We start from the raw sequence: 55303 nt of genomic DNA on the forward strand, positions 1-55303 counted from the left end.
TTGACTGCCTCTCTGCGGTTTGGCTTGAATCCTTCTGTCAGCGGGTTCAACGAAACCGTCGAGGACACGGTGCAGATCATCGCGAGTCGCGCGCAGCGCAGGGCTCATATGCCCTGACCTGGTCCGGGCCCTTGACGAAGACGTGTGTCGATGCGCCCCCTTGCGGCAGTCGCAGGGGCCGTTTCACGGCCTGCTCCTCGCGCAGGCATGAGCCGCTACGCGTCACAGCACGACCCGCCTCCCGCGTGTCACACCCTTCGGGCACGGCAGTGAGGCATGAGCAAGAGGAAGACCTATGTGGTGGCGAAACAGCGGCCTACTCTCGGAGTCGGGGTCGCCCTTGTTGAAGGTGCCCCGCCAGCGGGTTGCCGCGGCCGACCGTGCCCGGGGGCTACGCCCGCGCCGTGCTCTGCGTCCCGGCACGGGCGAGCGGGATCTGCAGCGGCGCCTTCGACACCAGCTGCGCGCCCTGGACGTCCAGCCGCCGCTGGACGTTACGGCGCTGTGCCGTGCGCTGGCCGACAAGCGGGGCCGGCACATCGAGCTGCGCCCCTACCCGATGCCGATGCCCGGCCCTCTGGGCCTGTGGGTCGACACCCCCGCCGCTGACCTCATCGTCTACCAGCAGCACACCACGCGGCTGCACCAGGACCACATCATCCTGCACGAGGTCGGGCACATCCTGGCCAACGACGACGAGGTCATTACCGAGGACCCCGAGGATCCAGCCGAAGGCTGGTGGGCCGGCATGCTTCCCGCCCTGAACGCCGACAGCATCCGCCGGGTGCGCAAGCGCTGCGCGTACGACTCCGAGGAGGAGTGTGAGGTGGAGCTGGGCGCCACCATCGTCCTGGAGTGGTCCTCCGTGGTGGACCACACCACGCCGGCCGTCGCCATGGACCCCGCGGCCCGTCGGATCAACGCGGCCCTCAGCGGCAACCGGGGGTGGCTGTGATGGTGACCATCTTCTTCTTCGCGGCCCTCGCGGCGGCCATCGTCTGGAAGATCCGCCAGGTGATCCGGGATCCCTGCAACGCTCCACTGCGCTCGGTGACCCTCTGTCTGGTCTGCGCCGCCGCGTCGTACCCGCTGGCCATGCCGGGCGGAGCCTCCGGGGTGGACGCGGTTGCCGGCCATGGCGCCGCCAAGCTGATGCAGAACGTGCTCCTGCTGGCCACCCTGTTCTTCCTGATGTGCTTCTACCTGCACTCAGCCGCCGACGAACAGACCGGGCGACGCCGCGCCCGCCGCGAGCGTGTCGTCCTCTTCCTCGCGATCGCCGCGCTGGTGGCCATCGTCGCGAGCGGCCACGAGGTCCTGGCCGGGAGCTTCTCCACGGCCGACATGACCGTCCCGCAGGCGGCCGGCTTCTACCTGCTGGCGGGCCTGTACATGATGTACGCGCTCGGGGCTGCGTTCTGGTGGACCCGCCGCTACGCGCGACTGTCTCCCCGGCCGCACTCCACGGGGCTGTGGATCACCGCCGTCGGACTGGCCGGCATGGCCTGCGCCTGCGCGATCCGCGCCGCCTTCGTGATCATCCGAAGCTTCGGCGGCACCGTCCACTCGGGCCTCAACGCCGCTGCGGCCCTGCTGCTCGTGATCTCAGTCACCTTGTTCGTCGTCGGCGTCAGCTACCCGATCGCGCGGGCCCGGATCGCAACAGTACGGATCTGGCACCGCCACCGCCGCGTCCACCACCGACTGGAACCCCTGTGGGAACTGCTGGCCGAGGCGTACCCGGACAGTGTGCTGCAGCCCACGGCGAAGTCCTGGCGGGAGCGGTGGGGCGCCCGGAACGTGCACCGCCGCTACCACCGCCGCGTGGTGGAGTGCCGCGACGGCCTGGTGCAGGTCAGCCCCTACCTGACGGCGGAGAGCGCCCGGGGCGCGGTCTTCGACGGCGCCCCGCCCGAGCTGCTGGCGCGGAACCTGCGGGACGTGCTCGCCGCCGGTGCACCCGGCGCATCAGGCACAGTGGAACCGGTGGCTGCGGTTCCTCTGGCCCTGCCCTCGCGGCAGGGTCCGGATGCCGATGTCGAGCAGCTGGTGGCGCTGGCGGATGCCCTTCGTGCCACCACCCCTCGGAACGTGTCGGTCATGACGGCCGCGAACCACGGTTAAGCACAAAGGAGTTACGCATGTTGATCTGTGCCGGACGAGTCCTGACCGGGGACCGTGGCCAGTACCTGACCGACGGAGCCGTCCTGATCAAGGACGGTCTGATCGCCGCCGTCGGCAGCCGGGAAGAGGTCGAGGCCCTCGTGCCGGCGGACGAGCCACGCCTTCACTACCCCGTCGGCACGCTGATGCCCGGACTGATCGACGCCCATGTGCACCTGGCTTTCGACGGGGGCGCCGACCCCGTCGCCACGCTGGAGCAGCAGGACGACGAGGCGCTGCTGGAAGGGATGCGATCCCGCGCCGAGCAGCTGGTGCGGATCGGCGTGACCACCGCCCGTGATCTGGGCGACCGCGGTCACCTCGCGCTGCGCCTGGCCAAGGAGATCGAGCGGGGCGCCACAGCGGGGCCGCGCGTCGTCTCCGCGGGCATCCCCGTGACCCCGCCCGGGGGGCACTGCTGGTTCCTGGGCGGCGAGGTCTCCGGCGAGGAGGAGATCCGCGAGCTGGTCCGGCGCAACGCCGAGGCCGGCGCTCAGGTGATCAAGGTGATGGAGACCGGCGGTGGGCTCACCAAGGGCGGCGCCAAGAGCCACGAGACCCAGTTCGCTCCGGCCGACCTGGCCGCGCTCGTCGATGAGGCCCGCGCCGCCGGGCTGCCCGTCGCCGCTCACGCGCACGGCGTCGACGGGATCACAGCGGCCGTCGAGGCTGGGGTCGACACCATCGAGCACTGCACCTGGATGACCGAGGACGGCATCGAGGTCCACGACGACATCCTGGAAAAGATCGTCGCGAAGGGCATCCACGTGTGCCCGGCGGTGAGCCCGCACTGGAAGATGCTGCCGCGCTTCTTCGGCGAGGAGAAGGCCCAGGCGATGTTCGACGCGGTACGACAGATGGCCGACGCCGGCGTGTGCCTGATCGCAGGCACCGACGCGGGTGTGCAGCGCGCGGGCCACGACGGGCTGATCGCCGCGCTGGAGTTCTACGAGCACCTGGGCGTGTCCAACGACCGCATCCTGGAGATGGCCACCAGCGAGGCGGCGCATGCCCTGGGCGTGGCCGACCAGACGGGGCAGATCAAGGTCGGTTACAGCGCCGACATTCTCGTCGTGGACGGCGACCCGTTGACCGACCTCACTGCCCTGGAGGACGTCCGGGCTGTCTTCACCGGTGGCGTCCGCCGCTACCGCCCCGGCCATGCGTAAACGGCCACACGCCGGATGAGAGGACTACTGCTTGGGGCCCTCGGCCCCGGGCAGGTCCCGCTGCTGCAGCTCGGCGGCGGCCTTGTTGATGAAGGCGAGGAGGTCGGCGCTGAGCCCTTCCTTGCCCAGGCCGCGCGCCGCCATCTTGCCGACATTGCCCGAGGCCAGGAGCTGCAGCCCCTCGACGACCTGGCGCGCCGTGGCCTCGTGGGGCTGGAAGTACATCGGCGATACGCCGAACACGGCCGCGAGCCCTTCCCGGAGCGCAGGAGACGCCTCGGATTCAGCGCCGGTCCGCAGTGCGCAGATGCTGTCCTCGGTGGCGATGGGGGCCCCGGCGTATTCGTTGACCTGGCGCGCGAGGTCCTCGTCTGACGGCTGCGCCTTCGGGCCTTGGTACGAGTGCGCGAGCAGATAGCTGATCTTCTCGGCCAACGACTTGGGGACCTCCGTGGCGGGTGGCGGGGCCTCCTGCCCGAATGATCGCTCCTGTGCCGCCAGCAGCGCCTCCACGCTCACCCCGTACCCCTTGGCGAGCGGCTCCACGTACTGCTCACTGAGCCGGCGGACGGCCTTCTCTGCGTTCGACACAGGGCCGGCGCTCTTCGTCCCGATCAACGCCGGCACCTGCTTGAGGTAGATACCCGCGTCGCAGCGCAGGTCGGCCAGGTCCGGAAGCCCAGGACGCGGAAACAGCTCGTCCACATCCCGCCCGACCGCCGCGGCGACTGCCGCCAGCTTCTCGGAGTCCGGGGGCCACTGCCCGGTCTCCCAGCTGCCGACCGACGATGGCGATACGCCCAGCTCCTCGGCCACGTCGCCCTGCGTGCGGTGCGCAGCGCGCCGCGCGTCATAGAGGCGGCGACCGTCAAAGCGACGAGTCGGCATTCCACTCCCTGGTTGATCCTTCTGAAGAAATCCCAGGCCGTTGACCTACTTCCCGGCGCTGGGATAGTTTCAGCGTAGCGAACGAGGGGTGATCCGTACACCTCGTCGCCGACCTGAGCCCGTTCGGCCCCGGGAGCCCGCTCGTGTTGCCCTGCCTCTCACCGCACGTCGATGGATGCGGTCGGCATGGCCACAAGACCGGCGCCACGGCGTCCGCGCACCGGGCCCGCACGACTTGTGGAGCGTTCTTTAGCAAGGTCTGGATCTTGCCGCAGGGCACCCATATGTTCGTCGTCCCCGGCCGGGCAGCACGCCCGGCAGCCGACGACACGAGGAGCGAAGTGCACAACACGCGATCCGGCTAGGGCGTACAGGCCCTGAAACAGCGGCGGCGCCCAAGGAGCGGTAACTCCCGGACGCCGGTCGCTAGACGGCACTCCTGCCCCGGCAAGGGCGGAGATTTACCCACCTTCACCGCACCGGACCTTTCCACGGGCACCCCGGCGCGGGCTTCACTACGCGGGAGAGTCTTACATGCCCCCTGCCCTGCGCAAAAGGCCGAAGCCCTCGGCCAGCTCGGCAGCCACCCCCACTCACCCGACGACCCACCGCGCGTCGACCCGCCTGTCGCCGGACACCGTCGCGTCGCAGCCGTCGGCTGACGCACGCCTCACTACGGCGGTGCCCCGATGAGCGGGCAGGCACGGAAGTGGGTGTGGGAGAGCAGCGCCAGCCGTGGCACGGCCCGCCTGGTCCTGCTGTCGATCGCCGACCGGATCCCCGACGCGCAGTGCGTCGCCTACGCGTCCATCACCGAGCTGATGGACCGGACGAACGCGTCCCGCAACGCCGTGCGCAACTCGCTGGCCTTGCTCGCGGACGCCGGCGAACTGGAGATCCTCGGCGACTACGAGGGCCCGCAGCACAGCACGGTGTACCGCATGCCACGCCCTGCCGCCTGGCTCGCCAAGGTCGCGGCTGCTCAGAAGGTCGACCCCGAGCTGCGGGTCGAGGACATCGAACCCCTGGCGCACACCGACCCCGCCCCCTCCCTGGAGGACCTGGACGAGGATCGGCTGCGCAAGCACCGCATCTGGCGCACGGCAGGGTCAGAATCCACCCCCCGTCGTCAGGATCTGACCGGGTCAAAATCTGCACCCCCTCGTCAGAATCCGACCCGCGGCCGGGTCAGAAACCGACCCCCCTCCGGGTCAGAAGCTGACCCCCAGAACTGTAGTGAACCGAAGGTGAACCGTAGGAAGTACAGCAGCAGCGCTGGCGACCTCACCTCCGCTACGGACTGGCAGGTCGACGACGCGAGCCTGACCTGGGCCCAGCAGCAGGGACACCTCGACCGCCTCGGCGAGCAGGGCCTGCAGGCCGCCGACGCGAAGTGGCGCCACTACCGCGGCGCCTGGAGCCCTCGCCCCGCTGCCGCCTGGGCTGCCGACTGGCAGTCCTGGATCGCCCGCGAGCACACCCCCACCCCCCAGCGCCCGAACCTCTACGCCCTGCCCGGCGGCAGCCCCGCGCCACAGGCCGGCATGACCAAGGCCGACCTGCACATGGCCGCCCTGCTGGCCGCCGTCGACGAACCGACTGGAACGGAGTGACTACCACCTTGGACCGCCGCGAAGTTGCCGCCGTTCTCACCTACGTCGGCCGCCTGGACCCCCGCACCATCCGTACCGACGCGGGCGAGGCCCGCGACCAGCTCGCCATGTGGCACGAGCTGCTCGCCGACGTCCCGATGACCACGGGTCAGGGCTGGGACGTCCGCGAGACCGTCCGCAAGCGCATCGTCGCCTCGCCGTACCCGATCCTGCCCGCAGATGTGGCCCGCGAGTGGAACGCGCATTACCGGGACCGCCTGGGCCGGCACACCGACCCGACACCGAGGGCGGACCCGGACGACCCGCACGCCTGGCGGGCGGAGCTTGTCGCGACCCGCGACGCCGTCGTGACCGGCCAGATCGCGCCGTCGCCGCACCGCGGGGTCACGGCCGGCGAGCCCCGCCCCGGCCTGAAAAGCATGCTCGACGCCGTTGGCACATACGTCCCGGATGCCGTCCGAGCCGAACTGGCGCCCTTCCGACCGGCCCGAGCCGCGCGCGAAGCTGCCATCGCTGCTGGGGGTCCCGACATCTTCAGCGTCCCGTGCGAGAGGTGCCGCGCTCCGAAGGGCGAGCCCTGCCAGGAACGGAGCGGCGGAGGAGTCCGCAACCGGCACACCAAACCGCGCATCCAGCCGCATCCGGTCCGCGTCGAGGACGCCCTGAGCGCTCAGGCGCAGGCCGTACCCGCCTGAGCGCCGCCCTCACCTCAGCCGAGACGTTCCACCTCGCATACGGCCCGCCAGCCGTACCTCAACCTGCCTCACCGCGCCCCGCCGCACTCCCGCCACCACCAGTGCCGAGCGATCCGCGCCGACCGAGGCGACTTCCGGAGACTGCGTTGCGCCACATCACCACCAACGACACCCCGGCCCCGAAGATCCGGGGCATCGCCGACCACAGCTGGCAGGCCCGTGGCCTGTGCCGGGGCATGCCGGCCAAGGACGTCGACGAGCTGTTCTTCCACGCGTCCCGCAACCGCGCGGCCATCGACGAGGCCAAGTCGATCTGCGGCAGGTGCCCGGTGAAGAAGGCGTGCTTCGACTACGCCCTCGACAACGAGATCCGCCAGGGCATGTGGGGCGGACTCACCGAGGCCGAGCGCCGCCCCTGGCACCAGAAGGTCGCCAAGCGCCTGGACTACAGCCGAGTGAAGGCGGCCTTCGAAGGACGCGACATCCACCTCAGCGACGCCGAGCGCGAGGCCGTCACCCGCCACGCCTACGTCCGCGGCTGGAGCCCCGAGCGCCTCGCGCACACCCTGCGCCTCGACCTCGACTGGGCCCGCGACCTGATGCGCAACGCCGCCCACGCCGTCGCCGACCGCGACCGCTACTGGGACCAGGCCGACGAGGCCGAGCCGGTCGACGAGGAGACCGCCGAGGACGACGAGGCCGCCACGCCGGTACAGGTGCCCCGCCAGATGCAGACCGACGCCCTGATCGCCGCCCTCCGAAAGGCCGCATGACCCACCCCAACGCCCTGGCACTGCCCTACGGCATCGAGCCCGTCTACGTAGTCGCCGCCCTCGGGGCGCTCGCCCTGGCACTTGCCGGCTGGTCGATCCGACACAACCGGAACCGGTCGTCTGGCAGGCATGTCGGCACCCCCGCGGTCTGGGTCGCGGCACTCGCCGCCCTCAACTGCACCGTCTACAGCGCGGACACCAGCTGGCGGTTCGCCGCCGACTACCTCGACATGGCCGGCACCGTCGAGCGGGCCATGATGTTCAGCGCCGCCGAACTGGCGCTGTTCGCGACCGCCCTGATGGCCCGGCAGAACCTGAAGACCCAGGGAGCGCCCGGCCTGCCCGGCGCCCTGGTCTGGGTGATCACCGGGGTGCAGGTCATCCCGGCGTACGCCGAGTCGGGCACGGTGGGCGGCACCGTGCGGGCCTTCATCGGCCCCGTCATGGCGGCCGTGCTCTGGCACCTCGCCATGGGCATCGAGCTGCGGCTGCACAAGCCGGACGCCGCCTCGCAAGGACTGCTGGCCACCCTCGGACGCGAAACACGCGAGCGGCTCCTCTCGCGCCTTGGCGTCGCCACCCGCAGCCGCGACGCCGCACAGATCACCAAGGACCGCGCGACCCGACGGGCAGTGGCCCTCGCCTCCCGGCTGGCCAGGATGTCGGCAGCGGAGCGCGAGAAGGACACCAAGGTCACGCGTCGGCTCCAGTCCGCCCTCACTCGAGCTGAGGTCGGAACCGATCCTCAGCAGCGGCAGGCGTTCCTGGAGCAGCTGGCCGCCCGCCGGCACGCAGCAGCACTCGCCACCGTCGACCTGCCGTCACCCTGGGTTCCGACCGCGCACGCCCCGGGCGCCGATCGGGAGATCCGGTCCCCTCTCTCCCCGTCCTCGGTGGACGAGAAGCACGCGAGTCTGCCGCCGAGCGCGGTCCCCAACGACGGTCCCCAGAGCCGCGGGGACGGGGGCCGTGCCGCATCGGGGACGGGGACGCAGTCCGATGGGGACCGTCCCCACAGCGTCCCCAACGACAACAGGGACGGCGAAAACCTGGACACCGAAACGGGGACCGACACCGAAGGGGACCGTCCCCTGACCGTCCCCGACGACAACGGGGACGGCACCCATAAGCCCGATTCAACGCTGCTGAGCCAGGGCACAGCGCCGACGATCGGGGGCCGCGGCGACACGTCCGCCAGGACCGACGAAGAGGCCGACGGGACGAGCGCCAGTGCCACGGACGTCCACGAATCCGCTGCTCAGGGCGGTAACGGGCCGTCCCCGGCGGCCGTCCCCAACGGTGACGAGGGCCGGGAACACCCGGACACGGAATCGGGGACGGAGGCCGATGGGGACCGTCCCCACACCGTCCCCAATGACGACGGGGACCGCGAGAACCCCGACACCGAAACGGGGACCGAGGCCGAAGGGGACCGTCCCCACACCGTCCCCGTACGCCGGAAGCCGAAGCCCAAGTCGAAGGCACAGCGGAGCCGGCCAGGTGGCGGGAAGCCCAAGCGCCCTCGACGGCAGCCTCACCTGAGCATCGAAGAAATCGCCGATCTGGTCCGTCCGCACGTGCCCGCGAAGCTGAAGCGGGACGGCAACGCGTCCATCACCCGCACCCAGCTGCGAGAGATCCTCCGCGAACTGGGCCTCCCGGGCGGTCGGAACGAAGTCATCACGAAGATCCTGCAACTGCTGCGGGCCGAGCCAGTTACCACCACGACAGGGAGTACGAGCTGATGAAGACCTGCCACAGGTTCGCCACGATCAAGGCCGACTTCGAGCGGGACGTCAGCTTCCTGCGCGGCCACGCCGAGCGCCACCGGGGAACCGCGCCGGCGAAGACCAGCGCCAAGAACGCCGTCTCGGTGAAGCGGAACATGGCGCGAGCCCTGAACACACACCTCTCCCGCTGTCCCGAGTGCGGCTGAATCCTGCAAAGCAGCAGGTCACACGCCTGGCTCCGCACTTCATAGAGGTGGCCCGGCCTCGGCCGGGCCACCTCTCCAGCCACGGAGGGATCGCCATTCCCGCCCACCACCCACGTACGCGCGTCCCGTCGATCGCCGAGGCCGGCGCCTGGGCGGAGGTGCTCGTGCGCCACCAGCTGCTGCACGCCGCCGTACTGGCCCCCACCGGCCAGTGGCTCGTCCAGCACCACCGCGACGCGCCCGTCCGCGTTCTGGCCGGCGCGACCCCCATGGTCGAACTGGCCGCCGAGATCCAGCACCACATCCGCACCACGAGGAACCACACCCGATGACGAACCCGACAACAAACCCACCTCCCACGCCGGAGAAGCCGGAAGCTAACTCGACCTCAGCGCAAGCAAGTTGTAGGTTCGGACACTCCCCCACGGGGGGAGTGTCCGAACCAGTCCCCGCCCCAGGGGTGGCGGGGCCCGTCCAGCGCCAGGGGGCGCCGGACGGGAGGGCTGCGACCGAGGGCGGATCGCAGCCAGAGCCCGCCCGTTCGGGGCGGGCTAAGGGGAAGTCGCGCCCGCGCGACAAGAAGCAACGCCGCGCCCACAGCGTTCGCCTCAACGAAACCGAGCACGCCCTCATCCAAGGGGGCGCAAACGCCGTCGGCATGAGCACGGCGGGCTTCCTCGCCTACTCCGGCCTGGCCATGTCCCGCGATCAGTCGCGCACCGCCGTGGCCATCGCCACCGAACGCAATGTGCTCACCGAGCTGTTCGCCGCGCGCCGGCAGCTCGGCTGGGCCGGCAGCAATCTCAACCAGGTCGCCAAGGCCCTCAACACCGGTGGCGAGGTTCCTCACCTGGCGACGGCCATCGCGGACATTCAGCGGGCGGCCAAGTCGGTGCAGGTTGCCGCCGACCGAGTCGCCAACCGGGAAGTGGGCGAGGCGGCTTGATCCCGAAGGTGCACAAGCAAGGCAGCAACACGTACGGCCTGCTCAATTACCTCTACGGCAAGGGCACTCGCGAGGAGCACATCGACCCGCACCTGGTCGCTTCGTTCGACGGCATGGCCCCCGATCCCGGCCGTGACCCGGGCGCGACGAAGCGGGACCTCCAGCAGCTCCTGGACCAGCCCTTGCAGCTCCTCGGCCACGACCAGCGCCCCGAGAAGCACGTGTGGCATCTGTCCGTACGAAACGCCGCCGAGGACAGCATCCTGTCCGACGACGAGTGGGGGCAGATCGCACGCCGCATGGTGGCCGCTACCGGCATCGACCCGGGCGACGGTGCGGGCTGCCGCTGGGCAGCCGTCCGGCACGCCGATGACCACATCCACATCATCGCGACCCTCGTCCGCGAGGACGGCCGCCGCCCCAACCATCACTTCTCCGGCAAACGCGCCCATGCCGAGGCCCGTCTCCTTGAAGTCGAACACGGCCTGGAGCGAGTCAGCCCAGGGGACGGCACCGCTGCGAAGAGGCCCACCAGCGCCGAACGCCACAAGGCCGAACGCCAAGGCCGGAAGCGGACCGCACGTGAGGAGCTGCGCGAGACGGTGCGCCGCGCCGTCGCCGGCGTGCGGAGCGAAGAGGAGTTCTTCGACCGCCTGACCGCTGCCGGCGTCCTGGTCGAGACGCGCGTCGCGCCCTCCGGTGACCTCCTCGGCTACAAGGTCGCTCTCACCGACGACCTCAACAAAGACGGCGTGCCCGTGTTCTATCCCGGCTCGAAACTCGCCCCTGACCTCTCCCTGCCCCGTATCCGTGAGCGGTGGTCCGGCGATGCCGCCGGCCGCGATCCCGAGACGGATCGTTCGGCTGACTCGGCGCGCGTCACTCCCTCGACCGCTCGCCGCCAGGCGACGTCGGCGTCCTGGCAGGCCATATGCCTCATCGACCAGGGGGACGACGGACAGATTTCCGCGGTGATCGCCGCGTACGGCGAGGTGCTCGACGCGCTCGCCAAGACCTCGGCCGCACACACGCGCCGTGAACTGCGAGAAGCGGCCTGGGCGTTCGAGCGGGCCTCCCGCTCCCACATCCGGGCTGAGCGGGGACACGACCGGGCCCTGCGGCAGGCCGCCCGGGACCTCGTCCACGGCGGGCCCGCGCTCGGCCGCGGGGAGGCTGGCGCCACCACCGCCATGTTGATCGACATGGCCATCTTCGTCGTCCTCGCCGCCGCCCACTGGCACGGGAAGAAGGAGCACGCCCAGCAGGCCGCTGCTGCCCGCCAGGCCGCCGAGCATCTGCGCGCCGCCTACCAGGCCGCCGCACCGATGTACCTGGGGCCCATGCGGCAGCGTGGCCGGAACCTGTCCCAGCCCCTTCAGCGCAAGCAGACCGCCTACCTTCGACGGGCGGTGCCGGAGCTGGCCGAGCAGGTCCTTGCCGAGCCGGGCTGGTACGCCCTGGCTGCCACGCTCGCCAACGTCGAGCGCGCCGGGTACGACCCGGCCGCGCTGCTGGCCGAGGCCGCCGAGCGACGGGAGCTGGACACCGCCGACTCGATCAGCGACGTCCTGGTATGGAGGCTGCGGCGCATGGCCGATCTGCCCGCCGACGCGTCCACCGTGCCCGAGCACACCACCACGGCGCCCACCGCCACCCGCACTCCCGCGAAGCGGCCGGCGAACCGGAAAGAGCGCTCCGCTAAGTCCCGCTGAATTCAACTTTCTTAGAGTTGCAGCAGGTCAGGGGCTTGCGGCACTCTCCTCGTGCAGGCGAGACGACAGAGATGGAGACGGCATGTTCCGACGCATCACCCGTGCGGACCGCGAGTTCCGTGAAGCCCAGCGTGCCGGCAAGGCGCTGCTTGCCATGCACACCGAGTGGCCCGAGGCTCCCGCCCCGGTCTCGACGTCGGCCCCGGGCGAGCCGGCCGACACCACGGTGGTGCCCGACTTCCTGCCGCCGGGCTTCCGGCCGGTGACCCGTCAGGACGTCGAGGGCTTCATGATGCGCTGGGACCTGCCGCTCGTCATCGACGGCGAAGTCCACGCCTGTCACTGCGGTGCGTACCGGAACTGGATCGTCTTCAACATGCGCGACGACTCGGTCTGGCTGCGCTGCGAGGCCGGCCACGCGACCGAGGAGCCCCGGCTGGACACTGCCTGGTACAACCGCAACTCTCTGCCGGTCGACGCGTTCCATCCCACCCTCGAGGACGGCCTGCGCCACCTCGGCCACTGAGCGCGCGAAACCCCTTCCCTCACCCCTGCGTTCGTCGGCACCCGGAGGGCCGACCCGGTCAGACCATTCGTCTCGCATCACCAAGGGGTTTCACGTATGCGCCGCTCCACCACGACCACTCTCGCCCTGAGCACCGTCGTCGCGGTCTTCACTCTGACCGGCTGCGCCGGCACTTCGGCCTCCTCGTCCGCACCCGCGCAACGCGACGGCAGCACGCCCTCGGCACCCTCTCCTCTGTCCTCGGCCCAGCTGAGCAAGCGGCTGCTGAACGAGAGCGACCTGGGCGAGGGCTACGCCCTCAAGCCCGAGGCCCCGCGCCGCAACGACGACGTCACCGTCATCGGCTGCCCGGCGCTGGAGAAGCTCGGCAGCGACTCGGCCACCGGCGCCGGCCTCGACTTCCGCCGCAAGGCGAAGGCGTCCTTCACCTACACCGTCAGCAGCAGCTCCGAGGTGAGCGAGGACCTGTACAGCGACAGCCCGGCGAAGCTGTCCAAGGGCATCGCGAAGGTCTTCGACGCGATGCTCTCCTGCCCCTCGTACCAGGTGGCGTCGGGCAGCACCGTCGTCGAAATGGGCACCGAGAAGTCGACCGCGCCGGACCTCGGCGACGAGCAGTGGAGCCAGCTGCTCACCTTCTCCGCCGGCGGGCAGCGAAGCGTCGTCAAGCAGACGGCGATCCGCACCGGCAACATCCTGGTCATCGTCTCCGGCTCGCCGGGCCTGGTCGATGCACACCTGGGCTCGGCCGTGGACAAGGCTCACGCCGCACGCTAAGCGGCTCTGCCCCAGCCCTGTTCGCTCATGCCGTGCGCGTCAGAAGCGCCCAGATTCTTCTCCTTCTGACGCGCACGGTATCCCCTCGCGTTCTGCTTGCCTCCTAGCCCAAGGGACTGATGACCTTGCCATTCGGGCCTCCGATCGACCTTTCCGGCTTGCCGAACTTCCGGCAGGCGGCCTCGCGTCCACGCCGCCCCGTTTTCCTCGGGCGCGTCTCGACTAAAGACAACCAAAACCCTTCCTCATCCATCCCCCGGCAGGTGGCGCTCGCCGCCGAACGCCTGGAGAAGGGCGAGGAATTCTTCGCGTACTTCTGGGACGTCGAATCCGGGATGCTGCCACCGGAGCTTCGGGGTCTTGGTTCGACGGAGATGTACGACGCCCTTGACGTTCCGGTACAGCGGGACGGCGGCCTGCAGGATCTGGTGGACCGGGCCGAGCTGCTGGGCGTAACCCACGTACTGGCCGAGCGTTCAGACCGGGTCGCGCGCGCGATGCTGACGAGCCTCACCGTGGAGCATGAGCTGGACAGGTTCGGCGTGGAGGTGGTCTACGCGAACGAACCGATCGGCGGCACCGAGTCCGGGCGCCTGCGCACCCGCCGTTACAGCCAGGTCGATGCCGAGATCTACCGGGCGACGATGATGGAGATGTCGATGGGTGGGCAGTTCCAGCACGCCATCCAAGGCTGGAACCACGGCTACGCGCCTTACCCGTACACAACGAAGATCGACGAGAACGCCCCTGTGCGGGAGCGAGGCCGGTTCGGCGCCGAGCGGCCCAAGAGGAAACTCGTTCGCCATCCGGATCCGCGCCGGTTTGACGCAGCTCGGGAGCTGTGCCGTCTGCGGCGCGAGGAGCACTTGAAAGCCGCGGACATCATCGCCGTACTGGAGGCGGAACCTGACCGGTATCCGGTCGAGCGACGCTGGACGCACAACCTGGTCGAGGGTCTCATCGCGAATCCGAAGCTCACCGGATATCAGGTGTACAACCGCAAGGCGAGCCGCACCCGGCGGGCCGGCCATTCCGAGCTCAACCCGATCTCGGACTGGGTCTGGTCGCCTCAGCCAGTCCACGAGGCCGTGATCAGCCTGGAAGAGTGGAAGCAGGCCCAAGAGGTGACAGGGGCACTGCGAGCTGGCTCCGCCAGCGACTCGTCGCTGGCTCGAATTCGCTGCGCGGCAGGCGAGTTGGGACTGACCGTCACCGTGGTTCACCGCGGCGAATCGCACACGCTCTACAAGATCGGCGACCGGCAGGTGGTCCTACCCAATCCCATACCGGACACGATCGTGCCCGATGTGATCGACAGCATGGGGAGCCCGGCATGAACGAACGCGAGGACATCGAGTGCCAGGCCCATAGACGTGGCCGCGGCTGGGTCGCGCACGTTCCTGAGCACGGGGTGTACGGCCACGGGCGGACGCTGAAGGCTGTGCAAGCGAACATCGTGCAGGGGCTCGCGCTGGTCGGCGTCACGACAGAGGTCACCGTCACCCCGGTGACACCGGAACTGGAAATGCTGCGGGCTGCGGAAGCCGCGTACGCGGTTGCCCTGGGAACCGCGATCTCTTCCCTGGCTCTGCGGCGGGCCTCACTGAGAGACATCGCCGTCGCCACGCGCGTGCCGACGAGCAAGGTCAAGCGGCAGCTCGAAGAGGAGGCACAAGCGGCCTCGACGCCCCCGGAACCCAGCTGATCCGGCGTTCCATGCTCGGCTACAGATCACCAAGCGCGTGGGCGTGACGAAGGCCCGGTGGTTTCGCTCTCTTCATGGGAGCAGAACCACCGGGCCTGGAGTCGCTTCGGGGCGTCGGTGCCCTTCTGGCCGGCCCCTGAGCAGTCTGTCAGCCACGGTGGACCACCGTGAGGTGGTCCACCGTGGCCTCGGGCAGCGTATGGCGCGGTACCAGGCCGGGCGCCGCGAGCGACGAGGCGAAGGCCGCGACCAGCTCGCGCTGAAGCTCGCACACCACAGGTACGGCGCGCCGAGCATGGGATCCGCCCACGCCTGCCACCCGAGGCGATCATCGCGGGGGTTGGGTCGTGAATGACTGGCAGCAGCATCTCCAACGTCGCCAGCGAGCCCAAATCCTCCGCGACGCCATCGAGCAGCTCGACGACCTCGCTATGCCCATGCGCGAACTCGGCACCTCGGCATCGCACGCCAGGGAGTGACCTTCGCCAACCTCGGCTACGACGCGAGCGACACAGACCTTCAAGGCCATAGACGGCGGAAGGCCCCACCAGTGGACTGGCGGGACCTTCCATCCCCGCGAGTGCGGGAGACACCTCCGCTCGCACGGAGAAGGGGACCATTGACGCGCTGGCTTGGAGGCGCGGGCGCCCGCCATACCACCGGGTCACCTCCGCTGACGCGGAGCCGGTACGGATGAAGCTAGTGACGTGCGAGCCTGCCCCGCAACCAGTTCGCCGATAGACGTACGGGTGGTTGTGAAGCCCCCTCGCCCCGACGGGGCCGAGATTCCTACACAACCAGGGGAGCGGGACCACCGGGGCCTGGGGTGAGCCCCGGAGGACCGTCGGCATTCGAGCACCTGTGTGTCAAGGCTCCTGCTCCGCTGACGCCTTGGCTCTCCGGGAGGCTCCCATGACGCCTGCGAATCGATGGTCGCCAGCCTGGATGTCGCAGGTCGCTTTAGATCGTCGGTGCCCCTCTGAAGGATCGTGAGCGGCCCGTCAGCCGCGTCGGACGACGTTTAGACGCTCCTCCGCGCCGTGGGGCAGTACCCGGCGCGGCACCGGGCCGGGAGCCGCGAGCGAGGAGGCAAAGGCCGCGACCAGCTCGTGCGGGGTGCTCGCGCTGAAGCTCGCGCACCACAGGTACGGCTCGCCGAGCACGGGCTCCGCCCACGCCTGCCACCCCAGCAGGTCGCCGCGGGGGTCGGCGTCATGGATGAGTGGCGGCAGCATCTCCAGCGAGACGCTCGTGGAGAAGCCCGGGTCGGTGGCAGCCGCCTGCGGGCGGTCCATGTCGCGCAGCCAGCCCCGCACGGTGAGCGCGGTGAGTACCGACTCGGTGTCCTCGAGTCCGGCATCGGGGGTGTCGCTGGTGTCGAGCGCGAGCAGGAAGTCGGTGAGCGCCTCGTGCGGTATGCCCGCGGTGAAGTACGCGTTCCACTCGGTCAGGGCCGACGCGGGGTGCGGGCGCGCCGACATCTGCCAGGCCACCGGAAGGCCGCCCAGCTCGAACGGGTAGGCGGCGAGGATCCACTCGGCGCCCCGCAGGCCGTCGGGGCTCACGTACAGCAGGGAGTTGCGGGAGGTCGGCCACATGCGCCAGCCGAGGTCGGTCAGGGTGTCGCCGATCCGCTCGGCGAGGACACCGTCATCGCCGGCCAGGTGGCGCGGGGTGACCCAGTACGTCGGGTCCGGCGAGATGGGGTGGAAGGGTTCGATGGGGTGGTGCGGGTGCAGGGGCGCCTCCGTCAGTTCGGGGGTGGATCAGTGGCTGTCGTTGGGCCTGGTCGCGCTGCGTCGGCGGCGCGGGGGTGCCTCGGACGGCTCCTGCCAGGTCAGAGCGACGGCCACGGCAGGCGGCAGGGGGAACTGCTCGGCCTGGGGCGACTCGGCGATGTAGACCATCGGCCGACCGTGCTCGTCGACCGACTTCTCCATGCCGCCCAGACGGTGGGCCATGGGGAAGAACGGGTTGACGGCGAGGCGGACGGGCGTGTCGCGATCGCAGGCGGACAGCAGGTCGATGAGGTCGCCGACGGTCATCTCGGGCGAGTGCGGGTGCAAGGCGTTCTCCTAGCGGTAGCGGACGAAGCCGCGCGAGCAGGGGCAGGGTACGCGGCGCGCATATATATGGAGGGCGGACGTGCCCGTCACGCAGGGCGGGAAGCGGACAAGATGCGAGTCACGACGTCGGCGACGACCTCCGCCGGCGTGTCCGTGCCGAAGGCGATCCGGTAGCCGGCAGCCTTCGCGGTGCCGGTGACCGCGATCACCCAGCCCTCGCCCGTCACCCAGTCCTCGTCGGCGCCGCCGGGCCGCCCGTTCGGGAAGTAGCCGAGGTAGAACCGGCCGTCGCGCGAGCTGATGTGCACGTCGGCACGGTCGTCGACGATGTGGGTGAAATCGTCGTGCGAGAACTGGTCGATCACATCCATCGCCTGACCAGAACCGAGCTTCCAGGTGCGCAGCCGCAGTGCCGCGACCGTGGTGGCGAATCCGGGTTGCGACGCATCCAATGCCACAGCATCACCTCTCTGACCTGGTATTTTCCGGAAGGTCGTTCAGGTTGGCATCCCGTTGCAGCGTCCACCAGTCCTTTGTGGGACTTCCTTGTCTGCCCCCGGCGAACTCGCCCGTTGCCGTCCGGCTCGGCGCCTGGCCTCGTCGGCGATCTCGCCGTGACCCCTGCAAGCCCGAGCCGCTGGCGAGGGGCGTCCACGTGTGCGGCCATGACCCGAAGGAATGAACTCCGCCTTCGGTATGCCGCGCATCCTCAGCCGACCCATACCGTTTCAGTAGGCCCGGCGGATGCGAGACCGCAACCACCAATGCAGAGCAGCGCTGGCAACTACAGCGCACACGCACTGCCCAGGCGGCACAGAACGATCGTGCTGCCGACCCTGAGTGGTCACCAATCCGCCGGGCCGTATACGGAACAGCACGATGAGTGCTGGGCGCACGACGATCGCGGTGGAGCGCCCCTCATGAGGTCCGGGTCCGCCACGATGCGCCCATTTCCGCGAGCCGCCCTCGAAGTACGCCTCGCTGATCCTCCAGGTCCTGCGACGCTGGCGACAGCAGATAGACGTTGTCCCGGTAGAGACGGAACCCGAGGCTCTCCCACCCTCTGGCGATCTTGGCGTTCACGCGGTCCCACTCGGCCGAATCGGTCAGCCGCTGACTGCTGAGGTCGGTAACGCCGGGCGAACATGCAACGGCTCTGCAGCCGACCATGAGTCGGTGGATCACCTCGCAGCCGAGCACGGCCGCCAGCCCCCGCCCGCGCCACGCAGGATCCAGCGTCACCCGGTCCATGACGAGCAGCGCGGAGCCGACGTACTCCAGCAGTTCGCTGACCTCGCTGGTGAACGATCCTGTTTCGGGGTCGAGGAGGACCTGGGCGGTCTCGTACAGTTCCTCGGACTCCTCCTCCATCGCCCAGTAGGCATTCCGGCCCCGGTCGAGATGCACGCGGTAGAAGGTCATCGACCCGACGGCGACATCCTCCACCGTGCACGACGGGCAGTCCTCGACGGCACAGTCGCGGCTCGGCTCCAGGTCCTGGACGCTGTCATGCGTACGCCGCCGGTGCAGCACGCTCACGTTCCACCGCTCCAGCGTGTCCGCCTGCGGGGTGTCCCAGAGTCCGTCGTCAAAGGAGATGCGCAGGTGCAGTTCGCTGGGGTCTCCGGGCAGCGAGGAGCGTTCATTCACCCCGGAAGGTTAACTGCGCCGGCGCCAGGAGATCGGCGCCACTGCCGCGGTCGCGATCCGGCTCGCCGCACGGCCTATCCGGCCGAGCGGCAGGGTCGCCACGGGCTTGACGGTCACGACCGATCCTGCGGGTCGGGGGCGAGGGTAACGGCCAACCATGGCACCGCCTCTTCGCGGTAGCTGTGTCCGACTGGGGCCACTTCGGCGGCGCGTTCGAGGCTGAAGACCGTCACCATGATCATGTCCGAGCCGTTGGCAACGGACGTGAGCTGGGTTCGGCAGCGCCGACAGGAACCTCGGTGCAGTGTCGGCCAGGTGGAGAAGTACGCCGGCTCGCCTGCGGGGCCCGTCCACTTCAAGGCGTCCATGCGGAACCCGACCCAGGCCATCGCCGGCGCCCCGGACAGGCGCGTGCAGTGCTCGCACGAGCACAGTTCCCTGTCAAGTGCTTGTGTTCACATCTTGTGCCCCCTCTTCGTGGTGGCGCGCAGTGGCGGCCGCCGAAGAAGCGGGGCGGCCAGCCGACGGACGGGATGAACAGTTTCTGTTTGGCTAATCCTGCCGTGTTTTCAGGGGCGTTGAGGCCGCTTCGCTGAAATTGAAGGGCCCGTTCGCAGGGGCTCGCATTCATCACCGGTTCCCCGATGCTTGGCGCACCCAGATTCCACGAGACCGACACCGCACGAGAACTCAAGGCCCTGGCTCTCATTTCCGCTCTCATCCCTCGGTGGGGCGGCATCCTGAATTCGCCGAGGAAGTAGCCCCGCGTATCTCTCAAGTGTCTTTAGCGTCCCAGGACTGCCGTGGGTCAGCCGGTCGCGCTGGGATCTGTCTGCGCCACCGAGGGCAGCCAGTCCACGGTGTTGTCATGGAAGGACGCGTGGATCGGGACGAGGTCTTCGCCGCTGGTGTCATCGAGGGCCGTGGAGAGGCTGCCATCCTCGGGCGGAACGGCGGGGCAGGCGAACGAGCGCACACCGCCGCACGACAGACTGCCGCGCCACACCGCCGATCCTCGCGTGATCCGCCTCGCCTACTGCCGACGCCAGGCCGTTTCCTTCGGATCATCACAGGCCGTCATGAACAAGACCGGCACGCACCCGGACACCCCGCCGACCGCGGCCGGCGAGCGCAAGAGCCACGGTTCAGCCTGAGCCGAAACGGTCAGGCCGCGGATGCGCCGCCGCCTTGCCGAAGAGGCGTGCGGGGCAGTTCTGAACTGATCTTCGCACCCGGAGAATCGATTCCTCCGCAAGATCCGCTCGTTGATCACCATGTACACCGACCGACCGATCGTGGAGTCCTCCCGTGAAGATCCGAGCCTCCGGCACCGCGGCCCTCATGGCTGTATCCGTTCTGACCGCCCTCGCTCCGACCCAGGCGTTCGCCGCCGTGCAGGCCCCGCCCTGCACGAAGAAGAACATCGCCTACCTCGACGCCCAAAGCGCCCAGGAGGACGCCGAGGCCAAGGTGACCGCGGCCGAGCAGGACCTCGACCGGGCCCGCTCCGACCGCGCCAAGCTCGACAAGGCCGCCAAGCAAGGGGAGTCGATCGTGGACTACCTGCGCAGCACCTACCGGGAAGAAGCCAGGCGTGCGGCGCTCGACCTCCTGGATGAGAGCTACGTACTCGCGCAGGCCGCTGAGAAGCACGACCCGGCCGCGACCGCAGACGCCGCGGTGAAACTGGCGGACGCCGCCGACAAGGCCCTCACCGACCTCAAGGTGGACGACGCCATCACCAACCGTGACGTGCACGACATGACGTCGAGTCTGCGCACGTACGCCGAGACTGTGCGAAAGGCCACCGAGGCACCGAACGTCGAGGCCCGCCAGGCCGATCTGGACAAGGCCCGCACCGAGCAGACCGAGGCACACGACAAGGTGCGGCCCGCCCGCGACGCCTACCGCAAGTGCCTGGACAACCTCGGCTGACAACCCCGGCAGGAACACTGGTGGCCGACAGGGGAGAACGCCCCCCTGTCGGCCACCAGCGTGCTTCGAACCTCATTTTGAAGCGATCAGTAATCACCGGACGGACGGAGGGGGATGATGTTGTCCGGAACAGGCTGGTCCCGGCCGCCGGGGTTTCGCAGGAGGACGGCCGCAGCGAGGGCCATCTGCTCCGCGCGACGCCGGGACGTGGCCTCGGCGGCCCGGGATTCCTTGAGGGCTTCCTTCAGGCGGACAACCTCTTTGCGTAGCCGCCGCTCGACTTCCGGGGTCTGGTGCGTTTCCGAGCGGACTCGCGCGTAGAACTCCTCCTTGAGGTCGGCGTGGCGCTTCTGCAGAGCCATGCGGTGAACACCGGCTTCCGCGGCGAGCGCGACCGCGGTGAGGCTGCCATTGGAGCTGGTGGGCTGTCCCGCCAGGAGCCGGTCCATGGCCGCGCGGATGCGGGTGCGTTCGTCATCGTGCTGTTCGTTCATGCGACAGCCTCCTCGGCAGTCTGGGCGGCGGAGTCATGGGCGTCGGCGAGAGCTCGGAACCGCTCGGCGGTCCGGCGGAGCCGTTTACCCAGGGGCTGGGGCACGCTCAATGCCTTCCTCTCGAGCCGACGGGCGTGCTTTCGTGCCGCGCGTGCGTGGCTGTCGGTACGGACCGCGTTGCCGCAGCCGAGCTGGCAGGCGAACTGGTTCGGCGCCGTCGCTCCGGGGTCCGGATCGCACAGCGCAGTGTCGCGCTTGAAGGCGCAGATGAGGAAGGAGTGCGGGTTGTCGAAGAGCACGAGGCCGTCGCGTTCGAGGAACTTGGCGGCGGCCTTCGGGGTCGTCAGGGCTCCTTCGAAGCTGGGCATCGAGGCCGCTCCGATGATCGCCCGCCTCGCCGCTGGTCCGGAGATCTTCTCGCCGGCCGCAGTGGCGTCGCGCAGCCGCGCCGCGGTCTCCGCAGCAGCGAGGGCGGTCTCGACGTCGAGCACCCCGTGGAAGCCTCTGCGCTCGCGGCTGCCGTAGCCGCTGGAGGTGCGGGCGTCCAGGGCGGTACGCATGTGCCCATACTGGATGGCGAGGGCGACCAGGCCCCCGGGGCGTCGGGCGATGTGCCAGGCCAGAGTTCTGCGCAGACGGCTCAGTCCAAGGTTGCCGTGCGGGTCCTCCGGTACCTGTTGAGTCGGCAGGCCCTGAGCGGTGGCCTCCTGATTGATCCACGACACGAGGGCCTCGACGCGGCGATCCAGCGTGGTCCGCTTCAGCGAACCGTGGTGCTTGCGCTGGGAGACGATGTCGTGGTGGGAGGAGCTGAACAGGAGCTCACCCTCGGGGACGATACGTTCCAGAACACGGACGGCGTTGACGACCGGAGTGATCGCGACCCAGGGAACGGCCCGTTCCTCGCCGGCGGAGACGTGGTGGCCGTCGGAGTCGCGGACGTTCTTGTAGTGGTGGGCGCGGATCAGATGCCGCGGCATGGAGCCGTCGGCATTCGGCTGCGGGTCGGGGCAGCAGCCAGAGCGCAGCGACCGTGCCTCCTGGGAGCGCATCCCGGTCAAATACAAGATCACGACTGCGGCTGCGGTAGCCAGGTGCCTCACCAGGATCGGCGTCTCCTCGTAGTCCATGAACTCGCGCCATGGCCGTCCCTCGATCCGGCCCGTGACCGGCACCTTCATCGGGCTGGGGCCGGGCCGCTGAGCGGCGAGTCGGTAGAGGCCGTGCCGGGCGACGATGCTCTGGACCTGGGTCCGGCTGCACCCGGTGACCGCTGCGACGTAGTGGTGGGCCAGTGTGACGCCGTGCAGCCGGCTCACGGTCGCGGGCAATGGTGCGCCGGAGTTGACCAGAGGCAGCAGAAAGCTCTTGAGAGCTGCCAGGCCCTCGCGCGTGGACTGGGCGGCTTTCACCTGTGCATGCATGCGGCGGCGTTCGTCCCAGGCAGCCAGGATGTCGCCGGAGAAGTCCTCCACCAGACGGATCGACCAGGTGAGCAGAGGGCCGATCACGGTCGGATCCAGCGGCTCGGTCTTGTTCTCCTCGCCCGCCTCTCCCGTCTCGGCGGGGAGATAGTTGTCGACGCCCTCGTCCTCCCAGGGCGGACGCGTAAGGCCGCAAGGGCTGACCGACAGCTGGTCGAAGGCCCACATGTCCGCGAGCCAGCGCAGAATCGTCAGGGCATGACCGCGCGTACAGCCGCTGGTGCAGGTGGCGGCGTACGCCTTCCAATGCTCCATGGTGCAGTCGCTGAGCCGGGAAACGCCGTGCCGGTCGAGCCAGCGTACGAACTTCATCCACTGGATGATGTTGTCGCGCATGCTGATCACGCCGTCGCGTGTCCGGTTCTGAAAGCCGCGTTCCCGGATGTAGGTGGGGCGCAGCTCGCCGTTGATCAGGACCCAGAGGACACGACGGACCTCGCTCCGCAAGGCAGCCGGGCACTTCTTCAGATTGATCTTGTGGATGCTCTCCCCGGGATTGTCGGTCAGCGGTCCCAGCGACCAGATGTCGTCGCTGTAGAGGGAGTTGGGGTGGGTGTTTCCGGCGCTGATCCACCGGTCCATGACGACCGGGCCGTCCGCTTCGGGGAGCGGGAGGATGTAGGGATCGGCCTCGATGGACAGTGCGGTCGTCACGGGGCCAGGTCTCCTTCGAGCAGGTGGTCGATGATCATTCGGTCGTGGTCGGTTACCCGGTGCAGTGCCGCATCGAAGGTGCTCTCGTTGACCTTTGCCCGCAGGTCATCGAGTCGCAGGAGATGCTCGTCCCAGCGCTCGCTCCACAGCTTCTCGGGCCAGGCGGAGCGCAGCGAGATCAACTGGCGCCGCAGAAGCGCCAGTCGCGGGTGGTGACCGGTGTGGACGCGGGAGTTCTCGCAGGACAGGCAGAGCAGGAAGTCGGCTCCGCAGCCCCCGCTCGGGTCGGGCCAGGGGCTGCTGTCCTCGTCCGCGCAGTCCGCCGTCGCGGTCTCCTGGTGGGACGCGTCGGCCACGTCCGTCAGGCGCCCGTGGAAGGTGTAGTCGCGGGCCTGCTCACGGGCCTCCTCGGCGCCCGCCGCGATCACGTCCACGGCGGCTTCCTGGACGTTCTCATCGGGAAGGACGTAGATGCTCTCGTGCGTGCCGGGCTTGTGCTGCAGCGGCTTCCCCGTCGTGGTGACGGTCGTCCTGCGGGCACGCTGGAAGGGCGAACCGATCTTGTGCTTGCTCGCCCAGACTCGCGCATCGGCCTTGGACACCCCGAAGCACAACGGGCCGACGTTCCGCGGCCGGTCCAGATTGGAGTCCACGTCCGTCCGACGCCGGTTGCGGGCGACCATCAGCAGGTCGTGACCCGGTGACAGCGCGGCAGCCAACGTCCGTCCATGCTGCGTGGCTTCCAGAGCCAGGGTGATCAGCCGGCCCGGCGAGTCCGCGCCGGAGTCGGTGTAATTCTCCGTGTCGAACCACCGGCCCTCACCAGAGCGACGCTTCTCCACCAGGACCTCGTAGGTGACCGTGGCCGTCTCGCCCGCAGACGGGGTGGCCACCGGCACACGCAGACGGTCGTAGACCGACAGGTTCCAGCCGTATCGGTCGGTCATCATCACAGCCAGCGCCGTCAGCTCCGACCGGCTCAGGAACAGCCGGCCGGCCGTCTTCCCGCGGTTCTTGCCGCGCAGCAGCGACTCGGCCCGGGTGTAGACCTTCCCCTCCTTGTCCGGGTACCCGGGCAGTTCGCCCGTGGCGGCCAAGCACTCGAGGACGGACGCGACCCTCCACTCACGGCTGGTCGGGTCCAGCGAGCCCGCTCGGTAGCGGCCCAGCAGCGTGGTGTTCTCCCGGATCCGCAACAGGGCGGCCCGGAACTGTCGCTCGGCGGCCAGCAGCACCTGGTCGCGCTCCGAAGGCCGGTAGGACTGCTTGGACGGTTTGCCCTTCTTCGGGACCGGGCGGGCCAGTTCTTCGGCCGCCAGGCCCTGCGCCAGTCGCGGCTCCCGCTTCAGCAGCGTACGCATCTTCGCGAGGGCCTCGCGCCCGCCGGGGGTGTCCTTGTGGTTGTTGCGCCAGAGTCGGAGCGTGGCCGAGGTGAGGTCGCCGAGGTCCTCGGCCGGGTGCTCCTGGTCCTTGAGGAACCGGGCGAAGATCTCCACAGACTGCCAATACGATTCGCCGCTGGAGTGGCTGTTCCATCCCATGGACTGCGCGGCGAATGCTCGCGCGAGCGACCCGCGCATCAGCTCAGGCACGGAGAGGGCGGCGAAGTCGAAGACCTTCTCGTAGCCCTCCTTGTTGACCACCGTGACCTGCAGTCCGTCAGCGGCTATTCGCTGGATTGCCTGGAAGTCCGGCGGTGGCAGGACCGCTCGGCGGCCTCTCCCGCTCATGACGCTTCCGCGACGGGCAGGGCGTCAACCAGCACCTCGATGTCCTGGATCCCGGAGGTCTCCCGGGCCAGCCGGGCGAACAGACCGTTCAGATCCCTCGACTCCTCGGCCTCGCCATCCTCGTCCTCGGTATCGAAGGCAAGGATCGACTCCAGCTGCAGATGCATGACCGGGCGAAGGTAGTGCTCCTTCGTCGTCTCAACGTCCTTGTGCCCCAACAGGGTCTTCACCAGCCACCACGGGTCGCCGTACAACTGGGCGAAGTCGCGCCGGTCCGCGGCGGTGAGCCCGTACTTCTTGTCCATCAACTCGTTGAGCAGGATCAACATGTAGAGCGCCATCGAGTGCCGCATGGAGTGGGGCGTCGCGTACGGGACCTTCCCGCGGATCTCCGCGACCCGCAGCAGCCGGGATGTCTCGCGTTCCTCCGGGGTCAGCAGAGCCTGCTCGCACCGTTGGTTGGCCTGTCGGAACACGGTGTTCCAGCGGTCCGGCAGCATGGGCAGGCCCTGCTCAGTCAGCCACAGCCACGCCGGCTCCGGGCCCTGCGGCCCCTCAACGAACAGCCACTGCCGCTCCCGCCAGTCGAGCAGGTTCAGGTCGTGTCGTCCTTGGACGCCGTTGCGGTCGACCCAGTGGATCGTCGGGCTGAGACCCGTCGTGACCTTCGTGATCAGCCGCATCAGCGGCAACTTCTCGTAGCGGCCCTGAGCCTGGGCCCGTTCGACTGCCCAGGCCCGCTCCGACTCTGCGTAGGCACTGACCTGACGCAATGAATCGACCGAAGCGTAGAAGGTCCGGTCTCGCTTCGACCGGGACAACGCTCGGGCCGCCTGGCCGTGGCAGTAGCGGCCCGAGCGCAGAGGGCGGGACGGCACTTCGAACGTCAACAAGGCGCCGGATTCCTGGCGCCGCAGTCCCGAGCTGAGCGTGAACCCGACGAACGACGTGTTCCGAAGCTCGGTCCGCGCGTCCCAGCCCGGCACCGGTGTTCCGTCGGAACTGAGGCCGCGAAGGCCAACGTCCTGCCAGAGACCCCAGGTTCGCGGCGTCAGCCACGACACCCGCGAGCTGCGGGCGTCCGCGGCACGGTCCGTCCGGCGCTGGCTGTCCACCGGCAGCGGCGTGACCTTCGCCCACCGGTAGAGCCGGGTGAAAGCCGGCGCTTCTCTATCCCACTTCGCCCCGCTTATTCGGCTTGGGTTGAGTGGCGAGTCGCACCGAAATTCCCGGTACGCGCGCAAGTCGCTCTCGGTCGCCTCCCGCCATGGAATTCCGCGTCGCCACAACCAAGTCAGCAGCAGCCGGATGTCAAGCGCGTAATTGCGTCGAGTTTCCCGTTCCAGCGGATGGAATTCCGTGGAGAGCACGAAGTCCAACAGCTCGGGGTCGACGACGAAGTCAGGCCGTACAAATACCGGATCGCCCGGCTGAAGCCCCACCGCGGCCACGGCTGCCGGCAGGTCGCGGACCCCCAGCACTCCCTCCTCCGGCAGCGGCCCCCACCGCTCCGGATCCGGCACGAACACCAGCCACCACTCGTCCATCTGCCACCCCTGTGAGTCCCTTGAACTCACTCAATCATCAGGGAAGCAGGTGTGGGGGTCATCCGGGATACCGGACGCCTCGTACGTGTGATCGCCGCACTGACAGCTCCCTCTCCACAGATCAGGTACACCGCTCGACTCCGACATGAGTGGCTCCTCCGATGCGTGAACGCTGACTCCCGCGGCAGTGTGCCGCACCCCTGCGCGTTCGCGCTGGCGTTCGGTACCGCACGACACCAAGGCGTCCGCAAATCCACCCGTGACGGTGAACAGGCGTACGAGCATCGCCGTTTAGCGGCCACTGCGCCGCGGCCGCGAGCGGGCGACAGGCGGCTGGGCAGCGGCAAGCCCATGCCTGTAGATCACCTCGGCCTCCACCAGCTCGCCTTGGCTCGCAGCTGCACTCGTCCGTCCACAGCCCAGCAATCTCCGCATCTTCAAGAACGAGGCTGCGATCTGCGCTGATTCATCCCGCCCCCTCTAAGTGAGTCTCGCCACAGTCGAATTGCGCCCGAATCCGACGGCGAGGACAAAGAAGTGGGCACCTTTATTAGCGTGACCAGCAAGCCCCTTAGGGGTGACCCAATTACCTAAACACACTCCCCTCTCGGGGGCACATTAGGGGAAATTCAAGCCACAAAGAGGATCCGATACCGTCACTGCACATGGGACTCGAAACGCAGGTCATGATCACATCCAGCCCGGTCTTCGCCTTACTCACGGCACTGTTTGCCGCAGCACTCGCGCACCCTGAACCGCAGGTGAGAGCGAGGGCGGAGCGGATTCTGTTGATGATTTTCGGGGCACGATAGAGCACGCATTCGCCAGCCTGCAGCAAGTGCTATCACTGGTTTTCAGGCGAGGAAGCTGCACCTCCGTTCGCGCTCGTACGACGAAGCCCCCGGAATCGAATGATTCCGGGGGCTTCGTGGGGTCGGTTGGGTCAGCTCTCGGTGGAGTCGTCTCCGCGTCGTCGGCGAGTCATGACGAGCGCGCCTCCGCCTGCGGCGATCAGGACCCCGGCGCCTCCGATCAGCCACGGGGTGGCGTCGGCGCCGGTATGAGCGAGCGAGCCTTCAGGGGAAGGCGCCGCTGTGCGCGACGTGGTCTCGGTGGCGTCCGAGGCGGACGGTGCCGGAGTGTTCTCGTCCTTGCCGGGATGGGCCGGGTCGGGCTCGTCGCTCGGCTTGCCCGTGGGCTTATCGGACGGCTCATCCGAGGGCTTGCCGGTCGGCTTCTCCGTAGGGGGCGGTGTAGTGGCGGTCTTGGCGTTGGTGGTGGTCACCGTCACCGGATCGCCGGGCTTGGCCTTGAATTCCTTCGAGGGCTTGTAAATCTCGTACCCCTCGGGTGCCTTCACCTGCTTGACCCAGAAGTCGGTCCCCGTACGGGAGTTGACGGGCAGCCTGCCGGTGGCCATGCCGTCGGAGCCGGTGGTTAGCGTGAGAAGGGTCTTGCCGCCGCTCCCGATGTTGACCGTGGACCCCGCCAGCAGCTTGCCGGTCTTGTCGTCCTTGGCCTTCAACAGAACCGAGGCGGGCTTGAAGGGGTCGACGATCGCGAGCGGCGTGTCCGTGCCGGGGGTGACGATGACATCCTGGTCGTCGACCGTCTCGTGCAGCTTGCTGCCGCTGGAGATCTCCTTGAGGCGGTAGACGCCCGGCATGAGGTCCTTGAAGGCGAGCTTGCCCTGGGCGTCGGTCCTGCCGCTGGCGGCCTCCTTGCCCGCGGAGTCGAAGAGGGTGAAGGACGCACCGGCGAGCACGTCGCCGCCGGGGTCCTTCTTCAGGATGGCCACGCCGCCGGTCGGCTCGGCCGCATTGCGCGGAGCCGGGGAGGTGGATGCGGACGGGGTGGGATCGGTGCTCTGGGCCGAGGCGGTCGGCGCCCAGGACAGGCTGCCGGTCACCGTGGCGGCCACGGCAACAGCGACGGGGAGGGTGCGAGCGGAGCGGATGCGCAAGAAGGAACTCTCCAGGGGGTACGGGCGGGCGGGGACGTTCAGAGCGGTGGTTCAGCGGGTGCGGGGCGTAGCCCCGGTGGCGGGAGTGGGCTGGGCAACGGAGCGAGCTGTCGGCCGTGACGCGGCAGGGGGCGGGAACCAGACCTGGGCGTACTGCTCGATCGCGGTACGCAGGCCCGTTCCCTCCGCGCCGTGCCACGCAGGCCCGCTGCTGTGCCAGTCGCGGATGACGGCATAGCCGTCCTGTCCGGGCACGAGGTCGCGGGCGGTGTCGCGGCGTTCGAAGGTGCCGTGGTCGGCGAAGCGGAGGATCGCAGTGTCGAGGATGCCCTGTTCGGGGTGGATGACGCGCAGGCGAAGTCCGTCGTACTCGTCGCGCCGGATGGTCGGGGCGAAGTCGATGCGTAGCCGCAATGGCGAGTTCGGCTGCGGGGCCGCGTAACAGGCGTCACCGACGATGGCGTACTGGTGGAGGGGCAGGTCGAGGACGTCGTCGAAGAACTGCTGGGCGTGCAGGGCCACGTGGTCTCTCTCGGGCGGATGGTGCGGGGAGGTCAGCGGCGGGGGCCGGAGCGCCGCGCCGGCAGGGTTGCCGACGGGGTGGTCGTGGTGCTCCAGCGCGGGACGCTGCGCGTGGTGAGCGCGGGCGCCCGGCGAGGGGCCGTGCGCCGGACGTCGAGAGGCGTGGGCACCGGTGGCGGCGGAGGCGTGACGGGCACGAGCTGGGCGTGTTCGCGCAGGCCGCGCGTCATCTGGTCCTTCCAGCGCGGCAGGGGCGCGGGGTCGGACACGCTCTCGGTGATGGCCTTCACCAGCGGGATCGGGGTGTTCGTAGAGGCGGTGGTGTACCAGCGGACGGATCCGTTTTTCGGCCCGCCCCAGAGGTACCAGCGGGCCTGGAGCGTGGTGAGTTCCTTCTCCGCGTCGAGTCGGCCTTCGGTGTACTCGATCCCGGCCATGCCGTCCGGGGTCTGCAGTTCCAGGACGCCCCACCGCAGGTGCTGGATCTTCCAGCCGCGTTTCATGAGCGGGACGACGGCGTGGAAGGCGTCGAGTTCGGGGTCGGCGGGGTCGGGGCGGGCGAGGTAGTGCTCGGGCCCGTCCTGGTAGGCCGCCGCCAGGGCCGTGGTGAACGCTCGGACGAACTCGGTGGGGCACTCGTCGTTGAAGCTGACGCCCCAGGTGGGCGGGCCGAAGCGGTCCTCGTAGGCGTTGATGCGCCACAGTCCGTCGTCGTCGCCTTCGGGCAGGTAGCCGAGGCGGATCTTGCGGTCGGGGGCGGTGACGTAGACGTTTCCGAGTTCGTCGTGGGTCAGGTCCCAGCCGAGCGCCATCAGAGGTTCAAGGGCGGGGTCGCCGGTGTAGGTGCCGCCGGCGAGGTAGCGCGGGAAGACGTGGACGTCGCCGTCGATTTCGGCATCGGGAATGGTCAAGGGCGTATCCGGAGTAGGTCGGGGCGTGCGGCGCCGGGGTCAATGCAGGCCGTGCTCGGAGCGAAGCGAGCAGTGCGCGACTGGCTCTACGCCGCAAGCCCCGCCTCCTGCCCCGCGGCGATGTGAACGGTGAGGTGCCGATACGCCTCCGTGGAGCGGGCCTTGGCGACCCCTGCGGTGGGGCCGGTGGTGATCAGGTAGCCGATGCGGGCGCTGTACATGTCGCCGTCCGGGGGCAGCACGAGGCAGTCTCCTGCGTCGCGGTGGAAGGTGACGCGTTCGATCCAGTCCGTGCCTTCGGCGAACTGGGCGTCCAGCCGGCGCTCGGTGAGGATGCCGGGATAGGCGGGGTAGATCAGCCGGATTGCCGCTGCCTGACCACGTGTCGGGGCGACGTCGGGCAGCACGCCGCAGGCAATGTCAGCGGCGGCGCGGGCCAGGTCGACGCCGGTGGCCAGGCGGACGAGATGGCCGATCATGTCGCCAGCGACGCGCGCGTTGACCTCGATCAGGCGCGGCCGGCCGTCGACGATGCGCAATTCGACGTGGCTGACACCGTCGGTGACGCCGACGGCATCGAGAGCCGCGACAGCGACCGGTGCCACCTCGGCGAGCAGCGGGTCGTTCGCGTCGACCACGTGCGCCAGTTCCTCGAAGAAGGGTGCCATCCCTACGGTCTTGCGGGTGACGGCGACCACGGTGGTCTGCCCCTGGTAGGTGACGCACTCGACGCTGACCTCCGGGCCGTCGAGGTACTCCTCGACCAGGACCTGGGTGCTCTCGACTCCGCGGCCGGCGGTCTGCGCGGCGAAGGTGTACGCGGCTGGCAGCGCGTCGGCGGTGTCCACGCGGATGACGCCCATGCTCGCGGCGTGTGAGGCGGGCTTGAGGACGACGGGGTAGCCGATGAGGGCGGCGGCATCGGCCGCTTCGCGCTCGGTGCGCACGCTCACAGATACGGCGGAGGGCACTCCGTGGCGAGCGAACAGCGTGCGCGAGGTGTGCTTGTTGCGGCAGCCCTGGAGTGCCTCCGGAGCCGTGGTGGGCAGGCCGAGTTGGCGGGCGAGACGGGCGACGGGGACGAGGCACCACTCGGTCCACGTCATCACGCCGGCCAGGTCGTGCCGCTCGGCGAGAGCGCGCCCGGCCGCATTCAGTGCCGCCTGGTCGGTGGGGTCGGCGACGGCATAGTCGACGATGAACTCCTTCTCCCAGGTCGGCTCGGTGCCGGAGATCAGGACGACGTCGTAGTGGGCACGGACGTTCTCAAGGCAGTAGCTGCGATACGCCTGCGCCTCCATATCGGCGGCAACAACCAGGACGACGGGGCGAGAGGACAACAAGGCTCCAAACGGTGTCGGGACAGGACGTGTTGAGACGCACGGGCGGCGTCAGGGGGTGCGGCGGCGGCGCAGTTCGAAGGCGGACGCCCAGTGGGGGTGGTCCTCGATCAGCTTTCGGGCGTACAGGGACGTGAAGGAGTTGTTCAGCCCGCGCACACCCGCGGGCAACTGCCAGCGCAGGTCCTCGAACAGCGCCTTCAGCCCGACCCGGGTGGCCCCGGCGGCGATCCGGTCGGCGGTCAGGCGCTCCAACGCCCGGTAGACGTACGGGTGCTCGGCGTCGAAAGCCAGGAACCGATCCGTCAGCGTGGGCCGCGATCCTGCTCGAACCGACGGTCGGGATATCAGCCGGACCGGCTGGCTGGCCGGGGCGTGGGACGTGGGCATGGCGGGTCTCCGTGAGGTGGGCCGGGAGGTGACGGGGATGGTCAGGCGAAGGAGGTGCGCAGGGCGGGGGTGGCGCGCAGCCGGGCGAAGGCGGTGAACAGGCCCGCGGCCTGGAGTACGGCGCAGAGCGTGATGACGTGGCCGAGCTGGGCGGGCGGGACGACGGCGACGAGGACGCCGGCCAGCGGGAAGGGCAGCAACAGCAGCAAGATCGTCAGGGACAGGGTGGCGCCGAACACCTGCTGCGGGATGAGGCGGGAGCGCAGGGTGCGCAGCACGACGGTCATGCCTCCCTCGCCGGCCATGAGGACGGCGATCAGGGCGAGGTAGGCGTGGTAGCTGCTGGCGAAGAAGACGGCCAGGCATGCGGTGGCGGCGATCGTGGCGGAGACGACGCCGACCGGCCACAGGCCGAAGCGGTCGATTGCGCGGCGGCACACGAGAACCGCGCTGAGCGAGGCGACGGCCGCGATGGACCAGACGAACCCGACGTCGGCTGTGGAGTGGCCGAGCTGCTTGACGATGATCACCGGGGCGGCGGCCTGCAGCAGGCCGATGGCCAGGTTCGACACGGTCAGTCCGGCCACCAGCCAGCCGAGCGCCGGCAGCATCCGCAGGGTCGACCATCCAGTGCGCAGTCCCATGCCGACGGGCTGCGCCGCGGTCGACTTGTGGCGAAGGTACTGGCGTGGGGCGAGGACGCTGGTGAGCAGCGAAAAGACGGCGATCACCAGCAGCATGCCGCTCGCGCCGGTCCACTGGAGCAGGAGGCCGGCCAGCGCGGGGCCGGAGAGGGTGGCGACCTGGTCGATGCCGAGCAGCACCGACTGCACGCGGTGCGCGCGGGCTCCGGCCTCACGGCCGGCGACCCCGCCCGCGGTCTCGGCCGCGATGTACGAGCACTCGGTGAGGATCCCGGTGGACGCGGCGAGCACCATGACGGTGACCGTCGCCCCGAGCCCCGCCTCCTGCTTCGGCAGGAGGACAGCGGCGGCCAGGACGACCAGCGCTCGGGCGACGTTCGCGTAGCGGAGCACGGCGGTGGTGCCATGACGGTCGACCAGTGCCCCGGCGAACGCGAACGCCCCCAGCCTCGGAATCCACTCCAGGGCAAAGGCGAGGCCGGTCAGGGCTGCTGAGTTGGTGGTGGCCAGCACCAGCAGCGGGATGCCGTAGGTGGCCATGGCGAACGCTGCGGCGTCCGTGCTGCGCGGCAGATAGATGCCGCGCAGCAGTGTGGGGACCGGCCGGCGTGCATGCCGCGGTCCGACACGGGATCTCACGCAGCAAGCCCCGCTTCCGCCGGCGGCTGCGGGGAACGGACGTCGGCGTGGTGCAGGACGCGAGGGTTCGACTGCAGAAAGTCGGTCAGGACCTGGCGCGGTGCCGGCGGCTCCGGACGCGAGGCGTTCGCCTGCGGGCTGCGGCTGTGCAGTTGGAGCGTGTGCTGGACGCGGGTGACGAAGTCGCTGGCGGTGTCGGGGAAATGACGGGCACGGGCCCAGCGGGCCGCGGTGTCGTACACCTCGGCGAGGGCCTCGCCGCTCGCGGTGAGCCGGTAGCGGTCGGGAGCCTGTTCGTCGGCGTGGACCAGGCCGAGGTCGCGTGCGACGTCGATGGCGTGGCGCAGTTGCCCGGGCGTGAGATCGCCGAAAGCGCCCTGCAGGGAGCCTCGCCGGTGGCTGATGGGGCCGTTGTCGTCGATCTCGGTGATCAGGCGTATCAGGCCCGGCAGGGCCAGGGACCGGATCGCGCGGCGTTCGTGCAGGAGGGTTTCGGGCTGGGAGCGGTTCATCGGCGCGGGCCTCCTGCCCGGGACATCGGTTGGGCGGGTAGCTGGTGGGAGAAGAGGTCGCCGGACTTCCACGCCGGACCGTCCGGGGGCGTGGTGGTCAGGACGGGACGAGCAGCAGGAGTGGCGGTCGGAACTGCCGGTGCCGGATGACGAGTGGGGGTGGTCGCCCACGGGCCGGAACGGTTCTGCGACAGGGCGGCGCCCGGCCCGCGAGCCCGGCGGGCATCGGCCTCGGCGCTCGGGGCGGTGGCCCACGCCGAGATCGCCTCGAAGACGGGGGCGAGCGCCTGCCCGCTCTCCGTCAGCTGGTAGCCGCCGGTGGCGCTGGCCGTGACGAGACCATCGGCGACCAGGCGTTCCAGGGGCTTGTAGACGGCGGTCAGTCCGTAGCCGGGCATGGCCTCACTCGCCAGCGTCTTGGCGGTCGCGGTGCCCCGGGCCTGCAGGGAGAACAGGATCGGGGTGGCGTGCCGCGGCGCGAGCAGCGCGATGGTGTCGTCGATGTTCTGGGCCGGTGCGATCGGCTCGGGCTCCATCTCGCCGGTGTGCTTGTTGGCGACCAGGCCCTTCTCCAGATAGGTGTCGGCCCAGGACGCGATCACCGAGAGGACGGGCAGCAGCGCGGCGCCGCGGCTGGTGAGGCCGTAGGTGACGTGGCGCGGAGCGTACTCCGTGCGCTCGATGACGCCGGCGTGGGTGAGGTGACGCAGGCGGGGGTGGAGCTGGCCGTCCGCCAGCCACGGAAGCCGGGGCTTGACCTCGGCGTAGCGCAGCGGCTGGGAGACGGTCATCAGCACCCACACGCTCCAGCGCGGGGCGAGCAGGTCCAGGGTCTTGGTGACGCCCAGGAGGTCGTTCGGGGTGGTGGGCGGCGGCGCGGTGGTGGCCAAGAAGGTGGCTCCTCAGGCGGTACGGGTGGATCAGCGGGTGCGGGAGGTGGTCGCCGTCGGGGCGGCGGGAGCCGGCGGGGCCGGCGGGGCCGGCGGGTGGGTGTCCGGAGCGGACCGGCGGCGCAGGCCGCCCAGGACTGCGCTGGTGCTTTTGGCGTAGGCGTCGCGGGTGGCGACGGACTCGGCGATGCGCCGGGCGCAGTCGAGGATGTGGCCGGCGTCGAAGCGGCCGATCTCCCGCTCAGGCGCGGTGAGTTCGCGCAGTCGCTGAAGCTGGAAGGCGATGTTGCTCTCGGCTAGGGCCAGGTCGCTGTGGTTGCCGGTCAGGGCGGCGAGCAGGGTGGCCTCGGGGGCTGCGTCGGCGTGGGCTTCAAGGTCGGCGAGCGGCTGTCCGTACAGCGCCTCGATGCGCTGGGCGACGAGCTGGGATACGGCGGTGGGCGCGGTGTCGGGCTGGGGCAATCGGTGGGCTTTCAGGGACGTGGCGTCCGCACCGCTCCGGCGCGAGATGCGGCTGGGGCGGGCGGAGCGGTGGCGGCGATCTTGGGAGTCAATGACCGGCGCGGCGCCGCTGCTTGGTTCGGCGGGGGCATGGTGCGCAGAAGCTCGTCGAGCGCGGCGGTGTAGCCGTCCCGGCCCGCCAGGGCTGCCTGCAGCCAGTCCGCGTCCCAGCGCAGGTCCTCGGCGGACAGGTCGTCCATGTCCCCGTCGGCGGCCGTCGCGGCATGGACACGGTCACGGACGCGGGCCACCTGCTCCTCGGCGATGGCGAGCCAGCTACGCAGTTCCAGGGCTCGCTGGAGTGCGGCGTTGACATCGTCGCGGGCTGCCTGCGCATACAGCTCGGCCACTTCGGCGCCGAACGCCTCCCGCAGAGCCACATCACGGCTGCTGGACTTGTCGACGACCCTCACCTCGTCACCCCGCGCACCGTGGCGTTCGGCTGACTGGGCAGCGTGGGCGGGGCGGTAGGCAGAGCCGGTGCGCGACGGGCGGCCGGGTCAGCGCCGCGCCACACACCTGGGACGTGCTTGCCGGGAGCGGCGGGGTCGAGGAGGTAGTTCACGACCATGGCGCGGCCGTCGCGAGAGGCGACGGCCGCGTTGACCTGGTGGGCTAGCTCCATGACGGGGTCGTCGAGTACGTCGGAGGCTTGAGTGCCCAGTGCCTCGACGAGCGCGTCCTCAGTCGTGTTTAGTGCCTGCTGCGTTTCGGCGAGAAGGCCGTACCAGTGCACAACTGCCGTGGCCTCGGGGTTGGCCCGCGGGTTTGCCGCAACCGCCCGGCGCAGGTCGGCGAGCGGCATCTGGAATCGGTCCTCGATTCGCTCAGTGATGATGCCCATCACGTCTTCGCTGGCGTCGAGCACGACGAAGCTCCGTTCATTTCGTGAATTCCGGTGCGGGAATGGGGAATGGGGTGGGTGCTGGGTCGGCTAGTCCAGGCAGAAGTAGACGTCGCGGTAGACGTACGAACCGGAGACCCATCCCTTTGCGCCGGTCGTCTTGTCGGTGATGTAGTGCCAGTTGCCGTGGGTCTTGTGGACGGTGAACTTGTGGCCCCGGTAGAGCACGCCGCGAGCAGTGGACTTGCTAGTTGCCTTGGAGCGGATCGTCACAGCCTTCGCACCGATCACCCACGGTCCGCGGCGGTCGCACGGGCGGGTGGTCGGCGCCGAGGCCGACGCGCCGGCGGGTGCGGCCAGCGCGCCCGGAGCGGACATCACGGGAACGGCCAAGGCGCCGAGAATTGCGGCGGTCACTGTGAAACGGGCGGTACGCATGCGGAATTGGCCTCCAGGTCTGGAAGAAGAAATGCGGCAGCAGCCCCAGGCGGATGCCGTGCGGGCTGAGAACAAGAGTCCGGAGAATCCCCGGTTTCGGTAACCGGGGATCGCGTGCTACGTTCCGCGCCGCCTCGTATCCGGCAGGTGGAATTTTCGTGGGGGCCTGCGAGGCAAATACCTGCGTGTTAGCGGGAGTTCAGCGTCCGGGCCCGCGTGGCGGGGCGGGACGGGCTGGCAATCCGGGGACGGCGGTCGTGTGCCGGGTTACCGGCGAGGCCGTAGGAAGCAGCGGCTCATTGCCGTTCCAGTGGGCCTCCCACCACTGGGTGGCGGCCTCAAAGGTCTCGAAGCCGCCTTCACGCAGCGTGTGCGTCCACGTCGTGGTGTCGGCCACTTCGAGAAGCACGCGGAAGGGCATAGCTGCCTCCTCGTCCATGGCGCGCAGCATCACCGTGGTTTGCACCGGGTCCTTGGTGTCGTCCGTGTAGCTGATTCCATAGGCGAAGTGATCGCCGTCGTCGCGTAGCCGCTGCTCCAGGACACGGGTGGCTCCGTCCGCGGGGACGGTGCCCATGCCCTCGTGCGGGAGGATCTTCTCCTCAGGGCAGCCACGGGCGATCAGCCAGGACTGGGCCATGGACAGCAGCGGCAGCGCCTTATGGTCGAACTGGAAGGTGCGCGCGGCCGGGTCGCGGTTGAGATGCAGGGCGACCAGCTGCGGCTCACCGGGGATGCCCCAGGTGACGGCACGGTTGTGCATCACGTAGTAGCTGTGCGCGGCGTCGTCGCTGTGGTGCTCGGCGAGGACAGTCATCGAGTCCTGCTCGATGCCGATGTGCCCCTCGAACTGGTCGGCGATGTGGTCGTTGACGGCTTCGTATCCGTCGAGGCGGAAGTCGGGTTGGTAGTTGGGCATCGGTGCTTTCGGTCGTGACACCCGCGGCGCCGTGCGTGCGGCACGGAGCGTCGGTCAGCGGCGTGTGCGGGAGATGGCGGGTGCAGCCGGCAGGCGTGCGGGCCTGGTGGTAGGCGGGCCGGCGCGGCGGGGTGCGGTCAGCGCGGCTCGGCCGGCGTCGGTGAGGGCGACGGGCTGGCCGGCCTGCACCGGGTGCGCGGTGTCGCGCTCCACCAGGCCCATCGCCTCCAGACGCTGCAGTTGGGCGTAGGAGATGCGGGTTCGTGCGGCGGTCGCTACCGCGAGGCGGTGGGTGACGAGGTGTTCGTGCAGCTTGGCGCCCTGGGCGATGGCGAGGAGGGCCGCGACGTCCTTCGTGGCGATCTGTGGCGGCGCAGGCCGAGGTGCGGTGGCCTCGATGCGCTCCAGCACCGCGGCGGCCGTGCGCTGCTTCGCATCGCGTACGTCGGCGGCCTTCGCCAGCTGATCGAGGGTGCGGTCGATGCGGGCGAACAGGGCTTGGTCTACCGGTAGTTCGCTGGAGGCGAGGCGGGCGAGCCGGAGACGGTAGAAGGTGACGTCCCGCTCGGCCGCCACCAGCTCGCGGTGCGCGTCGGCCAGGGCGGCGTGCGGTGCGTCGAGGAGTCTGCTGTCGCGGTGGCTGTCCAGTTCCTCGATGCCGTAGCCCAGGGCGGTCTCGATCCGCTGGTCGAGGGCTGTGGGCAGCTGCTGGTCGGGCGTAGGCAAGGTCATGGCGGGGCGGTTTCTGGGTCCGTGGCGAGTGTGCCCAGGGCGACGCGGACCTCGACGTACGAGCCGTCGCGGATGTGCGACGTCGGGCCGAGCCGGTCGAGGAGCCGGAGCATGGCCTCATTGGACGCCTGCGTGAACGCGGACAGGGTGTGTGCTCCGCGCTCGCGGGCGAAACGGGCCGCCTGCCGGGCCATCGCCGCGCCGATGCCCTGCCGGTGACGGTGGTCGACGACCTGCAGTCCGAGGTCGAAGATCCCCGCCTCCCGGCTCACGGGCCCGGCGCAGACCAGGGCCACAGGCCGCTCGTCCACGCCGAGCCCGATCCAGCACTGTGCATGGGCGAGCAGCCGTGACAGGTCGCGAGGCGTGAGGCGAGTGCGGCCCCAGCGGCGCAGCAGGTTCTGCTCGGAGCACTGCGCGTGGAAGGCGGCGACCAGATCCCAGTCCGCCTCCGTCACCCGCCGAGTGCCCGCGAGGGCCGGGTGCCTCAGCAGGAGCAGTTCGGCCGGGCGGCCAGCAGGTCAGATCGCCGGTAGGCGCGGTAGCGGCTGCCGTCAGTCGCGCGGGGCTTGCGGGCCTGGACGCCGTAGCCGCGCAGGAGCAGACCCAGTTGCAGCGGGGTGAGATCGGCGTAGCGCCAACGTCCCTCGGCCTGGCCGGGCATGTCGCGCAGGCGCTCGACCAGCTCCGCGGTGCTCACGTACTCCGGCGCGCCCTCGTCGTCGAAGACGGCCAGGCAGGCGTGGACGATCGTCTGCGGGCGGGTGGGGCAGGGCAGGAACTCCTCGCCCCCTTCCTCGTGAACGTCGTCGAAGCCGTCAAGGTCGTCCGGCTTGTCGAAGTCGTCAGGCGCAATGAAGTCGCCGAAGGGGTCGAAGTCGGGTTCCTCGTCCTCCTCTGGTGCGTACTCGTCCTCGGGTGCGGGTTCGTACGCGGCGGCGCAGCAGCAGGAGGTGGACAGGAGCGCGCTCAGCTCGGCGCCGGCCGTCATCCGTTCGACCAGCAGGTCGGTCAGGGTGTTCAGCTGCTCGGTGGGGCTGACGCCCGGAAGTTCGGCGTCGGCCAGCTCGGCGAGCTGTCGGTCGAGGCCCTGGATCTCGATGAACGCGTCGAGGATGGAGCGGTGGTGCGGGTTCTCGGTGACCTGGGCCGGCGTCAGAACGGCGGCGGCGACCTGGTCGATCAGGGTAGGGAACTGCGTCAACGAACGGGGCCCTTCAGGGTCGGGGAAGGTGCGGGTCGCGGAAGGCCGGGCATCGCGTAGGGCGGTGGTCCCGGCTTGGGAACGGGCTGGCGCGTGGCCAGCTGCGGCGAGCGGGTGCGCGCCGCGTGGGTGCGCTCGCCCAGGGGGCGTCGGCGGATCCCGAGTCGGGCGCGGGCGGTGTCGTACACGTCGTGTGCCTCGCGCGGGCGTACGGCCACGACGTGGATCTCGGTGGGGTGCGTGGAGTTCGCGGGAGCCGGCCGCTGGGCGTAGACGATGCGCCAGGCGTTGCGGTGATCGACGTAGACCTTGCGGCACCCGGCAAGGTCGCGGGTGAGTTTGGCGCCGAACAGGCGGGCGTTGACGATGTCCTGCAGCTGGGCGAGCGCCAAGTCGCGAATGTCGCTGGGGGCTTGCAGGAGGTCGGTCAGAGCGCGAGGGTCGAAGGACAGGCCGAACGCCGGCCGGTCCTCGTGGCCGGTCATGTGTCCGCCTGACCCGGCTCGCCGGTCTCCTCGTGTTCCCCGCCCTCCGCAGTCTCCTCGGTTGCGGCGTGGGTGGTCCGGTTCGAGGGGCGGGGGCCGGGCAGCAGCCGGTGCGCCGGCCGGTCCGGGTCCGTCATGCACGCGGACAGCGGGCCGCCGGCGGCTCGGACGGTGGCCATGGCATGGGTGAGGAAGTCCCGGTGCCACACAAACAAACCGCTCAGTCCGGCTTCGGCGTCCTTGTGCTGCTGGTAGGCCAGCCACAGGGCATGCAGCCAGGCGACGACGTCGGCGTGCTCCTGCCACTGCTCGCACCACGGCGCGGCGGTCGTGACCTCCGCGCCGTAGACCCGCATGAGGAAGTCGTCGACCCAGTCACTGAGTGCGTCGAGTTCGTCCTCGTACTCCTCGTCCTCCAACTCGAGGATCGGGCGCGGCTCGGGTGGCGCAGGCACGGACGGCAGGCCCCCGAACCCCGGCAGCCCGTAGGCGGCGAAATCCGCCGGCGGCGCGGCTGAGAGGTCGTCGATCTGGCGCTCGTGCTGCGCGGACAGGTCCAGCAGTCTGGCGACGTCCGCCTGGATGCTCGCCAGACCGGAGTCCGGCAGTCGGACCGGCTCCGTCTTTCCGTCTTCCGAGGTGGGAGATGGGCCGGGTATCCGGACCGGATCCGTCTCCGCACCCTCCGAGGGGCTTATGGGTTCAGACACGAAAAAGGGGCCTCCTTGGACCGCGGCCATAGGGCGTGGATTGCGGCTCCAACCATCCGGAGAATCCCCGGTTTCGGTAACCGGGACTTCGCCGCTACAACGCTGCGTGCGGCAGGGCGGGGCCGACATGAACGGAACGTGGCGGGCGTCGCGCCGCGCCGCGCCGCGGGGCCAGTCTCAGACAGTGAGTGTCAAGTCATCGTGGGAAAGGGCCTGTTGCAGCGTTTCGGTGAGGCGATCGGCGGCGATCTCGGCGTAGTGCTTGGTCTTCTCGACGCCTATGAAGTCGCGGCCCTCCAGGAGTGCCGCGACGCCGGTCGAGCCGGATCCGCAGGTGAAGTCGAGTACGGTGCCGCCCTCCGGGGCGATCTGCACCAGCTCCCTCATGACGGAGACGGGCTTCTGTGTGATGTGCTGCCGGTTCTTGCCGCTGGGCTGCGAAGCGCTGTAGAGGCCGGGAAGGTAGACCGGGTTGCGGGCGGCGTCGATGGGTCCGTTGGAGGCCCAGACGATGAACTCGCAGTTCTGGGTGAACCTGCCCTTCTGGGGCCTGGCCTGCGGCTTGTGCCAGGCCAGCACCCCGCGCCACAGCCAGCCGGCGGCCTGGATCGCGTCCGTCGTGATGGGCAGCTGGCGCCAGTCGGTGAACAGGAGCGCGGTCCCGCCGACCTTGGTGAGCCGGTGCGCCTCGGTCATGATCTGCGTCAGCCAGAAGCCGTACGACCGCTGATCCATGTTCTCGCCGGTGAAGTCCGCCAGCTCGTGAGAGGCGTCGGCCGAGGTGTACTTCTGCTTCGCCGACCGGCTCGTGCGCTCCTTCGCCGTCCGCCCGCCGCTGTTGTACGGCGGGTCGGTGATGACGGAGTCGACGCAGTTGTCCGGCAGCTCGGCGAGGACGCTGAGCGCGTCGCCCTGGTGCAGGGAAAAAGGCAAAGGTGTACCCCAATTCGGGTCGTGTGAGACGAGGGAGAGACGCTCCAGCTCGCATGGATGACCCCACGGGACCGAATACGGGAGGACGTCTCCGCGGTCTGCGATGTGAGGGGGCGAGGGGAGGAGCCAAAACTGTAGGGCACGATCCCCGGTTGAGCGCTATTGCCGCCGAGAACCCCGAAATAGAGCCTTGATCACGAACGATTTCGGCAACCGGGGATCCGACCGTACTGTTTTGGAACTGCCCGGCCGACACGGCCGATGGCGCATCCCCGCCCCTGCCTTCGTGGAGGTATCTCCGTGTCCTGGCACACCTGACTCACCGCCTGGTGCCGGTGCGAGCGGCAACTCGCAACAGCACCCGGGCCGCCCGAATTACCCACCACCCCGGACGTCGCGCCCTTTCCTCAACGACGCACGCGCCGCCGGGACTTCACCAAGGACCTCGCTGTGACATCGCTCTACCCTCCCCTGCCCGCGATCCGTCCGCCGGACCGTGACCGCCTTCCGGGAGGCGGACCGGATTGAAGGGGATAGCCGCCGGCATCGGCGTCGTCCTCCTCTCTCCGCTCCTGCTCGCAGGCACCGCCATGATGTTGGCGTCCTCCAGCGAAGCCACCACCACCGCATCCTTCAGCGGATGCCTGACCGGCATCGACACCGACGAGGTGACCAAGAAGGTCACCAAGATCCTCGACGGCGCATCCGCCAAGAGCGTCCACATCCAGGGCCTGGACCTGCCGGCCGAGCAGATCCCCAACGCACAGACCATCGTGGCCACCGGCATCAGCCTGAACGTCCCCAAGAAGGGGCAGATCATCGCGATCGCCACCGCGATGCAGGAATCACGGCTGCGCAACCTCAACTCCGGCGACCGCGACTCGCTGGGCCTGTTCCAGCAGCGCCCCAGCCAGGGATGGGGAACCGCGCAGCAGATCCGCGATCCGGTCTACGCCTCCGAGCGCTTCTACAAGGCACTGCTGAAGGTCGACGGCTGGCAGCAGATGAAGGTCACCCAGGCCGCCCAGGCCGTGCAGAAGTCCGGCTACCCGGACGCGTACGCGCAATGGGAAGACCTCGCCACCGCGCTGCAGAAGGCCATCGCCGCCACCTTCCCGAACGCCGAAAAGGACGAGCCCGCCAAGGACAAGCACAAGGATGCCGCGTCCAGCTCCGACGGGTGCGCTCCCGAGAAGGACGGGACCTCCTTCGGGCGGATCCCCGAGGGCAGCGTCCCGAAGGGATACAAGATCCCCAAGGACGCCGACCCGAAGGCCCGCGAGGCCATCAAGTGGGCAATGCACCAGCTCGGCACCATGTACCAGTGGGGCGGCTCCTGCACCGACCCCCACGGCCCCGACCCGATGGGCCGCTGCGACTGCAGCTCGCTGATGCAGCAGGCGTACGCGCACGCCGACGTCAAGCTCACCCGCACCACGTACACGCAGGTCAATGAGGGCAAGGCCGTCTCGGCGAAACACCTCAAACCCGGCGACCTGATCTTCAGTCGCGGCACGGCCGCCCGGCCCGAACACGTCGGTCTTTTCATGGGCGAGGGCCTCGTCATCGAGGCGCCGCGCACATCAAAGCCGGTCCGGATCACACCGATCAAGGACTGGGACATCTTGGCCGTCCGCCGCGTCCTCTGACGCCACGCGCCGCCGGGCCATCTCCCGGGCCGCGCCCGCCGGGCCCCCTTCTCGCGCCGCGTGCGCACCCCTCCTCTTTCCTCCCTTCCGCTGGCCCCTGCACGGCCCGCACACGCAAGGAGCCCCGCCACACCTATGCCCATACCTCTCGCAGACCGCGCCGCCGTCCTCCTCGCCTACGACCCCGGCATCAAGCCCAAGGGCGGCGGCCTCCCCGGCCTGACCGTGCTGAAGAACGTCGTCAGCTCGATCAACATGTTCGGGATCATCGCCGTCGTCGGCGCCCTCGCCGTCTCCCTCGGTGTGTGGGCCTGGGGCCACCACACCGGCGGCCACCAGGCCGAGGCCAACGGCAAGAAGGGCGCCGTCGTCGCGGCCGGCGCCGCACTCGGCCTGGGCGCCGCGAACGGCGTGGTTCAGTTCTTCTCCGGCCTGGGGTCGCAGGTCCATTGAGGCAGAAGCGACTCCCCTCCCTGTCCGAATACGGCGTGACCTGGTCGGCCAACAAGCGCATCGCGGTCGGCGCCCTGGTCATCACCGCGCTGCTCCTCCTCGCCGCAACCGCCGCCTGGTTGACCGGCCGCGGCGAACACCACGACGACGGCAACACCCCCTCGCAGGCGAGCAGTTCCTCGCCCTCCGAGGCCGCACCGAAGCCCTCGGCCGGGTCGGGGTCAGTACCCAAACCCCCGCAGATCGCCGAACCGGTCGCCTTCGCCAAGGCGGCAGCGCAGATGCTCTGGTCGTACGACACCCGCGACACCAACCGCGACCAGCAACTCGCAGGCATGCGCGCGTGGATGACCAAGGAGACCAAGTACAACGACTGGGCCTCCGTCTCCGGCCAGGTACCCGACCCGCTGCTGTGGTCGCGCATGGCCGACCAGGACCAGCGCGCCACCGCCACGGTCACCGAAGCCCACTACCCGGGCGCGTTCAAGCAGGCCCTTGCCGAGGACCCGTCCGCGATCACCGAGGCGTACGTCTACGTCGTCACCGTCAACGGCAAGCAGCAGATCGAGTGGAAGAAGGGCGGCGGCGGAGCCGAGGACCGCGCCGTGACCCTCGCCGTGCAGTGCCGGCCCAACCACGACTGCGCCCTGGCCGCCATCGCCCCCAGCGTCACGCAGTGACCCACCTCGTCGACAGATAAGGAGGCCCGCTTCCCTTGGGTTTCTGCGATCTCCCCGTAGCGGACAAACTCTGCGCCGTCGGCGACGCCGTCGACTTCGCCTCCGACCCCGGCAAGGCGATCGGCGACTGGATGGCCAAGAGCGCCGGTGAACTCGCCGCAGCAGCAGCCGACCTGGCCGCGAAGGCCGTCAACGCCACCACGAAAGTGGACCTGAACGCCGGCTGGTTCCGTGACAACTACGAGATGCTGCTGCCGATCGGGCTGATCATCCTGGTCGGCACGTTCTGCGCACAGCTCATCCGGGCCGCCGTCAGACGCGACGGACTGGCCCTGACGCAGGCGTTCACCGGCACCGCCAGCGGCGTGATCTTCGCCTTCGCCGCGATCGCCCTGACGACCGTCGCCATCGAAGTGGTCGACGCACTCAGCGACGGACTGTTCAAAGTCTCACACCTGTCCATCGAAACGGCTGTGCGCCGCATCGTGAAGGTCTCCGAGATCGGTGCCGTGTCCAGCATGGGCTGGCTGGTCGCGGTCTTCGCCGGGCTCGGCGCCGCCATCGGCGCGTTCCTCTACTGGTGCGTGATGATGGTCCGCAAGGTCGGCATCCTCGTCATGGCCACCTTGGCGATCTTCGCCGGCGCCGGCGGAGGCTGGGAGGCCGCCCGCCGTTGGCGGCGCGGCTGGATCGAAGCCACCGCCACCCTCGTCGTCAGCAAACTGCTGATGACCGTGATCTTCGTCCTCGGCATCGCCGCCATGGGCAAGACAGAGGCCAAGGACGGCCTCGGTGCACTCGCCGACGTCATGGCAGGCATCGTGATCATGGTGCTGGTCCTGTTGTGCCCGTACGCCACCTTCAAGTTCGTCCACTGGGCCGCCGAGGGCACCGACGGAGAGTCGATTCACCGGGCCGGAGGCGCCGGAGCGCAGCTCGCCAAGCAGCACGCCGAGAGGGCAGGCCGCAAGGCCGCCGCAGCTGCCACCGCCGGAGCGGGCGGCGCGGCAGCAGGAGCCGGCGCAGCCCAGGGCCCCGAGGCCGCGGGCGGCGGATTCCCCGGCGACATCGCCGCCAACCCCACCGGAGGCGGCGGCCAGGAAAGCCAAGGCTCCCAGGGTTCCGGGGGCGCCGACCTCAAGACCGGTCTGGAGAAGGCCGTGCAGCCGCCCCCGACCAGCCCCAGTGACGACACCAGCGGTCAGGTAGGCGGCGCCCCTGGAGGGGGCGACAGTTCCGGATCGGCCCCCAGCGGCGGCAGCGGCTTCATGTCGCAGCCCGGCTCCGGGAGCTCTACACCCCCGCCGCAGGGAGCCCCGCCGGCCCCGAACTCGGCAGGCGCTTCCGAAACCTCTGGCGGAACTGGGGCACCGCCGCCCCCGCCCGCCGACCTGTAGCCCCTGCCCGACTCCGGGGTGGCACGCGCTGCGCTCTGCTCGCCGCGTGCCGCCCCGGCCACCGCCCGCGCACCATCGGAACGGCCCTTGTCTGATCTCACCGTCACCCCGCTCACCGTCAAGTTCCCTCACCGCTCCCGGCGCGGCATCCTGCTCGGCCTCTCTCTACCTCAACTCGTTCTGGTTTCCGGCGCGTTGGCGCTCCTGCTGGTCACGGTGGTGTCCACCGGGCTGCTCGGTGCCATCGTCCTGACGCCCGTGTGGGCGGTGGTCGCCGCCCTGGTCGCCATCCGCCGGCACGGCCGCTCGCTGATCGACTGGGCGCCGATCGTGCTGCGTTTCACGCAGCGGCGCCGCACCGGGCAGACCCTGTGGCTCGCCCGGCCCGTCACCCGCCCTCGCCAGGACGGCGTCCTGCACCTGCCCGGCAGCGCCGCCTCCCTGCGCGTGGTCACCCCCGGCGACTCCGCCAACGGCGCTGCTGCGGTCCACGACCCGCACCAGCAGACCCTGACGGCCATCGCCCGCGTCTCCAGCCGGGCCTTCGCCCTCCTGGACCCGGCAACGCAGAACCACAACGTCGCCGGCTGGGGCCGGGCCCTGGCCGGCATCGCCCGCACTGGACACGTCGCCACCGTGCAGGTCCTGGAGCGCACCGTCCCCGACTCCGGCGACACCCTCGCCCGGCACTGGAGCCAGCAGGGCCACCCCGAGACACGCGTGGCCGGGCAGGTCTACAGCGAGCTGGTCGCCTCCGCCGGACCGGCCGCCGCCCCGCACGAGGCATACCTGGCGATCTCCCTCGACCTGAAGGCCGCCAAGCACCTCATCAGCCAGGCCGGCGGCGGTCTGCCCGGCGCCTTCACCGTCATGGAACAGACCACGTCCTCCATCGCCCAGGCCGCCCGCAGCGCCGGACTGATGGTGACCGGCTGGCTCTCCGCGCGCGAGATCGCCGCCGTCATCCGCACCGCCTACGACCCGGGGGCGCTCTCCGCGCTCCAGCAGTGGTCGGAGTCCGGGCGGGCCGAGGCCGACCCGGCCGCCGCCGGCCCGGTGGTCCAGGTCGAGGAGTTCGACCGGCTCGCCACCGACTCCGCGCGCCACGCCACCTACTGGGTCGAGGACTGGCCACGCACCGAAACGAGCCCGGGTTTCCTTCACGGGCTGATGTTCACTGCCGGTGTCCGTCGCACCCTGTCCCTGATCTATGTGCCGCAGGGGCTCGAGTCCGCGATGCGCGACGTGCAGCGCAAGAAGGCCGCGATCATCGCCGACGCGAACGAGCGCTCGCGGCGCGGGCAGGTCGACTCCGAAGCCGACAGCGTCGAGTACGCGGACGTCAAAACCCGCGAGCGCCAGCTGATCGCCGGGCACGCCGACGTCGCCCTGACCGGACTGCTCACCGTGTCCGCCGAAACCGACGCCCTCCTCGACGCCGCCTGCGCCCAGATCGAAACCGCCGCCGTCACCGCCCAGGTCGACCTGCGGCGCCTCAACTACCAGCAGCCCGATGCGTTCACGCTCGGCGCCCTCCCCCTCGCCCGCACGGCTCTTTAGCCCCTGCGCAGGCCACCCGCCGATGTCCTGCCGCCGCGGCAGGAAGAAACCCTTCCCCCTTTGACCTCTGCCATCCCCGTCGGCGACGCGTACCCGTACCTGCGGGCCGCCAGCGCCGGCATCCGCCACCACACCCGCACCCTCGCTCACCGCGACGAGCTGCCGGCCTCGGCCGCGGACCGTGTGCACCTCGATGTGCTGCACGGCCACCTCACCGCACTGCACCAGCTGCTCGACCAGCTCGCCGAGACCACCCGGCCCCCGCATCCCGCCGCCGGCCGACAGCTCGCCACCGCGCGCACCCGGCTGTGGCAGGCCACCGCCGCCGTCCACGACGCCTTCCACCTCCTGCCCGCGGCGGAGACGTCTTCGGCCGGCACCGACTGCCAGCCCGAGCGGCTCCCCGAGGGACCGCCCGTCCTGACCATCTGCCAGCGCCACCTCGCCGCCGGCCACGTCGTACGCCGCAAGACCACGCCGAGCGACCTGAACACTCCAGCGCCTGGCCACACGACGACCTGCACCAAGTAGCCCTCCCGAAAGGACCGTATGCCCACCCTGAAGCGCCCCCTCTCTGCCGCTCTCGCCTTGGCCTCCGCCATCGGCGCCGTCTCACTGGCCACCGCCGGCCCGGCTGCCGCCGCTGACTATCGCTGCACCACCAGCAGCGCCTCGGTCGACGACCCCGCTTACAGCGGCCCCGTGACCGACAACTACAACTTCAAGGTCACCTCGTGCGCCAAGCGCGTAAGCGGAGTCATCTACGCCTACGCACACGTGAGTTGGGACGGCCCTGTCTGGTTCGTCAACCAGACCGACGTCCTGGACGGCGCCCGATACCACCTCCAGATCAAGAAGTCGGTGAGCGGCCCGGACCCGGTCGTGAAGTACAAGAATTCCTACGGCATCGAGTACAAGCTGGAGCACGGCAACACGGCGGGCAACAGCTCCTACACCACGGCGGTCCTCAAGTACTCGGCCGGCAGCGGCCGTTATTTGGCTGATGGCAACATCCAGCTCGACTGGAACAACGACGGCAAGGGCTACCGGACCACCCTGTTCTCCGCTTCCCCCACCGTGTAACACCCTCGCCTGCATGACCAACTTTCCTAAGGCCCCCGCACTATGAATCACCGGCCCGCGCGCCGCGCCCCACGCGCCAGCGCCAGCCCTCTGTTCACCCCGCACGGCACCGACCGCGCGTCCCGCAAGGCCGCACGTCGACAGCTCGCCGAGGCCGCCGCGAAGGCCCGCACCGAAGCAGCAGCCCACGCGAGCAGCCTCGGTATGGAGGAGCAGGAGATGCCGGCGCCGCTCTTCCCTCCGGCCGGTCGGCCCGGCCCTGCATCCTCACGCCACAACAGGATCAGGCTGCCCACCCACCGTATGACCACCGCCACCGCTTCCGGGGCATACCCGTTCCTCGCCGAGGGCGGGCTGGGGGCCGAGGGCATCTACATCGGCCGCGACGTGCACGCCGAAGCGAGCTTCTGCTTCGACCCGTTCGCGCTGTACGGCAAGGTCGAGGGCTTCACCAACCCGAACGTCCTGCTGGCCGGGGTGATCGGGCAGGGCAAGTCGGCGCTCGCCAAGAGCTTCGCCCTGCGGTCAATCGCCTTCGGATACCGCGTCTACGTCCCGTGTGACCCCAAGGGCGAATGGACGCCTGTCGCCCAGACGCTGGGCGGAACGTCCATCGCTCTCGGGCCGGGGCTGCCCGGCAAGCTCAACCCGTTGGACGCCGCCCCCAAGCCCAACAGTGTCTCCGAGGCCGACTGGGCAGGCGAGATCCGCAAGCGCCGGCTGCTGCTGCTCGGCTCGCTGGCCCGCACCGTGCTCGGGCGGGACCTGCTGCCGATGGAGCACACCGGGCTCGACGTCGCCCTGGACGCCGTCGTCACCCGCGCCGCCGCGAGCGGCGGTACTCCGCTGCTCGGCGACATCGCCGCCACCCTCAACGACCCCGACGAACTCGACCGGGCCGGCGGCGTCATGTCCGGCCGCCTGGGCGACGCCTCCCGCGACCTGGCCCACGCCATGCGCCGCCTCGTCCACGGCGATCTCGCCGGCATGTTCGACGCCCCGTCCACCGTGGCGTTCGACCCCAACTCGCCGATGCTGACCATCGACCTGTCCCGGCTGGGCGGATCAGGCGACGACACCGCGTTGGTGCTGGCGATGACGTGCGCCTCCGCGTGGATGGAATCGGCACTGTCCGACCCGAACGGCGGCCGACGCTGGATCGTCTACGACGAAGCGTGGCGCCTGATGCGCCACCCCGGCCTGCTCGCGAGAATGCAGTCGCAGTGGAAGCTCAGCCGCGGCCTGGGCATCGCCAACCTCATGGTCATCCACCGGCTCAGCGATTTGCTCACCGCGGGCGACGCCGGATCCCGCGGACGCGCCTTGGCCGAGGGCCTGCTCGCCGACTGCTCCACCCGCATCATCTACCGGCAGGAAACCGACCAACTCCACGCCGCAGCAGCACTGCTGGGACTCACGTCCGTGGAAACGGACGCCATCTCCCACCTCAACCGCGGACGGGGCCTGTGGAAGGTCGCCGGAAGATCCTTCATCGTTCAACATCTTTTGCACGCGCACGAATTGGCGCTCTTCGACACGGATGCCCGTATGCATTGACCCGGTCGAGACGTGCCCACCGCCCCCGAACCCGTGGACGTCCCCATCGAGAATCCAGTCAACCTTCCACCTTCCGCCGGCCCCGGCTCCCGGATGGTGCACGAAACCCTCGGCGCCTCGCCTCAAGCCCTCGGCCATCTTCACGATGACGGCCCAGAACTGGTCCTCGCCGACCTGGTCTATACGGCCGCGCGCCATCTGGACCATGTGCACGAGCAGTTCGCCGGCGCCGCTCAGAGCGCGGCTTCCACTCTGACACGCGCCGCCTCCGGCAATACGTCGATCAACTCCCTCGGCGTCCTGCAGAACAGCGGCACACAGATCGACATCCTCGCAGCACGCCGGGCCGATGCCGTCGACCACCTCAGAGAAGCCCTCCGCGCATACGGGCAGGTGACGGCCTCCCAGGCCCCGTCCCGGCAAGCGCCCCGGACGCGAGCCGTGCCCGCTCCGGCGCCCACGAGCACGCCGCCCGTGCCCACGGCCGTCCGCAGCCATCACCGTTGACCGCGCCTTCGCCCGGGTGACGGCCTGCGGTGGCGTCGGGGAGGTGCAGCGTGCGCTACCTCGGCACTCCCTCGGGGCCTGACATACGGGCCGCGATGAGCGCGGGACGTCTCGGCTGTATGACCACCCCGGCACAAGGCAGCCACATCCCCTCGACGCTCACGACGCCGTGGCGAGCACCCCTCCCGCGCACAAAGCCCTCCACCGGCGCGCGCCACCGCGTCAGGCGTCTGGCGCGAGAGCCCCGATGTCTCCGCCCGCAGGGACACCCGCTCCGGCCGCCCCCGACGCACCCCCACGTGATTGTGAATGTTGTCAAACGCGCGCCACGCCGCCCCACTGCACCCAGCCCGAGCTGCGCGACCGCGGTGTCGCAGTGGGTGCCTGCCATCGGCTGACATCTCCGGACCCCGGGCCCACCGGCTGCATGCCGTTCACCCAGGACTCCACTTCCTCGGGCGTGCGCACCCGGCCCCATCGGCCTTGCAGTGCATGGCGCATGGAGTGGGTGATGTGGGCGGCCGCGTGGGAATCGCTGCTGACCAGGTGGCAGATGACCACGCAACTGCCTGGAGGGAGTTGGTCTGCGGCCGTGCGGACCAGTGCAGCAGGCTCGTCTCCGTCGCTCAAGCAGTCGAGAACGGAGACGAACAGGGCAGCGACAGGCCGCTCGAAGTCGATGAAACGGCTCTCTCGGAGGTCAGAGAGGATGAGGTCGGTGTTCTGCACGTGCTCACGCAGGACGGTGACGTTGTCGCTCTCGTCCAAAGTGGCACGCGCATGGGCGATGACCGTCGGGTCGTTGCCAACGTAGGCAACACGAGCGTCGGGATTGACCCGCCACGCCACACGGTGGGGATTCTCGCCGTGCGGCAGGCCGCAGCCGAAGTCGATGAACTGCTGGATCTTGAGGTCCCGGCACAGCATCAGAACGGCCTGGCGCAAGAAGCTGCGGCTGATGGTGACCGCTTCGATGAAGTCGGGAACGGCCTCCAGGAGGCGTCGGCACGCTTCCCGGTCTGCCGCGAAGTGGTCGAATCCTCCTCTCAGGAAGTCGAACATGCGGGCCAGGCTGGGCACGTTCACGTCAATGGTATTGCTCGCTGCGGGTAGTTGCGTCTGTGTCATGGAGCCCCCGAAGTCCCTGATTCCGCAGTAGCCGACATGCTAGGGCGTCACTTGTGGTCATTGCCATCGCTGGAAAGAGGGACCCCGGGGGCAGGGATCTGCAGAAGCGCGAATGCCCGCTCCCGACACCCGGACGTCCGGGTCCCCGAGCCCGCTGACCGCGCCGTCACCCGCCGCACCCTCCCGAGGAGCCCACCTGCCCTTCCCCTACGACCAGGTCAGTCAGCTGCACTCGCTGGCCGAGCGCATCCACAACGCGGCCGACGAACTGCCGCTCACCGTCTCGGTGCACTCCGGCGTCGACAACCTCGATGACCTCGACGACCGCGTCCGCGACGTCGCCGGATTGATCACCCACCTCACCACCGCGGCAGCCTTCGCCGCGCGCACCATACGACGCGGACGCGCCCCTGAAGCCGATATAATCCGCCGCACGGTCGCCCAACTCACGCTCACGGTTGCCGCCCTGGGGCACGCCCTGGCCGACCTCGGCGACGCCGTCGCCCACGCCGGCGCCCTCCACCAGCTCGCCGGCGCGCCCCGCTCGACGCAGCGCAGTACGGCATTCAAGTCCACCCGGGCCCTGCTGCACGCCCGGCTCGACAGCACCCGCGGGCGGCTGAACCAGGCCGGAGCACGACTCCACCAGGCCGCCGACCGGCTCACCGCCCCGCCCAAGACCACCGCGCGCACAGCCATACCCGCCCCCGCGCTGTCGCCCAACCCGGCAGCGCCGGCGCGCCCCCGCGCGCGCTGACCGGCCCCGCTTCAGGAGAACGACCTGTCCACCCGATCTGTCATCGTCCGCCCCACCCCCGACGGCTACGCCGGCATGTACGTCCACTTCGACGGCTACCCGACAGCAAACTCCCGCTGCTCCTGGCCGCCTATCAACACCGGTTCGCCAGTGACCTGGAAGCCATGACCGGCCACTTGATCGACGACGTTCATCACGGCTGGAGCGAGCTGGGCACCGACCTTCTCGACGGCGCTCCCGCCGCCCTGCGCCGCGCCCTGACCGGCGGCGACGAATACCCCAGCCGTCAGATCACCGACGTGATCCGCACGGACGGCACCCCGGCCGAGCGTGAGCTGATCACGCAGGACGGCACCGACGAACTGGAGTGAGCGTATGTCCTGCACCCGCACGGCATCGAAGTGATCGCCCTGCAGGCGTACAACCGCGGCCCCACCATCGCGTGGGACACCGACCCGCGCAGCCGCATCCTCGCCGATCCCGGCGCATGGCACCCGCAGTCCCCCGCACCGATCGTTACGCCCCGCAGCAAGCCACACCTGTCCACCGCCCCGCCCACATCGGCGCCAGCTCCCCGCAAGGCCGCCCGCCGATAGCACCGGGCACCCGTACCCTCCCTGACCGCCGCCCTGCCCGGAGAACCCCCTGCTCCCGCACTTGCGCCCGAAGATCACCGTGGTCATCGCCACCCAACTACGCCCGGACCGCCTTGCCTTTCTCGCGGCCATGCACGCCAGTCTGTGCCGTCAGAGCGTGCCGTGGGAGGCCGTCGTCGCCCTCGACGGCGCTGACCCCGTCCACCTTCCCGCTGCGCTTGCCAACGACCCGCGCGTCCGTGCCCTTGTCCTGCCGCGCCCGGTCGGCGCGGCCTGCGCCCGGAACCTCGCGCTCACCGAGGTACGGACTGAATACGTCAACTGGGCTGATGACGATGACGAGTTCACCGACTCTGCCATGGCGCTGCGACTTCGCACCCTGGAGGAGACCGGGGTGGGCTGGTGCGCCGGATACAGCCAGGACCTCCACCCCGACGGGACCACGACCCTGTGGAGGCCCCCGACTCCGCCGGGCCGGCACGAGGCCGGGGACGTATGGCGGTACTGGAAGGAACCGGCCGACACCATCCCGCTCGGCCCGACCACCCTCCTCGCCCGCACCGACCTGGTGCGCGCGGCCCCCATGGGCGGTCTCGTCCAGGGCGAGGACTACTGCGCTCTCGCGGTCACCTGCCTGGCCCCAGGCGTCGTGCTGCCCGTCCCGGTCTACCGGTACCGCAAGCACCCCGGGCAGATGACCGCACAGGACTCGTACGACGACCTGGAGTCGAGGGCGAGAGCGTTCGCGCACCGCTTTGGTGTCAGCCTGCGCGACGCGTGTCTGCCGCTGCACGGCTCCGGTACGGCCGCCGCGTAGTCGAGCGCCCTCTCCACTCGTCCCGCACAGCCACCCAGAACCGCCGCTCCAACGGTGCGCCGCTGACCTCTCCCAGAAAGGAATTCGCACCTGTCTGACCACTTCCGCTTCGGCGTCCACCCCGACCACGGCTTCGTGGCCGCCGCCACCGCGAACATCCCCGCGCACCTCGCGAACTGGTTCCTCGTCCGCGAGCAGTTCGAGCCCGTCCCCGGCACTCCGGGCCTGTACCGGCTGACCAACCCCGAGCAGGACGGCATCCGCCGTACCCGCCAGGCCGTGCACGACCTGCGCCGCCACGGCTACGAAGTCCAGGCGGACTACAGCCTCGACCCCGGCCGCGGCACGTCACCACCGCGGCCCGCCGTGCAGAACGGGCTGATGGAACGCCGCAACCGCATCGCGCAGGCCGCGACAACCCGCTCCCCGCAACACCGCGGCGCCCCGACCACCAGCCGCCCCGAGCTACTGCCCCCGCCCGGCGCCATACCGGTGGGTGGCCGCACCCAGACGGCCGGGAAGGGGCGGAGCCGATGAGCGACGAGACGATCCGCATCACCCGCGGCCAGGGCGGCGAAGTCGAAGTCGAAGGGCAGGCTCCTGTCGACAGCTTCGCCGCGAGCGTCCTCAAGCGGGCCGGGTTCGACACCTATCCCACCTTGCGGGGCGTCTGGATCCGGCTGCCGTTCGACCTGGGCCGCACCTGGGAGAACGAACACGCCACCTGGGCAGCCGAGATGCTCGCAGCCGCCCGCTACCGCGTCGACCTCGATCCAGACCTGCGGGCCGCACCGCCCGCCGCGTCCGCGCCATCGACGCCGCACCGCGCGAAGACCGCCATGACTGCGCAGCCCGCGCCTGTCGGCACACCGCCGCGCCAACGGCGCTGACTCTCCCCAGAGAGCCGCCTTCACTCCACCGAAGCCGCTGGCATCGATCACTGCCGCACGCACCCGTTAGCCCCGTTCGCTCCAACCAGACGATCACGGAAAGCACCGCCGCGTTGAACTCCGATACCAGCTGCCCGCCAGCCAGCACCGCCTCCCGGCCGCTGCTCGCCGAGCGGCATGTCGCCCGGCTGCTGCTGGGCACCCTGATCGGTCGCCTGCCCAACGGCATGGCTCCCGTCGCAATCCTTCTGCTGATCGCCGAGCAGGGCGGCTCGCTCGCGACCGGCGGGCTGCTGTGTGCTCTGTACGGACTGGCCAGCGCCATCGGGCAGCCCGCGCTGGGGCGGATGGTCGACCGACGCGGGCAGACCCAGGTCACGACGGTCGCTGTCCTGATCACCACGGTCTGCCTCTTGCTGCTGCCCGCCGCGGACACCGACGATCCAGTGCCCGCGGCCGGGCTGGTCATCCTGGCGGGCCTGAGCACGCCGCCGTTGGAGGCGAACCTGCGTGCTCTGTGGGGCGCCGTGTTGGCAGATCCGGAGCGGCGGCGCGCCGTGCTCGCACTCGACACAGGCACCCAGGGACTGATTTACGTCGCCGGACCTCCGCTGGTCGCCACGCTCTCCGCCCTCGAAGGGCCCGGCACCGCCCTGACAGTCACCGCGGTACTCGGGCTGCTCGGGGCGAGCGTGGTGCTCAGCGCCGCACCCTCCCGGCAGTGGCATCCCGAAGGTGCATGCGCGGGCGGCGGGTTCCTCGGGCCCCTGCAGCACGGCGGGCTGCGGTTGCTGTTCCTCGCCGTCTCCGGCGTCGGCTTCGCCCTGGGCGCGATGAACGTATGGGCCGTGTCCATGGCCGACCGGCATGGCATGGCCCTGCTGTCCGGGGTGATCCCTGCCTCGCTGTCCGTCGGCAGCCTCGTCGGCGGCGTCCTGTACGGCCGGCGTACCTGGCCGGGGCATCTGCGCAGTCAACTCGTGGCCGTAGCCCTGCTGTTCGCCTTGGCGTGGGTCCCGCTCTGCGTGGGCTGCGGGCCGTACGCCGCAACCGTGCTCACGGCGCTGCCGGGGCTCTTCCTCACCGCATTGGTCACCAGTGCGTTCCTGACGGTGGATGCGCTCGCGCCCGCCGGCACCCGCACCGAGGCGTACGCCTGGCTGATCGCCGCGGTGGGCACCGGTCAGGC

The 55303-nt window shown here is 69.9% G+C and carries 63 protein-coding genes (1 of these 63 cut by a window edge); 31 read left to right on the forward strand and 32 right to left on the reverse strand.

Going from position 1 to position 55303, the window contains the following annotated elements; all coding sequences use genetic code 11:
* Positions 1-349 precede the first annotated feature (349 nt).
* The 3 genes from ACZ4E1_RS29595 to ACZ4E1_RS29605 are packed head-to-tail and all read left to right on the forward strand — an operon-like array spanning position 350 to position 3332.
* Entirely contained in the window at positions 350-955 is a 606-nt protein-coding gene (locus ACZ4E1_RS29595) for a hypothetical protein (protein ID WP_467545334.1), read from the forward strand.
* Entirely contained in the window at positions 955-2124 is a 1170-nt protein-coding gene (locus ACZ4E1_RS29600; protein ID WP_467545143.1) for an MAB_1171c family putative transporter, read from the forward strand. The genes ACZ4E1_RS29595 and ACZ4E1_RS29600 overlap by 1 nt, the downstream gene beginning before the upstream one ends.
* Before the next feature lie 17 nt (positions 2125-2141).
* Positions 2142-3332, forward strand: a complete 1191-nt coding sequence (locus ACZ4E1_RS29605) for an amidohydrolase family protein (RefSeq protein WP_467545145.1) — start codon at positions 2142-2144, stop codon at positions 3330-3332.
* A 24-nt stretch (positions 3333-3356) separates the two neighbouring features.
* Here ACZ4E1_RS29605 and ACZ4E1_RS29610 read toward each other — a convergent pair whose 3' ends face one another.
* Entirely contained in the window at positions 3357-4220 is an 864-nt protein-coding gene (locus ACZ4E1_RS29610) for a helix-turn-helix domain-containing protein (protein WP_467545147.1), read from the reverse strand.
* A gap of 689 nt (positions 4221-4909) precedes the next feature.
* Here ACZ4E1_RS29610 and ACZ4E1_RS29615 point away from each other — a divergent pair.
* From ACZ4E1_RS29615 to ACZ4E1_RS29670, 12 genes are all read left to right on the forward strand, one after another.
* Entirely contained in the window at positions 4910-5833 is a 924-nt protein-coding gene (locus tag ACZ4E1_RS29615) for a helix-turn-helix domain-containing protein (RefSeq protein WP_467545149.1), read from the forward strand.
* Positions 5834-5841: 8 nt separating this feature from the next.
* The gene (locus tag ACZ4E1_RS29620) at positions 5842-6528 is read left to right on the forward strand and encodes a zinc finger domain-containing protein (RefSeq protein WP_467545336.1); all 687 of its coding nucleotides are present in this window, start codon (positions 5842-5844) and stop codon (positions 6526-6528) included.
* Between the two features lie 146 nt (positions 6529-6674).
* On the forward strand, positions 6675-7301 hold the full coding sequence (locus tag ACZ4E1_RS29625) for a WhiB family transcriptional regulator (RefSeq protein ID WP_467545153.1): 627 nt from the start codon (positions 6675-6677) through the stop codon (positions 7299-7301).
* Positions 7298-9046, forward strand: a complete 1749-nt coding sequence (locus tag ACZ4E1_RS29630; protein WP_467545155.1) for a hypothetical protein — start codon at positions 7298-7300, stop codon at positions 9044-9046. Before ACZ4E1_RS29625 ends, ACZ4E1_RS29630 begins: the two co-directional genes overlap by 4 nt.
* Entirely contained in the window at positions 9046-9237 is a 192-nt protein-coding gene (locus tag ACZ4E1_RS29635; protein WP_467545157.1) for a hypothetical protein, read from the forward strand. Before ACZ4E1_RS29630 ends, ACZ4E1_RS29635 begins: the two co-directional genes overlap by 1 nt.
* A 47-nt stretch (positions 9238-9284) precedes the next feature.
* Complete coding sequence (locus ACZ4E1_RS29640; protein WP_467545159.1) at positions 9285-9569, forward strand: hypothetical protein; 285 nt, start codon at positions 9285-9287, stop codon at positions 9567-9569.
* 326 nt (positions 9570-9895) lie between these two features.
* Positions 9896-10183, forward strand: a complete 288-nt coding sequence (locus tag ACZ4E1_RS29645; protein ID WP_467545161.1) for a mobilization protein — start codon at positions 9896-9898, stop codon at positions 10181-10183.
* Complete coding sequence (locus tag ACZ4E1_RS29650) at positions 10180-11895, forward strand: relaxase/mobilization nuclease domain-containing protein (RefSeq protein ID WP_467545162.1); 1716 nt, start codon at positions 10180-10182, stop codon at positions 11893-11895. Before ACZ4E1_RS29645 ends, ACZ4E1_RS29650 begins: the two co-directional genes overlap by 4 nt.
* 82 nt (positions 11896-11977) lie before the next feature.
* A complete protein-coding gene (locus tag ACZ4E1_RS29655) occupies positions 11978-12421 on the forward strand; it encodes a hypothetical protein (RefSeq protein WP_467545165.1) in 444 nt (147 codons plus the stop codon).
* A gap of 96 nt (positions 12422-12517) precedes the next feature.
* On the forward strand, positions 12518-13198 hold the full coding sequence (locus ACZ4E1_RS29660) for a hypothetical protein (protein WP_467545168.1): 681 nt from the start codon (positions 12518-12520) through the stop codon (positions 13196-13198).
* 119 nt (positions 13199-13317) lie between these two features.
* Entirely contained in the window at positions 13318-14535 is a 1218-nt protein-coding gene (locus ACZ4E1_RS29665) for a recombinase family protein (protein WP_467545170.1), read from the forward strand.
* Positions 14532-14903, forward strand: coding sequence for a hypothetical protein (locus tag ACZ4E1_RS29670; protein ID WP_467545172.1), 372 nt, complete (start codon positions 14532-14534; stop codon positions 14901-14903). Before ACZ4E1_RS29665 ends, ACZ4E1_RS29670 begins: the two co-directional genes overlap by 4 nt.
* Before the next feature lie 148 nt (positions 14904-15051).
* Here the strand turns inward: ACZ4E1_RS29670 and ACZ4E1_RS29675 are convergent, their stop codons facing one another.
* The 7 genes from ACZ4E1_RS29675 to ACZ4E1_RS29705 form a co-directional block, all read right to left on the reverse strand.
* Positions 15052-15177, reverse strand: a complete 126-nt coding sequence (locus ACZ4E1_RS29675; RefSeq protein WP_467545174.1) for a hypothetical protein — start codon at positions 15175-15177, stop codon at positions 15052-15054.
* A 727-nt stretch (positions 15178-15904) separates the two neighbouring features.
* Positions 15905-16606, reverse strand: coding sequence for an SPDY domain-containing protein (locus tag ACZ4E1_RS29680; RefSeq protein WP_467545339.1), 702 nt, complete (start codon positions 16604-16606; stop codon positions 15905-15907).
* A gap of 63 nt (positions 16607-16669) precedes the next feature.
* Complete coding sequence (locus tag ACZ4E1_RS29685; RefSeq protein ID WP_467545341.1) at positions 16670-16948, reverse strand: hypothetical protein; 279 nt, start codon at positions 16946-16948, stop codon at positions 16670-16672.
* A 107-nt stretch (positions 16949-17055) separates the two neighbouring features.
* A complete protein-coding gene (locus ACZ4E1_RS29690; RefSeq protein ID WP_467545176.1) occupies positions 17056-17427 on the reverse strand; it encodes an SPDY domain-containing protein in 372 nt (123 codons plus the stop codon).
* A 460-nt stretch (positions 17428-17887) separates the two neighbouring features.
* Positions 17888-18619, reverse strand: coding sequence for a hypothetical protein (locus ACZ4E1_RS29695; protein ID WP_467545178.1), 732 nt, complete (start codon positions 18617-18619; stop codon positions 17888-17890).
* 113 nt (positions 18620-18732) lie between these two features.
* Positions 18733-19053 (reverse strand): GFA family protein, encoded by a 321-nt coding sequence (locus tag ACZ4E1_RS29700; protein ID WP_467545343.1) that lies wholly within the window; start codon positions 19051-19053, stop codon positions 18733-18735.
* Between the two features lie 374 nt (positions 19054-19427).
* Entirely contained in the window at positions 19428-19625 is a 198-nt protein-coding gene (locus ACZ4E1_RS29705) for an aldehyde-activating protein (RefSeq protein ID WP_467545180.1), read from the reverse strand.
* A 335-nt stretch (positions 19626-19960) separates the two neighbouring features.
* Here ACZ4E1_RS29705 and ACZ4E1_RS29710 point away from each other — a divergent pair, with 335 nt between their 5' ends.
* Positions 19961-20554: a hypothetical protein gene (locus ACZ4E1_RS29710; RefSeq protein ID WP_467545182.1), complete on the forward strand. Its 594-nt coding sequence runs from the start codon at positions 19961-19963 to the stop codon at positions 20552-20554.
* Between the two features lie 86 nt (positions 20555-20640).
* Here the strand turns inward: ACZ4E1_RS29710 and ACZ4E1_RS29715 are convergent, their stop codons facing one another.
* The 23 genes from ACZ4E1_RS29715 to ACZ4E1_RS29825 form a co-directional block, all read right to left on the reverse strand.
* Positions 20641-21048 (reverse strand): hypothetical protein, encoded by a 408-nt coding sequence (locus tag ACZ4E1_RS29715; protein WP_467545187.1) that lies wholly within the window; start codon positions 21046-21048, stop codon positions 20641-20643.
* Positions 21045-23186, reverse strand: coding sequence for an integrase (locus ACZ4E1_RS29720; protein WP_467545190.1), 2142 nt, complete (start codon positions 23184-23186; stop codon positions 21045-21047). The genes ACZ4E1_RS29715 and ACZ4E1_RS29720 overlap by 4 nt, the downstream gene beginning before the upstream one ends.
* Positions 23183-24916 carry a hypothetical protein gene (locus ACZ4E1_RS29725; RefSeq protein ID WP_467545193.1) on the reverse strand — a complete coding sequence of 578 codons (1734 nt, stop codon included), beginning with the start codon at positions 24914-24916 and terminating at the stop codon, positions 23183-23185. The genes ACZ4E1_RS29720 and ACZ4E1_RS29725 overlap by 4 nt, the downstream gene beginning before the upstream one ends.
* A complete protein-coding gene (locus ACZ4E1_RS29730; RefSeq protein WP_467545197.1) occupies positions 24913-26463 on the reverse strand; it encodes an integrase in 1551 nt (516 codons plus the stop codon). The genes ACZ4E1_RS29725 and ACZ4E1_RS29730 overlap by 4 nt, the downstream gene beginning before the upstream one ends.
* Before the next feature lie 943 nt (positions 26464-27406).
* Positions 27407-28426 carry an MSCRAMM family protein gene (locus ACZ4E1_RS29735; protein ID WP_467545202.1) on the reverse strand — a complete coding sequence of 340 codons (1020 nt, stop codon included), beginning with the start codon at positions 28424-28426 and terminating at the stop codon, positions 27407-27409.
* A 51-nt stretch (positions 28427-28477) separates the two neighbouring features.
* Positions 28478-28948 (reverse strand): hypothetical protein, encoded by a 471-nt coding sequence (locus ACZ4E1_RS29740; RefSeq protein WP_467545204.1) that lies wholly within the window; start codon positions 28946-28948, stop codon positions 28478-28480.
* Between the two features lie 32 nt (positions 28949-28980).
* Entirely contained in the window at positions 28981-29853 is an 873-nt protein-coding gene (locus ACZ4E1_RS29745; RefSeq protein WP_467545345.1) for an SPDY domain-containing protein, read from the reverse strand.
* 92 nt (positions 29854-29945) lie between these two features.
* A complete protein-coding gene (locus tag ACZ4E1_RS29750; protein WP_467545347.1) occupies positions 29946-31160 on the reverse strand; it encodes an ATP-grasp domain-containing protein in 1215 nt (404 codons plus the stop codon).
* Positions 31161-31250: 90 nt separating this feature from the next.
* Positions 31251-31589, reverse strand: a complete 339-nt coding sequence (locus ACZ4E1_RS29755) for a hypothetical protein (RefSeq protein WP_467545206.1) — start codon at positions 31587-31589, stop codon at positions 31251-31253.
* Between the two features lie 41 nt (positions 31590-31630).
* A complete protein-coding gene (locus ACZ4E1_RS29760; RefSeq protein ID WP_467545208.1) occupies positions 31631-32872 on the reverse strand; it encodes an MFS transporter in 1242 nt (413 codons plus the stop codon).
* Entirely contained in the window at positions 32869-33384 is a 516-nt protein-coding gene (locus ACZ4E1_RS29765) for a hypothetical protein (RefSeq protein WP_467545210.1), read from the reverse strand. The genes ACZ4E1_RS29760 and ACZ4E1_RS29765 overlap by 4 nt, the downstream gene beginning before the upstream one ends.
* A complete protein-coding gene (locus ACZ4E1_RS29770; RefSeq protein WP_467545212.1) occupies positions 33381-34274 on the reverse strand; it encodes a winged helix-turn-helix transcriptional regulator in 894 nt (297 codons plus the stop codon). Before ACZ4E1_RS29770 ends, ACZ4E1_RS29765 begins: the two co-directional genes overlap by 4 nt.
* Positions 34275-34304: 30 nt before the next feature.
* Complete coding sequence (locus ACZ4E1_RS29775) at positions 34305-34736, reverse strand: hypothetical protein (RefSeq protein WP_467545215.1); 432 nt, start codon at positions 34734-34736, stop codon at positions 34305-34307.
* Positions 34737-34747: 11 nt separating this feature from the next.
* A complete protein-coding gene (locus ACZ4E1_RS29780) occupies positions 34748-35188 on the reverse strand; it encodes a hypothetical protein (protein ID WP_467545218.1) in 441 nt (146 codons plus the stop codon).
* Entirely contained in the window at positions 35185-35643 is a 459-nt protein-coding gene (locus tag ACZ4E1_RS29785; protein ID WP_467545220.1) for a hypothetical protein, read from the reverse strand. The genes ACZ4E1_RS29780 and ACZ4E1_RS29785 overlap by 4 nt, the downstream gene beginning before the upstream one ends.
* A 66-nt stretch (positions 35644-35709) precedes the next feature.
* A complete protein-coding gene (locus ACZ4E1_RS29790) occupies positions 35710-36057 on the reverse strand; it encodes an SH3 domain-containing protein (protein ID WP_467545223.1) in 348 nt (115 codons plus the stop codon).
* A 199-nt stretch (positions 36058-36256) separates the two neighbouring features.
* On the reverse strand, positions 36257-36976 hold the full coding sequence (locus ACZ4E1_RS29795) for a hypothetical protein (RefSeq protein ID WP_467545227.1): 720 nt from the start codon (positions 36974-36976) through the stop codon (positions 36257-36259).
* 54 nt (positions 36977-37030) lie between these two features.
* On the reverse strand, positions 37031-37708 hold the full coding sequence (locus ACZ4E1_RS29800; protein WP_467545230.1) for a hypothetical protein: 678 nt from the start codon (positions 37706-37708) through the stop codon (positions 37031-37033).
* Entirely contained in the window at positions 37705-38166 is a 462-nt protein-coding gene (locus ACZ4E1_RS29805; RefSeq protein WP_467545233.1) for a GNAT family N-acetyltransferase, read from the reverse strand. Before ACZ4E1_RS29805 ends, ACZ4E1_RS29800 begins: the two co-directional genes overlap by 4 nt.
* Positions 38167-38195: 29 nt before the next feature.
* The gene (locus ACZ4E1_RS29810) at positions 38196-38912 is read right to left on the reverse strand and encodes a DUF3631 domain-containing protein (protein WP_467545236.1); all 717 of its coding nucleotides are present in this window, start codon (positions 38910-38912) and stop codon (positions 38196-38198) included.
* Positions 38909-39397 carry a hypothetical protein gene (locus ACZ4E1_RS29815; RefSeq protein WP_467545238.1) on the reverse strand — a complete coding sequence of 163 codons (489 nt, stop codon included), beginning with the start codon at positions 39395-39397 and terminating at the stop codon, positions 38909-38911. Before ACZ4E1_RS29815 ends, ACZ4E1_RS29810 begins: the two co-directional genes overlap by 4 nt.
* Positions 39394-40005, reverse strand: a complete 612-nt coding sequence (locus ACZ4E1_RS29820; RefSeq protein WP_467545349.1) for a DUF4913 domain-containing protein — start codon at positions 40003-40005, stop codon at positions 39394-39396. The genes ACZ4E1_RS29815 and ACZ4E1_RS29820 overlap by 4 nt, the downstream gene beginning before the upstream one ends.
* Positions 40006-40284: 279 nt before the next feature.
* Complete coding sequence (locus tag ACZ4E1_RS29825) at positions 40285-41040, reverse strand: DNA-methyltransferase (protein WP_467545240.1); 756 nt, start codon at positions 41038-41040, stop codon at positions 40285-40287.
* Positions 41041-41564: 524 nt separating this feature from the next.
* Between ACZ4E1_RS29825 and ACZ4E1_RS29830 the strand changes: the two genes are divergently transcribed.
* The 9 genes from ACZ4E1_RS29830 (at position 41565) to ACZ4E1_RS29870 (ending at position 49926) form a co-directional block, all read left to right on the forward strand.
* Entirely contained in the window at positions 41565-42689 is a 1125-nt protein-coding gene (locus tag ACZ4E1_RS29830) for a C40 family peptidase (RefSeq protein WP_467545242.1), read from the forward strand.
* A 135-nt stretch (positions 42690-42824) separates the two neighbouring features.
* The gene (locus ACZ4E1_RS29835; RefSeq protein WP_467545244.1) at positions 42825-43142 is read left to right on the forward strand and encodes a DUF6112 family protein; all 318 of its coding nucleotides are present in this window, start codon (positions 42825-42827) and stop codon (positions 43140-43142) included.
* Positions 43143-43177: 35 nt separating this feature from the next.
* On the forward strand, positions 43178-43822 hold the full coding sequence (locus ACZ4E1_RS29840) for a hypothetical protein (protein WP_467545246.1): 645 nt from the start codon (positions 43178-43180) through the stop codon (positions 43820-43822).
* A 35-nt stretch (positions 43823-43857) separates the two neighbouring features.
* A complete protein-coding gene (locus ACZ4E1_RS29845; RefSeq protein WP_467545248.1) occupies positions 43858-45219 on the forward strand; it encodes an SCO6881 family protein in 1362 nt (453 codons plus the stop codon).
* Between the two features lie 87 nt (positions 45220-45306).
* Positions 45307-46779, forward strand: coding sequence for an SCO6880 family protein (locus ACZ4E1_RS29850; protein ID WP_467545250.1), 1473 nt, complete (start codon positions 45307-45309; stop codon positions 46777-46779).
* Between the two features lie 60 nt (positions 46780-46839).
* Positions 46840-47310 (forward strand): DUF6238 family protein, encoded by a 471-nt coding sequence (locus tag ACZ4E1_RS29855; RefSeq protein WP_467545253.1) that lies wholly within the window; start codon positions 46840-46842, stop codon positions 47308-47310.
* 18 nt (positions 47311-47328) lie between these two features.
* Positions 47329-47862 carry a hypothetical protein gene (locus ACZ4E1_RS29860; RefSeq protein WP_467545256.1) on the forward strand — a complete coding sequence of 178 codons (534 nt, stop codon included), beginning with the start codon at positions 47329-47331 and terminating at the stop codon, positions 47860-47862.
* A 42-nt stretch (positions 47863-47904) separates the two neighbouring features.
* A complete protein-coding gene (locus ACZ4E1_RS29865; protein WP_467545258.1) occupies positions 47905-49419 on the forward strand; it encodes an ATP-binding protein in 1515 nt (504 codons plus the stop codon).
* A 93-nt stretch (positions 49420-49512) separates the two neighbouring features.
* Positions 49513-49926, forward strand: coding sequence for a hypothetical protein (locus ACZ4E1_RS29870; protein ID WP_467545260.1), 414 nt, complete (start codon positions 49513-49515; stop codon positions 49924-49926).
* Between the two features lie 315 nt (positions 49927-50241).
* Here ACZ4E1_RS29870 and ACZ4E1_RS29875 read toward each other — a convergent pair whose 3' ends face one another.
* A complete protein-coding gene (locus ACZ4E1_RS29875; protein ID WP_467545262.1) occupies positions 50242-51054 on the reverse strand; it encodes an SAM-dependent methyltransferase in 813 nt (270 codons plus the stop codon).
* Between the two features lie 112 nt (positions 51055-51166).
* On the opposite strand from ACZ4E1_RS29875, the gene ACZ4E1_RS29880 reads away from it, so the two are divergent.
* The 6 genes from ACZ4E1_RS29880 to ACZ4E1_RS29905 all read left to right on the forward strand — a co-directional run.
* Positions 51167-51811, forward strand: a complete 645-nt coding sequence (locus ACZ4E1_RS29880) for a hypothetical protein (protein ID WP_467545264.1) — start codon at positions 51167-51169, stop codon at positions 51809-51811.
* A gap of 164 nt (positions 51812-51975) precedes the next feature.
* Positions 51976-52182 (forward strand): hypothetical protein, encoded by a 207-nt coding sequence (locus ACZ4E1_RS29885; RefSeq protein ID WP_467545266.1) that lies wholly within the window; start codon positions 51976-51978, stop codon positions 52180-52182.
* 304 nt (positions 52183-52486) lie between these two features.
* Complete coding sequence (locus ACZ4E1_RS29890; RefSeq protein WP_467545351.1) at positions 52487-53224, forward strand: glycosyltransferase family 2 protein; 738 nt, start codon at positions 52487-52489, stop codon at positions 53222-53224.
* Positions 53225-53359: 135 nt separating this feature from the next.
* The gene (locus ACZ4E1_RS29895; protein WP_467545268.1) at positions 53360-53761 is read left to right on the forward strand and encodes a hypothetical protein; all 402 of its coding nucleotides are present in this window, start codon (positions 53360-53362) and stop codon (positions 53759-53761) included.
* Entirely contained in the window at positions 53758-54114 is a 357-nt protein-coding gene (locus tag ACZ4E1_RS29900) for a hypothetical protein (protein WP_467545270.1), read from the forward strand. Before ACZ4E1_RS29895 ends, ACZ4E1_RS29900 begins: the two co-directional genes overlap by 4 nt.
* A gap of 113 nt (positions 54115-54227) precedes the next feature.
* Positions 54228-55303 carry the 5' portion of an MFS transporter gene (locus ACZ4E1_RS29905; protein WP_467545273.1) on the forward strand. It continues 181 nt past the right edge of the window, so only the first 1076 of its 1257 coding nucleotides appear in the window; it begins with the start codon at positions 54228-54230; the stop codon falls past the right edge of the window.

The sequence above is a fragment of the Streptomyces sp. NPDC025806 genome (assembly GCF_055558275.1).

Excerpts from the sequence above, each read along its gene's own strand:
- ACZ4E1_RS29755 (WP_467545206.1), bottom strand. The coding sequence starts at position 31,589 with ATGCCCACGTCCCACGCCCCGGCCAGCCAGCCGGTCCGGCTGATATCC.
- ACZ4E1_RS29870 (WP_467545260.1), top strand. The coding sequence starts at position 49,513 with ATGGTGCACGAAACCCTCGGCGCCTCGCCTCAAGCCCTCGGCCATCTT.
- ACZ4E1_RS29860 (WP_467545256.1), top strand. The coding sequence starts at position 47,329 with ATGCCCACCCTGAAGCGCCCCCTCTCTGCCGCTCTCGCCTTGGCCTCC.
- ACZ4E1_RS29815 (WP_467545238.1), bottom strand. The coding sequence starts at position 39,397 with ATGACCGGCCACGAGGACCGGCCGGCGTTCGGCCTGTCCTTCGACCCT.
- ACZ4E1_RS29900 (WP_467545270.1), top strand. The coding sequence starts at position 53,758 with ATGAGCGACGAGACGATCCGCATCACCCGCGGCCAGGGCGGCGAAGTC.
- ACZ4E1_RS29610 (WP_467545147.1), bottom strand. The coding sequence starts at position 4,220 with ATGCCGACTCGTCGCTTTGACGGTCGCCGCCTCTATGACGCGCGGCGC.
- ACZ4E1_RS29885 (WP_467545266.1), top strand. The coding sequence starts at position 51,976 with ATGACCGGCCACTTGATCGACGACGTTCATCACGGCTGGAGCGAGCTG.
- ACZ4E1_RS29795 (WP_467545227.1), bottom strand. The coding sequence starts at position 36,976 with ATGCCCAACTACCAACCCGACTTCCGCCTCGACGGATACGAAGCCGTC.
- ACZ4E1_RS29750 (WP_467545347.1), bottom strand. The coding sequence starts at position 31,160 with ATGGAGGCGCAGGCGTATCGCAGCTACTGCCTTGAGAACGTCCGTGCC.
- ACZ4E1_RS29835 (WP_467545244.1), top strand. The coding sequence starts at position 42,825 with ATGCCCATACCTCTCGCAGACCGCGCCGCCGTCCTCCTCGCCTACGAC.
- ACZ4E1_RS29655 (WP_467545165.1), top strand. The coding sequence starts at position 11,978 with ATGTTCCGACGCATCACCCGTGCGGACCGCGAGTTCCGTGAAGCCCAG.
- ACZ4E1_RS29660 (WP_467545168.1), top strand. The coding sequence starts at position 12,518 with ATGCGCCGCTCCACCACGACCACTCTCGCCCTGAGCACCGTCGTCGCG.
- ACZ4E1_RS29875 (WP_467545262.1), bottom strand. The coding sequence starts at position 51,054 with ATGACACAGACGCAACTACCCGCAGCGAGCAATACCATTGACGTGAAC.
- ACZ4E1_RS29715 (WP_467545187.1), bottom strand. The coding sequence starts at position 21,048 with ATGAACGAACAGCACGATGACGAACGCACCCGCATCCGCGCGGCCATG.
- ACZ4E1_RS29630 (WP_467545155.1), top strand. The coding sequence starts at position 7,298 with ATGACCCACCCCAACGCCCTGGCACTGCCCTACGGCATCGAGCCCGTC.
- ACZ4E1_RS29880 (WP_467545264.1), top strand. The coding sequence starts at position 51,167 with ATGCCCGCTCCCGACACCCGGACGTCCGGGTCCCCGAGCCCGCTGACC.
- ACZ4E1_RS29790 (WP_467545223.1), bottom strand. The coding sequence starts at position 36,057 with ATGCGTACCGCCCGTTTCACAGTGACCGCCGCAATTCTCGGCGCCTTG.
- ACZ4E1_RS29730 (WP_467545197.1), bottom strand. The coding sequence starts at position 26,463 with ATGGACGAGTGGTGGCTGGTGTTCGTGCCGGATCCGGAGCGGTGGGGG.
- ACZ4E1_RS29865 (WP_467545258.1), top strand. The coding sequence starts at position 47,905 with ATGAATCACCGGCCCGCGCGCCGCGCCCCACGCGCCAGCGCCAGCCCT.
- ACZ4E1_RS29615 (WP_467545149.1), top strand. The coding sequence starts at position 4,910 with ATGAGCGGGCAGGCACGGAAGTGGGTGTGGGAGAGCAGCGCCAGCCGT.
- ACZ4E1_RS29605 (WP_467545145.1), top strand. The coding sequence starts at position 2,142 with ATGTTGATCTGTGCCGGACGAGTCCTGACCGGGGACCGTGGCCAGTAC.
- ACZ4E1_RS29725 (WP_467545193.1), bottom strand. The coding sequence starts at position 24,916 with ATGAGCGGGAGAGGCCGCCGAGCGGTCCTGCCACCGCCGGACTTCCAG.
- ACZ4E1_RS29765 (WP_467545210.1), bottom strand. The coding sequence starts at position 33,384 with ATGAACCGCTCCCAGCCCGAAACCCTCCTGCACGAACGCCGCGCGATC.
- ACZ4E1_RS29600 (WP_467545143.1), top strand. The coding sequence starts at position 955 with ATGGTGACCATCTTCTTCTTCGCGGCCCTCGCGGCGGCCATCGTCTGG.
- ACZ4E1_RS29645 (WP_467545161.1), top strand. The coding sequence starts at position 9,896 with ATGAGCACGGCGGGCTTCCTCGCCTACTCCGGCCTGGCCATGTCCCGC.
- ACZ4E1_RS29710 (WP_467545182.1), top strand. The coding sequence starts at position 19,961 with ATGGCTGTATCCGTTCTGACCGCCCTCGCTCCGACCCAGGCGTTCGCC.
- ACZ4E1_RS29665 (WP_467545170.1), top strand. The coding sequence starts at position 13,318 with ATGACCTTGCCATTCGGGCCTCCGATCGACCTTTCCGGCTTGCCGAAC.
- ACZ4E1_RS29685 (WP_467545341.1), bottom strand. The coding sequence starts at position 16,948 with ATGACCGTCGGCGACCTCATCGACCTGCTGTCCGCCTGCGATCGCGAC.
- ACZ4E1_RS29670 (WP_467545172.1), top strand. The coding sequence starts at position 14,532 with ATGAACGAACGCGAGGACATCGAGTGCCAGGCCCATAGACGTGGCCGC.
- ACZ4E1_RS29635 (WP_467545157.1), top strand. The coding sequence starts at position 9,046 with ATGAAGACCTGCCACAGGTTCGCCACGATCAAGGCCGACTTCGAGCGG.
- ACZ4E1_RS29800 (WP_467545230.1), bottom strand. The coding sequence starts at position 37,708 with ATGACCTTGCCTACGCCCGACCAGCAGCTGCCCACAGCCCTCGACCAG.